Source organism: Curtobacterium sp. 24E2 (assembly GCF_016925595.1).
Lineage (GTDB): Bacteria > Actinomycetota > Actinomycetes > Actinomycetales > Microbacteriaceae > Curtobacterium.
The window spans coordinates 1874259-1929144 of record NZ_CP068987.1; the positions used below are offsets into that span (position 1 = coordinate 1874259).

Annotated in this window: 58 protein-coding genes and 6 pseudogenes (2 of these 64 only partly in view); 35 read left to right on the plus strand and 29 right to left on the minus strand. The window is 67.1% G+C overall.

The window, feature by feature from the left end:
* From JN350_RS09290 to JN350_RS09300, 3 genes are all read left to right on the plus strand, one after another.
* Positions 1–127 carry the 3' end of an RHS repeat protein gene (locus tag JN350_RS09290; protein ID WP_205464292.1) on the plus strand. Its footprint begins 3617 nt before the window's first position, so 127 of the gene's 3744 nt are visible here — the last part of the coding sequence; its start codon lies off the left edge, out of view; its stop codon occupies positions 125–127.
* The gene (locus JN350_RS09295; protein WP_205464293.1) at positions 124–825 is read left to right on the plus strand and encodes an RHS repeat-associated core domain-containing protein; all 702 of its coding nucleotides are present in this window, start codon (positions 124–126) and stop codon (positions 823–825) included. The genes JN350_RS09290 and JN350_RS09295 overlap by 4 nt, the downstream gene beginning before the upstream one ends.
* 261 nt (positions 826–1086) lie before the next feature.
* A complete protein-coding gene (locus tag JN350_RS09300; RefSeq protein WP_205464294.1) occupies positions 1087–1227 on the plus strand; it encodes a hypothetical protein in 141 nt (46 codons plus the stop codon).
* Between the two features lie 869 nt (positions 1228–2096).
* On the opposite strand, the pseudogene JN350_RS09305 reads toward JN350_RS09300, so the two are convergent.
* Together JN350_RS09305 and JN350_RS09310 are read right to left on the minus strand one after the other, a co-directional pair.
* Positions 2097–3400: pseudogene (locus JN350_RS09305) on the minus strand (glutathionylspermidine synthase family protein).
* On the minus strand, positions 3400–3726 hold the full coding sequence (locus tag JN350_RS09310; RefSeq protein WP_240347664.1) for a tRNA-dihydrouridine synthase: 327 nt from the start codon (positions 3724–3726) through the stop codon (positions 3400–3402). Before JN350_RS09310 ends, JN350_RS09305 begins: the two are co-directional and overlap by 1 nt.
* A gap of 415 nt (positions 3727–4141) precedes the next feature.
* Between JN350_RS09310 and JN350_RS09315 the strand changes: the two genes are divergently transcribed.
* The 5 genes from JN350_RS09315 (at position 4142) to JN350_RS09335 (ending at position 10154) form a co-directional block, all read left to right on the plus strand.
* Positions 4142–4570 carry a site-specific integrase gene (locus JN350_RS09315; RefSeq protein WP_205464296.1) on the plus strand — a complete coding sequence of 143 codons (429 nt, stop codon included), beginning with the start codon at positions 4142–4144 and terminating at the stop codon, positions 4568–4570.
* Positions 4536–5240, plus strand: a complete 705-nt coding sequence (locus JN350_RS09320; protein WP_205464297.1) for a site-specific integrase — start codon at positions 4536–4538, stop codon at positions 5238–5240. Before JN350_RS09315 ends, JN350_RS09320 begins: the two co-directional genes overlap by 35 nt.
* Positions 5237–6214: a hypothetical protein gene (locus tag JN350_RS09325; RefSeq protein ID WP_205464298.1), complete on the plus strand. Its 978-nt coding sequence runs from the start codon at positions 5237–5239 to the stop codon at positions 6212–6214. Before JN350_RS09320 ends, JN350_RS09325 begins: the two co-directional genes overlap by 4 nt.
* Positions 6215–6471: 257 nt before the next feature.
* Positions 6472–8874: a hypothetical protein gene (locus JN350_RS09330; RefSeq protein WP_205464299.1), complete on the plus strand. Its 2403-nt coding sequence runs from the start codon at positions 6472–6474 to the stop codon at positions 8872–8874.
* A 380-nt stretch (positions 8875–9254) separates the two neighbouring features.
* Entirely contained in the window at positions 9255–10154 is a 900-nt protein-coding gene (locus JN350_RS09335; protein ID WP_205464300.1) for a helicase associated domain-containing protein, read from the plus strand.
* 78 nt (positions 10155–10232) lie between these two features.
* Here the strand turns inward: JN350_RS09335 and JN350_RS20145 are convergent, their stop codons facing one another.
* Genes JN350_RS20145 through JN350_RS09345 form a run of 3 tightly spaced genes read right to left on the minus strand, consistent with a single transcriptional unit; the run spans position 10233 to position 11057 of the window.
* Positions 10233–10361, minus strand: coding sequence for a hypothetical protein (locus tag JN350_RS20145; RefSeq protein WP_259362952.1), 129 nt, complete (start codon positions 10359–10361; stop codon positions 10233–10235).
* Positions 10358–10657, minus strand: a complete 300-nt coding sequence (locus tag JN350_RS09340; protein WP_240347665.1) for a hypothetical protein — start codon at positions 10655–10657, stop codon at positions 10358–10360. Before JN350_RS09340 ends, JN350_RS20145 begins: the two co-directional genes overlap by 4 nt.
* A 58-nt stretch (positions 10658–10715) precedes the next feature.
* A complete protein-coding gene (locus JN350_RS09345) occupies positions 10716–11057 on the minus strand; it encodes a histone-like nucleoid-structuring protein Lsr2 (RefSeq protein ID WP_205464301.1) in 342 nt (113 codons plus the stop codon).
* Positions 11058–11163: 106 nt separating this feature from the next.
* On the opposite strand from JN350_RS09345, the pseudogene JN350_RS09350 reads away from it, so the two are divergent.
* From JN350_RS09350 to JN350_RS09375, 6 genes and pseudogenes are all read left to right on the plus strand, one after another.
* A pseudogene (locus tag JN350_RS09350) lies at positions 11164–12194 on the plus strand (PDDEXK nuclease domain-containing protein).
* 440 nt (positions 12195–12634) lie between these two features.
* Complete coding sequence (locus JN350_RS09355; RefSeq protein ID WP_205464302.1) at positions 12635–12847, plus strand: hypothetical protein; 213 nt, start codon at positions 12635–12637, stop codon at positions 12845–12847.
* Between the two features lie 33 nt (positions 12848–12880).
* Positions 12881–13270, plus strand: coding sequence for a helix-turn-helix domain-containing protein (locus JN350_RS09360; RefSeq protein ID WP_205464303.1), 390 nt, complete (start codon positions 12881–12883; stop codon positions 13268–13270).
* A gap of 907 nt (positions 13271–14177) precedes the next feature.
* Positions 14178–14510: a GntR family transcriptional regulator gene (locus JN350_RS09365; RefSeq protein ID WP_205464304.1), complete on the plus strand. Its 333-nt coding sequence runs from the start codon at positions 14178–14180 to the stop codon at positions 14508–14510.
* Positions 14511–15019: 509 nt separating this feature from the next.
* Positions 15020–15394, plus strand: coding sequence for a hypothetical protein (locus JN350_RS09370; protein WP_205464305.1), 375 nt, complete (start codon positions 15020–15022; stop codon positions 15392–15394).
* On the plus strand, positions 15337–15990 hold the full coding sequence (locus tag JN350_RS09375) for a helix-turn-helix transcriptional regulator (RefSeq protein ID WP_205464306.1): 654 nt from the start codon (positions 15337–15339) through the stop codon (positions 15988–15990). Before JN350_RS09370 ends, JN350_RS09375 begins: the two co-directional genes overlap by 58 nt.
* A gap of 90 nt (positions 15991–16080) precedes the next feature.
* On the opposite strand, the gene JN350_RS09380 is transcribed toward JN350_RS09375, so the two are convergent.
* From JN350_RS09380 to JN350_RS09390, 3 genes and pseudogenes are all read right to left on the minus strand, one after another.
* Positions 16081–16335 (minus strand): hypothetical protein, encoded by a 255-nt coding sequence (locus tag JN350_RS09380; protein ID WP_205464307.1) that lies wholly within the window; start codon positions 16333–16335, stop codon positions 16081–16083.
* Positions 16332–16610: a hypothetical protein gene (locus JN350_RS09385; protein ID WP_205464308.1), complete on the minus strand. Its 279-nt coding sequence runs from the start codon at positions 16608–16610 to the stop codon at positions 16332–16334. The genes JN350_RS09380 and JN350_RS09385 overlap by 4 nt, the downstream gene beginning before the upstream one ends.
* 385 nt (positions 16611–16995) lie before the next feature.
* Positions 16996–17301 (minus strand): annotated as a pseudogene (locus JN350_RS09390) (MarR family winged helix-turn-helix transcriptional regulator); the annotation flags it as partial.
* A gap of 612 nt (positions 17302–17913) precedes the next feature.
* Between JN350_RS09390 and JN350_RS09395 the strand changes: the two are divergent.
* Positions 17914–18393, plus strand: coding sequence for a MarR family winged helix-turn-helix transcriptional regulator (locus tag JN350_RS09395; protein ID WP_205464309.1), 480 nt, complete (start codon positions 17914–17916; stop codon positions 18391–18393).
* Complete coding sequence (locus JN350_RS09400; RefSeq protein ID WP_205464535.1) at positions 18390–18602, plus strand: hypothetical protein; 213 nt, start codon at positions 18390–18392, stop codon at positions 18600–18602. Before JN350_RS09395 ends, JN350_RS09400 begins: the two co-directional genes overlap by 4 nt.
* A 427-nt stretch (positions 18603–19029) precedes the next feature.
* Here the strand turns inward: JN350_RS09400 and JN350_RS09405 are convergent, their stop codons facing one another.
* Complete coding sequence (locus tag JN350_RS09405) at positions 19030–19701, minus strand: TetR/AcrR family transcriptional regulator (RefSeq protein ID WP_205464310.1); 672 nt, start codon at positions 19699–19701, stop codon at positions 19030–19032.
* Positions 19698–20108 carry a BLUF domain-containing protein gene (locus tag JN350_RS09410; RefSeq protein WP_205464311.1) on the minus strand — a complete coding sequence of 137 codons (411 nt, stop codon included), beginning with the start codon at positions 20106–20108 and terminating at the stop codon, positions 19698–19700. Before JN350_RS09410 ends, JN350_RS09405 begins: the two co-directional genes overlap by 4 nt.
* Before the next feature lie 306 nt (positions 20109–20414).
* On the opposite strand from JN350_RS09410, the gene JN350_RS09415 reads away from it, so the two are divergent.
* The 3 genes from JN350_RS09415 (at position 20415) to JN350_RS09425 (ending at position 22501) form a co-directional block, all read left to right on the plus strand.
* The gene (locus JN350_RS09415; protein ID WP_205464312.1) at positions 20415–21239 is read left to right on the plus strand and encodes a PP2C family protein-serine/threonine phosphatase; all 825 of its coding nucleotides are present in this window, start codon (positions 20415–20417) and stop codon (positions 21237–21239) included.
* Positions 21240–21461: 222 nt separating this feature from the next.
* Positions 21462–21992 carry a sigma-70 family RNA polymerase sigma factor gene (locus JN350_RS09420; protein ID WP_205464313.1) on the plus strand — a complete coding sequence of 177 codons (531 nt, stop codon included), beginning with the start codon at positions 21462–21464 and terminating at the stop codon, positions 21990–21992.
* A 47-nt stretch (positions 21993–22039) separates the two neighbouring features.
* Positions 22040–22501, plus strand: a complete 462-nt coding sequence (locus JN350_RS09425; RefSeq protein WP_205464314.1) for a DUF4383 domain-containing protein — start codon at positions 22040–22042, stop codon at positions 22499–22501.
* 237 nt (positions 22502–22738) lie between these two features.
* Here the strand turns inward: JN350_RS09425 and JN350_RS09430 are convergent, their stop codons facing one another.
* From JN350_RS09430 to JN350_RS09445, 4 genes are all read right to left on the minus strand, one after another.
* A complete protein-coding gene (locus tag JN350_RS09430; RefSeq protein ID WP_205462047.1) occupies positions 22739–23419 on the minus strand; it encodes a hypothetical protein in 681 nt (226 codons plus the stop codon).
* 468 nt (positions 23420–23887) lie between these two features.
* Entirely contained in the window at positions 23888–24640 is a 753-nt protein-coding gene (locus JN350_RS09435) for an SDR family oxidoreductase (protein WP_205464315.1), read from the minus strand.
* Between the two features lie 11 nt (positions 24641–24651).
* Positions 24652–25332, minus strand: a complete 681-nt coding sequence (locus JN350_RS09440) for a flavodoxin (protein ID WP_205464316.1) — start codon at positions 25330–25332, stop codon at positions 24652–24654.
* Between the two features lie 6 nt (positions 25333–25338).
* Positions 25339–26193, minus strand: a complete 855-nt coding sequence (locus tag JN350_RS09445) for an aldo/keto reductase (RefSeq protein ID WP_205464317.1) — start codon at positions 26191–26193, stop codon at positions 25339–25341.
* A gap of 144 nt (positions 26194–26337) precedes the next feature.
* Here JN350_RS09445 and JN350_RS09450 point away from each other — a divergent pair, with 144 nt between their 5' ends.
* The 3 genes from JN350_RS09450 (at position 26338) to JN350_RS20150 (ending at position 28594) form a co-directional block, all read left to right on the plus strand.
* Positions 26338–27228 carry a helix-turn-helix domain-containing protein gene (locus JN350_RS09450; RefSeq protein WP_205464318.1) on the plus strand — a complete coding sequence of 297 codons (891 nt, stop codon included), beginning with the start codon at positions 26338–26340 and terminating at the stop codon, positions 27226–27228.
* Between the two features lie 90 nt (positions 27229–27318).
* Positions 27319–28305, plus strand: coding sequence for an aldo/keto reductase (locus JN350_RS09455; protein ID WP_205464319.1), 987 nt, complete (start codon positions 27319–27321; stop codon positions 28303–28305).
* 163 nt (positions 28306–28468) lie between these two features.
* On the plus strand, positions 28469–28594 hold the full coding sequence (locus JN350_RS20150; RefSeq protein WP_275897966.1) for a hypothetical protein: 126 nt from the start codon (positions 28469–28471) through the stop codon (positions 28592–28594).
* A gap of 130 nt (positions 28595–28724) precedes the next feature.
* On the opposite strand, the gene JN350_RS09460 is transcribed toward JN350_RS20150, so the two are convergent.
* The gene (locus JN350_RS09460; protein ID WP_205462013.1) at positions 28725–28946 is read right to left on the minus strand and encodes a hypothetical protein; all 222 of its coding nucleotides are present in this window, start codon (positions 28944–28946) and stop codon (positions 28725–28727) included.
* A 106-nt stretch (positions 28947–29052) separates the two neighbouring features.
* Here JN350_RS09460 and JN350_RS09465 point away from each other — a divergent pair, with 106 nt between their 5' ends.
* Positions 29053–29250: a hypothetical protein gene (locus JN350_RS09465; RefSeq protein ID WP_205462014.1), complete on the plus strand. Its 198-nt coding sequence runs from the start codon at positions 29053–29055 to the stop codon at positions 29248–29250.
* A 46-nt stretch (positions 29251–29296) separates the two neighbouring features.
* On the opposite strand, the gene JN350_RS09470 is transcribed toward JN350_RS09465, so the two are convergent.
* Entirely contained in the window at positions 29297–29527 is a 231-nt protein-coding gene (locus tag JN350_RS09470) for a hypothetical protein (protein ID WP_205462015.1), read from the minus strand.
* A 440-nt stretch (positions 29528–29967) separates the two neighbouring features.
* Positions 29968–30552, minus strand: coding sequence for a recombinase family protein (locus tag JN350_RS09475; protein ID WP_205462016.1), 585 nt, complete (start codon positions 30550–30552; stop codon positions 29968–29970).
* 509 nt (positions 30553–31061) lie between these two features.
* On the opposite strand from JN350_RS09475, the gene JN350_RS09480 reads away from it, so the two are divergent.
* On the plus strand, positions 31062–31514 hold the full coding sequence (locus JN350_RS09480) for a recombinase family protein (protein WP_240347222.1): 453 nt from the start codon (positions 31062–31064) through the stop codon (positions 31512–31514).
* Positions 31511–31765, plus strand: a complete 255-nt coding sequence (locus JN350_RS09485; RefSeq protein ID WP_205462017.1) for a hypothetical protein — start codon at positions 31511–31513, stop codon at positions 31763–31765. Before JN350_RS09480 ends, JN350_RS09485 begins: the two co-directional genes overlap by 4 nt.
* 87 nt (positions 31766–31852) lie before the next feature.
* On the opposite strand, the gene JN350_RS09490 is transcribed toward JN350_RS09485, so the two are convergent.
* From JN350_RS09490 to JN350_RS20810, 5 genes and pseudogenes are all read right to left on the minus strand, one after another.
* Positions 31853–32251, minus strand: coding sequence for a VanZ family protein (locus tag JN350_RS09490; protein ID WP_205462018.1), 399 nt, complete (start codon positions 32249–32251; stop codon positions 31853–31855).
* 321 nt (positions 32252–32572) lie between these two features.
* On the minus strand, positions 32573–33235 hold the full coding sequence (locus JN350_RS09495; RefSeq protein WP_205462019.1) for an ABC transporter ATP-binding protein: 663 nt from the start codon (positions 33233–33235) through the stop codon (positions 32573–32575).
* Positions 33232–34524: a hypothetical protein gene (locus JN350_RS09500; RefSeq protein WP_205462020.1), complete on the minus strand. Its 1293-nt coding sequence runs from the start codon at positions 34522–34524 to the stop codon at positions 33232–33234. Before JN350_RS09500 ends, JN350_RS09495 begins: the two co-directional genes overlap by 4 nt.
* Complete coding sequence (locus JN350_RS09505) at positions 34512–35417, minus strand: hypothetical protein (RefSeq protein ID WP_205462021.1); 906 nt, start codon at positions 35415–35417, stop codon at positions 34512–34514. Before JN350_RS09505 ends, JN350_RS09500 begins: the two co-directional genes overlap by 13 nt.
* Before the next feature lie 299 nt (positions 35418–35716).
* Positions 35717–36591, minus strand: a pseudogene (locus tag JN350_RS20810) (helix-turn-helix transcriptional regulator).
* 170 nt (positions 36592–36761) lie between these two features.
* Between JN350_RS20810 and JN350_RS09520 the strand changes: the two are divergent.
* Positions 36762–37802, plus strand: coding sequence for an NAD(P)-dependent alcohol dehydrogenase (locus JN350_RS09520; protein ID WP_205462023.1), 1041 nt, complete (start codon positions 36762–36764; stop codon positions 37800–37802).
* Positions 37803–37960: 158 nt separating this feature from the next.
* Here the strand turns inward: JN350_RS09520 and JN350_RS09525 are convergent.
* A pseudogene (locus JN350_RS09525) lies at positions 37961–38778 on the minus strand (SDR family oxidoreductase).
* 100 nt (positions 38779–38878) lie between these two features.
* On the opposite strand from JN350_RS09525, the gene JN350_RS09530 reads away from it, so the two are divergent.
* The gene (locus JN350_RS09530; protein ID WP_205462024.1) at positions 38879–39493 is read left to right on the plus strand and encodes a TetR family transcriptional regulator; all 615 of its coding nucleotides are present in this window, start codon (positions 38879–38881) and stop codon (positions 39491–39493) included.
* 178 nt (positions 39494–39671) lie between these two features.
* Positions 39672–40385, plus strand: coding sequence for a GAF and ANTAR domain-containing protein (locus JN350_RS09535; RefSeq protein WP_205462025.1), 714 nt, complete (start codon positions 39672–39674; stop codon positions 40383–40385).
* On the opposite strand, the gene JN350_RS09540 is transcribed toward JN350_RS09535, so the two are convergent.
* The gene (locus JN350_RS09540) at positions 40382–41386 is read right to left on the minus strand and encodes a carboxypeptidase-like regulatory domain-containing protein (RefSeq protein ID WP_205462026.1); all 1005 of its coding nucleotides are present in this window, start codon (positions 41384–41386) and stop codon (positions 40382–40384) included. The two genes, JN350_RS09535 and JN350_RS09540, sit on opposite strands and share 4 nt — an antisense overlap.
* A gap of 264 nt (positions 41387–41650) precedes the next feature.
* Here JN350_RS09540 and JN350_RS09545 point away from each other — a divergent pair, with 264 nt between their 5' ends.
* A complete protein-coding gene (locus JN350_RS09545; protein ID WP_205462027.1) occupies positions 41651–42688 on the plus strand; it encodes an alpha/beta hydrolase in 1038 nt (345 codons plus the stop codon).
* Positions 42689–42787: 99 nt separating this feature from the next.
* Here the strand turns inward: JN350_RS09545 and JN350_RS09550 are convergent, their stop codons facing one another.
* Both JN350_RS09550 and JN350_RS09555 read right to left on the minus strand, forming a co-directional pair.
* Positions 42788–43294 carry a hypothetical protein gene (locus tag JN350_RS09550; RefSeq protein WP_205462028.1) on the minus strand — a complete coding sequence of 169 codons (507 nt, stop codon included), beginning with the start codon at positions 43292–43294 and terminating at the stop codon, positions 42788–42790.
* 2 nt (positions 43295–43296) lie between these two features.
* Positions 43297–45249, minus strand: coding sequence for an alpha/beta hydrolase (locus JN350_RS09555; protein WP_205462029.1), 1953 nt, complete (start codon positions 45247–45249; stop codon positions 43297–43299).
* Between the two features lie 171 nt (positions 45250–45420).
* On the opposite strand from JN350_RS09555, the gene JN350_RS09560 reads away from it, so the two are divergent.
* Both JN350_RS09560 and JN350_RS09565 read left to right on the plus strand, forming a co-directional pair.
* Positions 45421–46233 (plus strand): HAD-IIB family hydrolase, encoded by an 813-nt coding sequence (locus tag JN350_RS09560; RefSeq protein ID WP_205462030.1) that lies wholly within the window; start codon positions 45421–45423, stop codon positions 46231–46233.
* Positions 46230–47444 (plus strand): glycosyltransferase family protein, encoded by a 1215-nt coding sequence (locus JN350_RS09565; RefSeq protein ID WP_205462031.1) that lies wholly within the window; start codon positions 46230–46232, stop codon positions 47442–47444. The genes JN350_RS09560 and JN350_RS09565 overlap by 4 nt, the downstream gene beginning before the upstream one ends.
* Before the next feature lie 88 nt (positions 47445–47532).
* On the opposite strand, the gene JN350_RS09570 is transcribed toward JN350_RS09565, so the two are convergent.
* The gene (locus JN350_RS09570) at positions 47533–48570 is read right to left on the minus strand and encodes an LLM class flavin-dependent oxidoreductase (RefSeq protein ID WP_205462032.1); all 1038 of its coding nucleotides are present in this window, start codon (positions 48568–48570) and stop codon (positions 47533–47535) included.
* Positions 48571–48725: 155 nt separating this feature from the next.
* On the opposite strand from JN350_RS09570, the pseudogene JN350_RS20815 reads away from it, so the two are divergent.
* A pseudogene (locus JN350_RS20815) lies at positions 48726–49492 on the plus strand (SMP-30/gluconolactonase/LRE family protein).
* Positions 49493–49615: 123 nt separating this feature from the next.
* Here the strand turns inward: JN350_RS20815 and JN350_RS19315 are convergent.
* Positions 49616–49861 (minus strand): hypothetical protein, encoded by a 246-nt coding sequence (locus JN350_RS19315; protein WP_240347225.1) that lies wholly within the window; start codon positions 49859–49861, stop codon positions 49616–49618.
* A 107-nt stretch (positions 49862–49968) separates the two neighbouring features.
* Here JN350_RS19315 and JN350_RS09580 point away from each other — a divergent pair, with 107 nt between their 5' ends.
* Positions 49969–50964: a bleomycin resistance protein gene (locus JN350_RS09580; RefSeq protein WP_205462034.1), complete on the plus strand. Its 996-nt coding sequence runs from the start codon at positions 49969–49971 to the stop codon at positions 50962–50964.
* Between the two features lie 16 nt (positions 50965–50980).
* Entirely contained in the window at positions 50981–51433 is a 453-nt protein-coding gene (locus JN350_RS09585; RefSeq protein ID WP_205462035.1) for a GNAT family N-acetyltransferase, read from the plus strand.
* An 8-nt stretch (positions 51434–51441) separates the two neighbouring features.
* On the opposite strand, the gene JN350_RS09590 is transcribed toward JN350_RS09585, so the two are convergent.
* Positions 51442–53262, minus strand: coding sequence for a BCCT family transporter (locus tag JN350_RS09590; protein WP_240347227.1), 1821 nt, complete (start codon positions 53260–53262; stop codon positions 51442–51444).
* Between the two features lie 440 nt (positions 53263–53702).
* Here JN350_RS09590 and JN350_RS09595 point away from each other — a divergent pair, with 440 nt between their 5' ends.
* Positions 53703–54886 carry the 5' portion of an extracellular solute-binding protein gene (locus JN350_RS09595; RefSeq protein WP_240347228.1) on the plus strand. 19 nt of this gene lie beyond the right edge of the window, so only the first 1184 of its 1203 coding nucleotides appear in the window; its start codon is at positions 53703–53705; its stop codon lies off the right edge, out of view.

The window sequence follows — 54886 nt, forward strand, 5'->3', positions numbered from 1 at the left end:
AGACGGTGTGACGACCAGCTATGAGTACGCCGGTGGGGACATGAACAAGCTGCTCTGGCAGTCCACGGACGGGGAGCGGAATACGGTTACACGTATGGCACGTCCGACTCCAACGGTGTCCCCGTGATCACCAGCCGCAATATCGCTGGCACCGGGACCGCGTCGGTCATCTCCGACCCGTCGACGGGGCAGCCGCTGGACCTGCAGACCACGGACGGCACCACGAGCATGTGGGTCTTCGACGGCACCGGCAGCCCGGCCGCCGCGATCGCCGACACCGGCAAGACCGCGTACACCGTCTCCTACGACCCCTACGGCGTCGAGAGCATCACGGCTGATAGCGCGTCGAGTGCGCAGTGGCAGCAGAACCCGTATGGCTTCAAGGGCGGGCTGCGCTCGAGCAGCACCGATAACGGGCTGAGGAAGTTCGGGTACCGGTGGCAGTCCAACGTCACCGGCGGATGGATCGAACGAGACACCCTCGACGCACCCCTCAGTCCCACCAACGCCAACCGCTACGCCTACGCTGGCGCCGACCCTGCCAATTCTGCAGATCCGACCGGCATGGTGAACTGCTTCGCGCAGCCGCTTACTGCGGCGGCAGCAGTACCTGCAGCCGGGAGTATCGGCAACTCGGCATTGAACTGGATGAAGGAAGGCGCATTCGTTGTGGGATCAGGAGTCAGCGTCGGATTCGCGGCGGGCAGTGCAGTGGGCGGAGCATATATTTACCTCGCCAAGGTCGACGACTGTCTCAGTGGTGGCAAACCGAGTAACGTTTACGTTGGTAGTAACAATGGCAATGCGGCTTCGCCGGGATACTGAGTTGACCTTGAATAAAGATAGCCTCACGTCACTCTCTATCACGGCGGGTTCGGTCATCGGGACGATTGTTTTCGTTGCCTCGTGGCCGCTATGGTGGGGTGTGCTGATAGCCGTGGTGATTTTCATCGCGGGGGTTCTTCCTGCGATAATTGACGTAATTAAGTCGCGTCGGCGCGCCGGTCGTGCCGGACGCGACCAACACTGATTCCGTGAAGCGGAATACGGTTACACGTATGGCACGTCCGACTCCAACGGCGTCCCGTGATCACCAGCCGCACTATCGCCGGCACCGGGACCGCGTCGGTCATCAGCGACCCGGGCTCCGGGCGGCCGCTGGACCTGCAGACCACCGTCGGCACCACGAGCATGTGGATCATCGACGGCACCGGCAGCCCGGGATGATCCGGTCAACAACGTAGATCCCAGTGGCAAGTTCTGGGGAAAATATCTGGGTACGCTCCTCGAAGATGCCAAAAATTCGGCTCGTTGAGCGACGCCAACTCGATCCTTTCATCGCAAAATCTCCAAGACCTTGGGGCTGCTGGCATTGGGGTCATCAGGGGCGCAGTCTTTGAGGGAGCCTGCTTGGGGGCGGCGGCTGTGGCCGGAGCGCCAACACTCGGTGTGGGTGCCGTCGCCGTCGGTGTTGGATGCTTTGCGCTAGGACTTGGTGCGGGTTACGCAATCGGAGAGGCCGCTGGCTGATGTCATACAACACTCCCTGGCTGTCGATCGTGGGACTGGTCCTAGCTATCCCGGGAATATTTTTATGGGTTAGCGGGCTGAATGCGCTTGGTCCCACGCTGCTTGTTTTTGGAATTATGACAGGTTTATGTGGTGTCATCCTTGCCGCCGTACGGTCACGACGGGTAGCAAGAAAAGAAGAAGACTAAACTATGCGCCTCGTCGCTTTGGGTTCTTTGATTACCCTATTTGGGATATTTCTCACGATTCTTAATTACTCCAGTTTGATGGAGGCAATGCCAAAACTACTGGTTGTGCCGCAAGTTGTTGTATACCTGGCTATCGTGGTCTTCGGACTTTGGTTCATTGCTCTGGGTTTGAAGACAGTCACGCGCCGCAAAAGATAGTCCCAGGAGTGATTTTCATCATTGCCGGCGTGCGAGACTTGGGTCGAGGTAACGGTTCCTCGGACGACTGACGACGCACGAGAAGGACCGTCATGCTTGCCCGACTGGGCTACGCACGGCGGTCCTTCCGTGTTCCGGTAGACAGTTTCCGATGCGATCATGGAGACGTGCCTGTCCCGCTCAGCTGCGAATGATGTTGGGCGCGAACCGGCACCAGTAGTCGGTGATCGGCCCGTCGGACTCGCGGATCCCGACCCCATACGACTCGCCGTTCACGACCCACGAGCCGAGGACGGGGTGGTTGCGGCCCCGCGACCCGGGGAAGTTGGGCAGCTCGTGGTACTGCTGCCACACCTGTTCAGCACCGGTGCCGGCGCGTCGGTACTCGGTGCCGTTCGACGTCACCGAGCCGTCTGCTCGGTGGACCGCGATGCCGTCGCCCTCGCGGCCGAAGACCGGTTTCACGACGAAGTCCGTCATGCCGTGGGGTCCGTCCGCGTACGCCGGCAGGAGGTTCTCGTGTCCGGGGAAGAGCCGCCAGAGCGCGACGAGCAGCAGCTTGTTCGACAGGAACATCTTCCACGCCGGCTCGTACCACCGGCCGAGCCGACCACGGTCGCGGGTGAGGAACGCGCCGAACTCCTGGTCGCCCTGCGCACGGTCGTCGCCCGAGACGAGGTCCTCCCAGGGGTATAGCTTGAACAGGTTCCGGATCACCGGGTACTGCGTGCCGTCCTCGTCGCCGGGTAGCGTGAAGACGCTCCGAGACGACCCGGCGGGCTCGGGGTTGCCGACGAACTGGCGTGCGGCGCCGTGCCACCCGATGTCCTTCATCTCGATGCCGGTGTGTTCCCACCCGGCCTCGGCGGCGAGGTCGCGCATGTAGGCCACCGTGTTCCAGTCCTCGCCGGCGGTGTCCACGTCGGAGTGCGCGACGAAGAGGCGGCCGCCCTCCTCCGCCCGCAGCGACTCGCGCAGCAGGGTGCGCCAGCGGGCGACCATCGCCTCGTGGATGCCGTTCCACTGGTCCGTCCCCGCGGGCAGCGAGCCGTCGGCGAGACGGTCCTGCAGCCAGTGCCACTGCGTGACCGATGCTTCGATGAGCCCGGTCGGGGTGTCCCCGTTGTACTCGAGCATCTTGGCGGGGAGCCGTCACCTGCGTACGCCAGGTCGAACCGGGCGTAGACGTCCGGTTCGCCCTGGTCGAGCGACCATGCGGCGAGCTCGAAGCCCTCGCGGGTGAGCCCGAGGGTGCCGAGCGCGCCGGAGGCCAGGTAGCGCGCGGCCTCCAGCGACATCCGGTGCAGTTCCTCGGTCTGCTGCTCGAGCGCTTCCACCTCCGGCAAGGTGAAGACGTAGGCTGCGCCGTCGTTCCAGTACTCGACCTCGGTGCCGTCATCGCGGACGGACCGCGAGTAGATCAGCCCGGTCTGCTGGATGCGGCGCTTCCAGTCCGGTCGTTCGGTGAACTCGACGCGTTCCATCAGCCGCCGAACCCGCCGTGCTCGCCCGAGCCGCCGAACCCGCCCTTCGTGACGGAGCTGCCGCGTGACGAGATACCCGACTTCGCGCTCTTCCCGGACGGCAGCGTGCTCGTCCCGCCCGACGCGGTGTCGCCCACGGCCGGCACCTTCGTCGCGCGGTTGCTGCCGATCGGCAGGTAGTACCAGCCGGCGTGACCGCCGTGGTTGTTGCAGTCGTCGTCCGGCAGACGCTTCTGCGTGCTGTTGTCGCGGCAGATCTTGGCGTAGTCGCTGTCCACGCCAGCGCCCTCGCCGCAGCCGGTCAGCGACGCTGCCAGAGCGGCCACTACCCCGATGGAGACGACCCGAGACGCGCGACGACGAACACTCATGAACTCGACACTACCGATGTGTTCCGCCCTCCCACGACGGTCACGGGCCGCCGCGAGCATCACCTCGAGACGCCGCCGTCAACATCGCGGCCTATCCCGCTTCCACCCCCGCCGATACGCTCCGAGAAGCACCATTATCGGAACTGATGCGGGAGGCTTGCACAGTGCAGACTGAGCGCGGAGGAGGGCACGTGAGCACCGAGCTGCAGCGCGACGCGGACCGTGGCGATGCGCAGTCGGTGTCCGTACCGCGTGCGGCGCGTGGACGCGAGGCGTCGGCTGAGGTGCGTGCCGCGGCCGAGCGGTCCCGGACGGCGTTCGCGCGGCTCCGAGCTGCTGCGGGGAGGGGACATCCCGCGCCGACGGCCCGATGACGGTCCCAGCGGACGCGTCACCGCGAGCGTTCGCGGAAGCGTCCCTGTCGCCGAACACAATCCGCGCGTACCAGTCTGATCTGCGGCAGTTCGCCCGGTGGCGCGCCGGGTTCCTCGACCACGAGGTTTTCGAACCATCCGAGCTCGAGCAGATCAGGACGGCACCGGTCGACCCGGCGGAGGTCGCGGCGTTCCTCGCGGACAAAGCCAACGCCATCCTGCCCGATGGTCGGCAGCGGTACGCGCCGGCGACGATCAGCCGCTACGTCGCCGCGATCGACTGGGAACACGGCCGCCGCGGCCACACCCCCCGGCACCACGCCCATCGTCCGCGACGTCCTCAAGGGCATCCGACGCACCCGGTCCGTGCCGGTCCGGCGGGCGAAGCCGATGACGTTGAAGACGCTGCAGACGACCCTGCTTAAGATCGATATCGCCGACCTGCAGACCGGGGCGCTCGGCACACGCGATCACGCGTTGCTGCTGTTCGGGTTCGTCGGCGCATTCCGCGAGTCCGAACTCACCGGATTGACCGTTGCGGATCTGCGCCTCGTCGACGGTGAAGGTGTCTACGCCCGAATCCGGAAGTCGAAGACGGACCAGGACGGTGCCGGGCGGATCAAGGTGCTGCAGCAGGGCGCGAACCCGGTCACCTGCGCACCCTGCGCGTTCGTCCGACTCTCCCGGCTCATGGCCGCGCAGGATGCCCGCGGTGAAGCGGGTCTCTTCGACGCGCTCACCGGCGCGTCGGTCGCGGTCCATGTCTGCGCGGACGGGCTCGGCCCGGACCGGTTGGCGCCGGCGACGCCGTTCTTCCGCGCCGTGTCGAAGTGGGGTCTGTTCCGCGACGTCGGCATCAGCCCCACCACGGTCGGCAAAGCCGTCGCCCGCCGCGCGCACGCCGCCGGGCTCGGGGAGGAAGGCTGGTCCGGGCACTCCCTCCGCGCCGGGTTCGTCACCGAAGCACGCAACGCCGGCGCGACGGACGCGGAGATCATGAACCAGACCCACCACACCAACGCCGCCACGCTGCAGATCTACGACCGTGAATACGCACCCCTGGTCCGCAACGCCGTCACCCGGATGCGCTTGTGACCCCCAAAACCGACCCCAAACTCGGCCCCGAATTCCGCCCTGACACGGAGCTGCTGCTCGAGGCGCACTGGGGCCGGTTCGTCGCGTGGTGCACCGCGACGGGACACGAACCGCTGCCGGCGACGGCAGCCACGATCGAGCAGTTCCTGATCCAGTTCCCCGGGGCTGCGTCGACGCAGCGGCTCCGCCGACACGCGATCCGCGCACACCACCTCGCCGCAGGCCTGGCAGATCCGATACCCACGGTGCAGGCGCGGGTGTGGCCGCGACCAGAAGCTCCCGACCGTGCCGCGGTCGGAGAGGTGCTGGCGGCGATCCCGAAGTACCGGTACTCGATTGGACTCCGCGGCCGGCGCGACGCGTTCCTCATCGTCCTCCTCGGCGTGCTGCGCCTGACCCGCCAGCAGGCGCAAGCTGTCACGGCGGACGATGTCGCAGTGACGAGCATCGTGCGGATCCGCGGCACGGTCATCCCCTCCACCGACGACCCGGCAGCGTGCGCGGTGACCCGGTGGCTGCGGATCGTGGGCCCGACCTGGGCCGGATTCAGAGGCGACGTCATCGGCATGCTCGACCCCACCAAGGGCAACCTCGACCAGCATGACTGCGAACAGTCACTCCCCGGGCAGTGGCGCAGGGCAGAGCAACTGCTGTTGCCGTTAGACGTCCACGGCTGGGCCCGCACCGGGGTCATTTTGTCCGGCAGATCGATGACGAGCATCATCCCCACGAGACGCGCAGCAGCCGCGGCCGCCATCGCGGAGGTGGTCGGTGCGATCGCGAGGCAGCCGTCACGGTTCGACGCACTGTCGCTGCAGGAGACGTACTCCGAGTTCGGCGCGACGGATGCTGCGGTCGACGCAGCCCTAGCTCGACTCGCAGCAGTCTGGGACGATGCCCGAGCGCTCGACACCGACCTCGAGCAAGCAGCTGACGAGTCGACGCAGGAGAGAGCACCCGATATCGACAGCTAGCTCGTCGAAGTCAGATCCTCGTGCACCCGACTGTGAACAGTGATCTCCGCATCAGGCGCACCAGGTCTAGACCCTCGCGCGTATCTGTCGCAGAGGACCGACTCGGCACTCCAGAGCTACCAGACTCTGCTTCCCACGAGGTGTGGCGATGGGGCATACCCGTCTGCAACGTGACTGGAGTCAACGCCAGAAGCCGCGTGCGACGCACGTTCCGCGACATGAGGCAGTCTCGTTCTCGGTCATGTAGCTTCCTCAATATGGAGAACTTTGACCAGGCGTATCTCGCCATGGGCGAGCTAGTGCCGGTAATCGAGCGGGCGCGTTCAGAGGACGTCAACGAGGCGGACACGCGGTTCCGCGTGATTAACACCCTCATCACAGAAGTGCTCCAGTGGCCCGCGTCTGCGGTGCAGAATGAGCTGCACACTGAAAGCGGGTACATGGACTACTGCGTTGGAAGTGCTGGCGCTCAATTTGTTCTTGAAGCGAAGCGCGTGGGAGTAGAATTTGAACTCCCGCACAGCACCAGCTCTAGTGTCGTATCAATTCCCGCACTTGTATCCGGGTCTGCGGCCGGCAAGAATGTACAAAAAGCCCTCGAGCAGGCGTCGCGTTACGCACAGGAGCGCGGGGTGCCGATAGCGTGTGCCTTCAACGGTCACCAACTGATCGTCTTCTTTGCATCCCGCACTGATGGTCTTGCGCCTCTTAAAGGCAGGGGTCTAGTTTTTCCCAGCGCCGACGCCTTGCTAAATGATCTGCTCGTCCTGTGGAATAACCTATCTCCGGATGGAGTCGCGAACAGGGTCCTTCACCAGACTTTACAGTCCTCTGTCCCATTCCCGCCTGACCCCCTCGCTCTGAGGCTCCATGACTACCCCGGCAGTCAGCGGCGAAATGACCTGCAGACAGGGCTTCAAATCCTGAGTGATCTTTTTCTTGGAGATCTTGAAGATCTGGAGACGTTGCAAGAGGAATTTCTGCGGGAGTGCTATGCCTCGAGCGGTGCTCTATCTCAATACGCTGAAGTTAGCAAGCAAATCCTCGCTACCCGTTACGAGTTGCTCTCGGAGGTCGGTGGAGCCTCTGTTCAGGAGGCAAGCAATCGAAAGGGTGTGTCGCCGGGGTTTACAGCGGACGTGATGCAGGCGGCCCTGTCCAATCGACCCGTTATTCTGTTGGGAGACGTTGGGGCAGGAAAAAGCACGTTCATCGAAAGGCTGATTCACGTTGACGCGAAGGAAGTGTTGGGTGAAAGCATTAGCCTCTACGTGGACTTCGGAGCATCGTCGACCCTAAAATCGCTGTCCGAGCATGTTCTCGACGCTTGTGTCGACCAGCTGCACACCAAATATGAGACGAATATCATGGGGCTGAAGTTTGCCGAGAATGCTCTGAAGAATGAACTTCGCCTATTTGATGAGTCCCCTGAGGGGTCTCTGAAGAGCATCGATCAGGTCGCCTATCAGACAGCGCGCATCAGGTTTTTGCAAGGCGAGATGGCTGACCGATCGAATTATCTTCGGCGAGCCTTTGAGTGGATGAGGTCATCCTGGAGGCGGCAGGTGGTGATCTTCCTGGACAATGTAGACCAGCGCAGCAGCTCTGACCAAAATGAAGTCTTCTTGATTTCGAATGAGCTGGCGCGGACTTGGCCGGCCACGGTGTTTGTGGCTCTGCGTCCAGAGACATTTTATACTTCGGAACGTGAAGGGGCGATATCCGGCTACCACCCCCGTGTATTTACGATTTCGCCACCCCGGACAGACGTAATGCTACGTCTTCGGATCGAGTTTGCCCTGAAGCAACTGAGTGATTCGGGTCGGTTGGATGCTTTCCCCACCGGCATCCAGGTTGATAGCGAGACGCTCGAGCTCTTCCTTGAGATGCTTTCTGACAACCTTCGCGCGAATGACCCGTTCATCCGTCTGATAGATAATCTTGCCGGTGGCAACATGCGCATGGCGTTACAATTCGTCACCGATTTCATCGGAAGCGGCCACATCAATACCCAGAAGATTGTAGATGTACAAAAGCGGTTCGGTCGCTACACGATTCCGGACCATGAGTTTCTGCGTTCAATCATGTTCGGCGATAATCGGTACTACGACCCAGACTCTTCGCCGGTCCCGAACTTGTTCCGGCTCACTCGCCGTGACGCAAAGGAGCACTTCGTTCTGCCGCTTTGTCTTGCGCATATTCAAAAAGCCGGAGACGTCGAGAATGATCACGGTTATGTCTCCGCCAACGAGATTTATCGATACCTTCAGGCGCTTGGGTTCGAGCCTGCGGAAGTTGCGGAGTGTCTTGAGTACGCCCTCCGGTTTAGGCTTGTCGATTCGACGCGCAAATATGGGAAGGCGGCGCATGAGGAGGTTTTTCGAATCACAACCGTTGGGGCGTACTGTTACAAGATTCTGATAGAAAAGTTCACCTACCTGGACGCGATCTCTGTTGATCTTCCCGTCCTTGATGATGACGTGCGCCAAGACGTGCGTGAAGCGTATGACTTAGAGCAGCGGCTGGAGCGTGCGGAAACGCTGTTGTCTTACCTGGATGGGCAGTGGGCATATATTCCCAATAGCCCGGACTGGAACTGGGAGGCAACCTCCGCGGCTTTGAAGCAAGATATTTCCCGGGTTCGAAGGCGGCGTCAGTAAGGGATGGGGAACCCTTGTCTGAGCGTCGGCGGTGCATAAGAGCGCGCTATTGGCCTCGTTTTCGTAGTGTGAGGACGAGGATGATGACGCCGGCCGCGGTGGTGATGGTGCCCATCAACGTCCAGATGGTGCCGGCAACCAGAGCCCGATTGGTGCTGCCGATTGCGGGCGGGGTCGCGGGTTGAAGGCGTTTGCTTGGGCCGCGGCGGCGTGTTGCAGGAGGAGACCGACCGCTGAGGCAACGGTGCCGACGGTGAGGATGAGCATGCCGACGATCAGCCATTCCGGATGCGGGCTGTTGCTCGGGGAGCGTCGACCGGGTGCAGGCTGGAGCATGTGGCTCTAGTCGCTTGCGTTCGTGGGTCGGCACAATGGTGAGCGTGGACGTGCTGGCGGTGCGGTGGGAGAGCATGTTCGCGGCGCTGGTGTCGTTCCGTGATGAGTACGGGCACGTCGACATCCCACGGTCGTTCTGCCGCGGCGCGGGAGCGTCTCTAGGAGCGTGGGCTCATCGGCAGCGGTCGTTGGCGGCCGCGGGCAAATTGCCGTCGGACCGGCGAGAACGACTCGAGGCAGTTGGGATGCGCTGGTCGTTGTCGGAACGCACCACTGGTATCGCGGCGTTCGCGGCATTCCAGTGCACAGAGGGACATGGGTTGGTCCCGCACGTTTTCACGACCGCGGACGGGTTCCCATTAGGGACGTGGGTGCAGTCCCGACGTCGGCAATGGGCGAACGATCCGGTGAACACGGTTCGGTTGTGGCCGGAGTTGGTGGATCTCGGCTTCGTTTGGCAGGTGCGTGACCGCGACGCCGCTTGGGATGCCGGCGTTGCAGCGCTGATGCAGTACAGCCGTGATCACGGGGACCTGGCGGTGCCGCACTGGTTCACAACCGCGGACGGATTGCAGCTGGGGCGGTGGGTGGACTCCCGCCGCGTCGAATACCGCACGGGTGCGCTGCTGGCGGCCCGGGTGGAGCAGCTCGAACGAATCGGGATGGTGTGGCGGCTCCGCCTCCCGGCAGATGACCCCGCGCGGCAACGCCGCGAGGACGTGCACTTCGCCCAGATGCTGCGCCGTGTCCAGGCCTGGTCGACGCAGCACGCGGGACAGCTGCCCGCTGCGCGCGTTGTCGATAGTGACGGGATTGCGATCGGGCGGTGGCTGATCCGTCAGCGTCAACTTCACCGGGACCACCGGCTCGCTACCGACCGGGTCACGCAGCTCAACGCATGGAATCGCGCTTGGAGCTGCCCGCCCGGGAACACATCGACATAAGTGCGCCGTAGCGGCATTGAAAATGATGCGGCCGGATCGTCACGTGATGACGATCCGGCCGGGAGTTGTGTTGAGGGGTTACTTCCCGAGGCGGCGGAGGGCGATGCCGAACAGGGAGGTGACGAGGCCGAGGCCGATGGCGAATGCGGCGGTGCCGAACGAGACCACGGAGGTGAACAGAGATGCCCGCAGGAACGATGCGTTCATGATGACGGGCCGGTTCGGGTCGTTTTGGGGAGTTCGGCGAAGGTTTTCCCGTCGCTGATCGCGGTTGCGTGCGTGTTGATGATCTCGGCTTGCGCGTAGGCGGTGAGGGGGCCGCGAACGGGGCGTTCGGGGAGGAGCTTGCTGTCGGGGGAGACGGTAATCTTCTGCGCGGTGAGCTCGGCGGAGATCAGGCCCCACACGACGGCGCCGGTGGTGCTGAGGATGCCGCCGGCGAGGATACCGATGGTGCCGATGTTCCGAACGGTGCGGACGTGTTGACGGCGAGAGCGAGTCATACGAGGAGTTCCTTCTGCGGTGTCGGACAAGTGCCACCCGTTGCGGGCGCTGAGGGTGTTAGTGGGCGGCGGTGTAGGCGTCGCGGACAGCTTGGCTGATCCGGCCACGGGAGGATACGTCGTGGCCGTTCGCGGCGGCCCATTCGCGGACCTTGGCGAGCTCGTCGGGGTTGCTGCGCGGCTTGCTGCTCGAGCTGCCACGCCCACTGCGCCCCGTCACCTTGCGTGCGGCGGCAACGTAGTCGGAGAGCGCTTCGCGGAGGGCGTCGGCGTTGTCGTCGGTGAGGTCGATCTCGTAGTTGCCACCGTCGAACGAGAACTGCACGGTCTTGCCGGTTCCGTCTTCGATGGTGTCGCCGGTGAGGTCGTCGACGAGGTGCGTGGTGACTTTCTGCGCCATGATGAGGTCGCCTTTCGCTTGGGGTCATCTCCACCCTGGCATAGCTGATCAGTAGAACGCTTTGTTCGTGGTTCTTGCTGCGCTAGGTCGGGCAGACTGGGTGGCGATGTCTGATTCGTTGCCGGTTGTGTCCGGGTATACGGCTGCTCTTACCGAGCTGAAGCAGCAAGTGCGCGATGCCCGCTTCACGGCACAGCTCCGCGTCAACACGGAACTCATTCGCCTCTACTGGGGGATCGGCACGACCATCCTGCAGCGCCAAGGCGACGAGGGGTGGGGGAGCAACGTCATTGGCCGGCTCGCGACGGATCTGCGGGTGGAGTTCCCGGAGATGAAGGGCTTCTCGCGGGCGAACCTGTTCTACATGCGCCGGTTCGCGGGGAGTGGCCGGCGGATGCAGTTGTCCAACAGCCTGTTGGACAACTGCCCTGGGGGCACATCACCGTCCTCCTCGACCGACTCGACGACCACGAGCTCCGGAACTGGTACGCCGCCCAGGCTGCAGCGAACGGGTGGTCGCGGAACGTCCTCGAGCACCAGATCCGCTCCGACGCGCACACGCGGCTGCAGGCGGCGCCGACGAACTTCGCCGAGGTCCTTCCGCCTGGCGACTCGGACCTGGCGCAGCAGATCACGAAGGACCCGTACGTGTTGGACTTCCTCGCCCTCGACGGCGACGCGAAGGAACGCCACCTCGAGCAGGCACTAGTCGACCGGATCATCGACACCCTCCGCGAGCTCGGCGAGGGGTTCGCGTTCGTGGGCAGGCAGGTGCACTTCGACGTCGACGGGGACGACTTCTACGTCGACCTGTTGTTCTTCCACGTCGAGCAGCTCCGGTACGTGGTGATTGAACTCAAGACCGGGAAGTTCAAGCCCGAGTACCTCGGCCAGCTCGGCTTCTACGTCGCACTCGTCGACGACAAGCTCCGCCGACCCCAGCACGCCGACACGGTCGGCCTGCTGCTGGTCGCGGACAAGAACGACGCCGTCGTCCGGTACTCACTCGGCGCGCACCAGACCCCGATCGGTGTCGCCAGCTACGACCTCCTCCCACCCGCGGTCCGGGCTGCTCTGCCTTCGGAAGTCGACCTCGCAGCTGCACTGACGACGGAGACCGACACCCTCGAGCCCTGACCAGGAGCGCGTGCACCAGAAGCCTCCCCGCTGTGTCTCATGGAGGGAACCCCGGATTCTCGCAGGAGCTCGGCTTGGCCGTGGGCCGTGCGGTAGCGGATCGGCTTTCGGACGGTGTTGCTCGAGGGTGGGGACGGGTGGTGGTGGCGTATCCGGTCAGGTCGGTGTGGTGCTGCCGGGTTGGCTCCGAGTGCTCGCGGCGCGTTACGGTCCGTCAGAGACGTGCGATGTCGTACATGACGGGGAGTGGGGGTGGGTCGGTGGTGACGGGAGTGCTCTGGGAGGTGCGGTGTGCTTGGCATGATTGCCGGCTTCCGGGCGTGATCGCGGTGTCGTTTCGTCCGCACGCGGTGGGGCCGTCGGGGTGGGCGTTGACGGTGTGTGAGCATCATGCTGTTCCGGTTCCCGAGAGCGCGGCTGGGCAGGGATGGGGTGTTGGTGTGAACGCGTTGCGGTTGCGGGGACGGTCGGAGACGGAGTGGAACGTCATCGAGAGCCTGACGGACCGGATCGTCGGCCGGGTGGTTCTCGAGAACGGAGCGTGCTTCCTCACCGATGTTGACGGTGATATTGAGGTCGGCGCGTTCTGCCGCCTCGAGCAAACCGTGCCGGCTGCGGCGGCCGTCCTCGGGGGACGCTTTCTCGATCCGTGACCGTGGTTGGTGGGCTGGGTCTACGGTCGGTTCATGTCGACGTCGTCGGACGAGCTTGCAGCGGTGGGGATCGATGTTGGCGCGCAGAAGCCGGCGGTGGCTCGAGCGTTGGAATGTATCGGGTCGCGGTATCGGGGGCGGCTGACGGCACCGGAGATCGCGGCGGCGAGCGGCTACAGCAAACGGGGCCTGCAGGAAGCGTTCCAGCGGGATCTGGGGATGCCGCCCTCCCTCGTAGTCCGGGTGCTGCGGTTGCACCGGGCACGACAGATGATCCTCGCGAACCCGTATCAGCCAGTCGGAACGGCCGCGGCGGCGAGTGGGATTGCGCACTTCGGCCGGTTCTCCGCCTACTACCGGGCCCAGTACGGTGAGACACCGTCGGAGACCGCACACGCCGCCCGCGCCCAACTGCCGGCCTGACAGCTCCAGCGAGTGCCCTTGAGTTGGGGCTGCCGGGACAGATACGCAGAACAGTGTCGCGTCGAGTCCGATGCGAGAGAACGACCGTTCCCCCGTTTTGGGGATGGATCCGCGTGGTGAGGGCTGTTTGACTCTGTTCATGAGCAGGTTCGGGTATCTGCTCCGCAGCTGAAACCGCGTTTGCGTGGTGTCGCTCCGGGATTGTCTGGCCGCCTTCGGGTGGCGGCCAGACATGCCCCGTTCGGTCCGTCGCCAAAGCGGGGTCCTCTGTAGTGCCGACTTGTCCGGACATGCGCGTGGTCGCATCGTTGATGGTGCGCCCCCTGTTCGGGTCAGGATGTGGCGCGTGCGGGATGTCGGTGGCGTGTGGTGCGTGGCCGACATCCCGAACCTCCTCCGGGGAACTGGACAGAGGGTTCCGCCGGTGATGGGTCGGCCCTATGCTGTGCGGAGCGCTCCGCGGCAGTGATGCTTGCGTGACACTCGTTTCCCGTTCGAGAGACTTGCCTTTCCTGCCTTGAGGCTGGTGGGGGAGTGCGCTATCCCGGGGTGGCGGGATGACCCGAACGTTCCACCGCTCCCGGGAACCCACTTTCGCTGGTATCGGCATGCCGGACCTATTTGAGCGCCAGCGCGGCCACCAGAAGCGTTGCCGTGACGGCGGCAAGGGTGCCGAGGAGCGCCCATTGCCACCAGTGCATGCGCAGGCTCCCGCGCGGCCGGCGAACGGGAGCGGGCTTCCGCCGTCGAGAAGATGGGTGGTTCATCGGTTGCACGGTACGAGCCGTCGGTTCGTGCAGACTGTGTGGCAGCAGCTGGGTGGTTCCCGTTGCTAGCGGGGTGGGCTGCTACCTGATCCGGTATCCCACCCCGCGGTTCGACCAGCGGGGCGAAGGGAGGCCGGCGTATGAGTGATGGTGACGTGACGCCGGCATTGCCTGGCGTGTTCTGCCTGGTACTACCGGGCCCGCGTCGAGTGGGAGGGTTCCTGCAGCAGCGGGTCGAGCAGCTTATCCGAGACGCCATCGCCGATGGTGTCCTTTTGGAGGGTGATCAGTTGCCGCCGTACCGGGTCGCTGCGGTGACGTCTGGGTTGAGCATTCACACGATCCTGAATGCGTATCGGGCACTGATCGTTGACGGTGTGGTGCGGTCGGTGCCCGGTGATGGCTACTTCATCGCCGGCCCTGTTCGTTACTGCGACTTCTTTACCCCACCGAACGAGCGACCGCCGGTGTGATCGGTGGCAGCTGGGAAGCGGACGGCGTACGCAGTAGGGTGCAGATGTCGTCCGGTAGAGCATGCTCTCGGACGGCACACGGGCCCCTTTCGGTAACACTGGGTGCCCGGCCGGGGTGGTGTTTCAGGGACAGCACCCCGGCACCAATCCCACCCGGAAACCGCCCGGCGGAGGACCCCCGCCGGAGGGCCTCAAAGGCCCAGCGCGGCTGTCGCCGTCACACCCGTACACCCTGGTAAGGGCCGCACGGGCGGTCACAGGACCTGCACCGGCCTGATCAAGTACCAGTCCGGGTCTTGCGCCAGGCACTTGAGGTACCCTTCCGGCCCGCCCGGTGTGTCGTACCGGCTCTCGAGAAGCGCGCGAAACGCACCGCCTCCGAGTTCGTTGACCTGTGGTTCGCGGCGTGCATTGACGCAACGTCGGTGGGGACCGTGATTCGGACGGATCAATCATGCCCAGGCAAGCGGCGTCCGGAAGCTCGCTCCCGTGTCCGCGTCTTTGAGGGTGTGTTCGACACAATCGACGATGTGAACGAATTGATGATGGACCGCACGCGTTTGGTTGTGCGGACCAAGGAGATCGCGGCGGCGCGTGATGCTGTGGCGCGGACCCATCTGACCTACGGGTTGCAGGTGGGCGCTGTTGATGATGCGCCGTTCGTGTTCGAGGAGACCGTGTCGGGGACGGAGCTGTTGTCGTTGGAATCGACGCGGTGCACGGGAATCGTTCGTGGGGAGGTCGAGTCTGGTGACGCCGTGATCGTGACGTGGTTGAAGGCTGGGCGGGGGCCGTCGATGGCGAATCATTGCTGCGGGGTCGGCCGGTGCTCTACCGAGAAGGCCGGCAGTCGTTCAGGTGGGAGGGGTTCCAGAAAGACGTGATGCGCATCGATCGGACGACGGTTGAGCAGGTCGCCGCGGATCGGGGCGGTTGGAATCTTGCACCGTTGGAGTTCAACCCTCGCCATGTGCCAGAGGGGGCACCATTAGCGGCGTGGTGGCTCGTTGTCCGCGCAATCGCTCCAGAGATCCTCGGCGACACCGGACCGGTGTCTTTGGAGCGTGAACGGAAACTTGTCCGCTTCGCCGCGGCCGGACTGTTGACAGCGATCCCGCATTGGCCGGTCGGGCAGGGCCGGGAGGTGCCGGCGCAGACACGACTCACGAAAGCGGAGGCGTTCTTGCTTGACCACATCACGGAACGGATCTCTGTCGACGACGTCGCGCATGCTGCGGGTATGAGCGTGCGGGGCTTGCAGGGCGCGTTCCAACGCATCCACGGTGTCTCCCCGCTGTCCTACCTCAAGGGCGTCCGGCTCCTCTTGGCACGCGAACAGCTCGAGTCCGGGGACGCAGAGTCCGTGGCGGCGGTGGCGCGATCGGTCGGATTGACGCACCTTGGCCGCTTCGCGTCCTCTTACAAAGCCGAGTTCGGCCAGCTCCCGGGAGACGCGCTGCGTGAAGCCGCCGAGCGGTAGGCAACCGGTGACTGGTGCCGTAGAGCGGATTCGAGAGCGACGAGCCGGTAAACCACCGTGCGGTGAGGGTCGGTACGGCCGCTGGGTGTATCAGGCCGGCGGTTCCGTCTGCGCGTTCTTGAGAGCGCGGCCGAGCGCGCGCTGCGCAGCAGGCAGGAAGCGGTTGTCGCCGAAGCCCTTGCGGACGAAAAAGTGGCTCCCGTTCTGGTCAACCGTGCCCGCGAACGCACCGTCGTTGTCGGCAACCCAGAACCCGTCGTCTGCTGCAGCCCACCGCAAACGGCTGGCGGGTGCACTGATGGTGAGAGCGGGGGAGGTCTTGGGGTGGTGCAGAAGGATGCTCATGCGTGGGGCTTTCTGAGGAAATCTCCGTAGGTCGGCTCGGCCGGTTTCAGAAGGTCGTCGCTGGTCTTCGGGGCGACGGAAACGGTGACCGGGATGTCGTTGAGGCGTCCGGTGACGATCGTGTGCAGCTCATCCGGTGCGAGCAGGCCGCGACGGTGCCACTCCTGAGCAATCGCACGCCGGCCCTCGACCAGATGCGCGCCAGTGTTCTGCGCCGCGATCAGGGCGGGCATATCGATCGGTTCCGTCGGCGGCAACGCCTTGTGCACGCTCACCAGGCTCCTGCGGTTACGACCGTGGCCGTCTCTGTGGTGATCGAGATAAGCCCGGCGAGGATGGCGGTGAACGCGATCCGCCGGGTTCGGCGTGCGTGCCGCACCCCGGTCAGAGGTGACCAGTGCGCTCCGTCGTAGCCGGTGAAGATGAGGTTTGCGCGAGGCGCGCGAACAGGAGACGCGGCAGGCGGAGTTGATGTGAGCGTCATGCCAGACGGTCTTTCCCGTGACGTAATCAGCCACGACAACTGGTCAGGCACCACCTCGATCGTGCTGCTGGCGAGCTGCCGGCGTCGTCGCGACGGGCCGCGGGAGCCCTGACGCCGACCAGGCTACGAACCGCCGAGCGAACCCGCTAATTTTCTTAACTAGAAGCGCTATCTGGTTAGTGCTCACGGATGCGTGTTCCGCGGGTGGCAGTGCTGTCGACGACCTGCTGCACCGCACCGGCAAGCGTGGCAATCCGTTCGGCTTCCTCCGGTGGCACAGCGTCGAGCAGCTCCTGTACGGCGGCGGGGAGTCCTTCGTAGGCCTCAATGAGGCTGTGCTGGCCGTCCGCAGTGAGTCGTACGATGCGGGATCGACGGTCGTCTGGGTCGGGTTCACGGGCGGCGAAGCCGCGTGCAACGAGCCGGTCGATCGTCATCGTCGCCGCCGCACTGCTGACACCGAGCGCCTCTGCGAGGTCTGCTGCGCGCGCGGGAAGCCGCCGGCTTCTCGCGCGGCGAGGAACTGCACCGTCTGGAAATCATTTGCCTTCAGGCCCATCCGAGCGCGTGCACGGTTCTGGAGCATCGTCTCCGCGACGCGAAGCCGGTTCACTGATTCCAGTAGCAGCACCCCTGCAGGAACGTGCGCACCGTCCTCACCCATCAGGCCCTCCAACCCGCAGCTGCCGGCCGCATAGCGGCGGCCCATTCGCATGTCAGTGTGCCAGCCGAGGCCCGGACAGACGTCCGGGCTTCCCGCGCCCTGCAGGGAGCACGCGCCACGACGACGTATCCGGACTGCGCAAGAACCGTGACCGTGTGAGGTTTGCTCGGCGTAGGACGTGAGGTGTGGGCGCCTGCCCGTGGTTCGGGTCAGGGGGCAGGCGCCCTCGCGGTACGACGTCCGCTGGTGCGCGTGACGATTCCAACCCGAGCAGCAGCTCGGACGGCCAGCGGTTAGGGTTCCGCGGCGCAGCCCCGTAAACGGTACCGAGCACCACCCGGGTTCGGTCAGGTAGTTTGTGAGGTGCGGGATGGCTGTTGTGATTCGTCGCCCGAGCGCCGCGGAACGGCCGATTTTGGACGGTGGGGGCATGTCGGAGACGCCTGTTGTACCCGTGGCCGCGTTGCTCGATGCGGTCGAGCGGTGCCGGTATGCGGCTGCGCGGCTTGAGCGCACTCGGGCGGCCGCAGGACACACGTCGATCACGGAGCGGGAGGCGCTCCGGTACCTCCGGGCTGCGTCGGCGCGGGATGAGCCGTGCACGCCGAAGCAGCTCGGCGAGCACCTCGGCATCGTCACGCCGTCGATGACGAGCCTGCTAGACCGGTTGGAGGGGTCCGGATTTCTCACGCGAGTGCCGAACCCCACTGATCGACGCTCCAGCTATGTGCAGTTGACTCTGGCTACACCGGATCGAGACGACACCGACCCACTTGCCGCGCACATCGCCGCCCTCTGCGCCGCTATTCCCCCATCGGACGCGGAGATCATCACCCGGTTCCTCACCGACCTCGCAGCCCTCCACCCCACCACAACCACCAGCACCGGAACAGTGAAGGAGACACGATGAGCAACATCACCCCACCCTCCGTCCCAAACGATGACGGTGCCCTCGAGGGGCCCGACGTGGAAGTGCCCACCACCGACTCGGATGGCACGGTGAAGCCCGCTGGTCTCGGTGACGGCAGCACCATCCCGAACCACCCGGACGGGCTCGCCGCCGGTTACTCCGATACCGACTCGCACTTCAACCCCGAAGAAGACACCCCCACGCAGTAACCCGGTTCTGATGGGTCCGCGGTAGTGCGGACTGGTCACAGACCCACAACTGTCGGATAGTGGAAGGTCCGCCGGGCAGTTCGGGTCCGCACGACGCACCGCGGGTACCGCCGAGCTTCAAGAAATCGGCCGGTACCCCGCACCCCTGGAAATTGACCCCGCTCAGGTCCATGCAGACGGTGCGCTCCGAGGCATCGACGCCGCGGATCTCTCATCGTCGTCTCGGTTCGCGTTCTCCGCGGAGGAGAGTTGAGCGGTGTGCACTATCCCGGGGACGTGCGGGATGACCCGAACAGTCCGCACACCTCCGCAAGCACGAGCCGGGGTGGGTGCAAACTGTGGAGCAGCAGCGGGGTGGTTCCCGTTGCGAGCGGGGCGGCTGCCACCTATCCGGCGGCCGCCCCGCGCTCCCAACGGGAGCGCGAACCTACTGGGAGCCGAACAGGTCGGGGCGTGCAGTGTGTTCGCGGGTGCGGTCGAGTGGGATCTCGAAGAGGTCAGTACGGCGGTAGTCCTCGGACCAGCCTCGGCGCATGCGTGATGCTGCACGGTCGAAGGCTTCGATGATGTCGAATCCGGGCACGAGGAGCGACTGCACGCGGAGGCCGTCGTAGAGGGCGAGGAGCTGTTCCGTGGCGCGGGCGGGCTCCATCGTGTTCGGTTCTCGACCAGTACGGATGTCGTGCTCGAGCGCGGTGCGGATGGTCTGCCGGAACCGGAGGTACAGGGTGCGGTAGTAGTCCGCACCCTCGTTTGCTGGGTCGGAGCTTGCTGCAAGGGTTGATGCGAGCAGCCGCATCAGTGCGGGTTCTTCCGAGTACGCGACGATGAGCGCGTGCAGGTATGCGACCGCGCCGTACTGCTCGGCGATGGGCAGCAAGGGCCGTGACAGGGTGCTGGACCACCGGTCGACGGTGGCGGTCAGCAGGCTCTGCCGGGTCGGGAAGTGCTGTCGGAGTGCGTCGACGCTGATCCCTGCGGTGTCGGCGATCTGGTCCATGTCGGCCCGTTCCACGCCGACATCGTGCAGCACCATGATCGCGGCGCTGATGATCTGCAGACGCGGCTCGATCGCATCGCCGACGCCCTGGTCGGTCAATGGTGCGAGGGGTGCTTCCGGAACCACTCCAGGAGTGCTTTCGCCCGCGATGTGTTGCCGCCACCCGGGACGGGGTCCGGATGGTCGGTGAACAGGTCGAGAAATCCCGGGATCTCCTTGATGAGAGGGTCAGCGGATTGGAACGCCATCGACCATTCTGGGAATGCCCGCGCGCTGATGTGATCGACGGCCACTTCACGGACGTTGATGTGGCGTGGATCCTGCCGGATCCCGGCGAACCGCTCCCGGACGACGTCGTCGTCGCCTTCGATGATCCCGAGACAGTTGCTGCCCTGATGGGCCAGGATCCCGGTGATCCCGAGCTGCAGGTTCTTCTCCCGGGCGATCACGAGGATCTCCGCGAGCTCCTCGTCCGTGACCGGGCGAGCCATCGTGCTCACGTACACCAGTGACAACATTCGGGACCCCTGTTTCCCTCGAGCGCGTCTTCCTGCACCTCAGACTGACCCACCGACCATCAGAACAGCAACCCACGCCGTCCTCCTGCGCCAGCCGGATCATGAACTGTGTCGCCAGACAAGCGGACGGTAGTCGGTGGAAATGCCGACATCGTGGCAGCGCCGATCGGGGGTATGTTCTCCGCAGCCCGGTTAGAGCAAGCTCCTGGGTCAACAGGGTGCCGCCGCTGTTGCTTGCGTGGTGTCCCACCGGGATGGTGTCGCAGGGGCACCATCCCGGACCCCTCCCGCTCCGTGCTGCTTTCAGGATCTCGGGAGTTGCATGCCGGCGAGCAGGGGGAAGCAGATGAGACGACGCATCGCGTGGGTGAGATGACGACCGACACGCGCGCCCCACGCGAGGCCGGCGACGACGAACTCGACAGCGCTGACTCCTACTGGATCGACGCGGTCCAGCGAGCGATGCGTCCTGCACCCGCCGTTCTCGACGAGTACACGATCGCGACCACGGCACGGTCTGCGCGAGGGATCTCCGGAGACCTGTCTGATGTCACTGTGGACAGCCAGCGCGGGTACGCCACGGTCACGGTGGGCGACGTCATGGGCAAAGGCCTCGCCTCAGGGGTGCTCGCTGCGAACCTCCTCGGCAGCCTCGAGGTGTTCCGCCAGGAACCACCCGGCGAAGCCGTCGACGCTGCGGAGACCGCGACCCGAGACCACTTCGAACGCGCATCCGCGTTCGCGACCTTGTTCCACGCCCGGCTGCGATTCCGGGATGGACGGATCGAGTTCGTCGACGCGGGCCACGGCCTCACCGCGCACGCCCACACAACCGGTGCCGTTGAACGGATCCCATCGGCGGACTTCCCGATCGGCCTGCAACCCGCCGGGATACCTCGCCTGCCCCGTCTCCTCCATCTCGCCCCCGGGGAGCTGCTCCTGATCGTCACCGATGGCCTGTTCGAGCTCCCCGACGCGTCCATGCACACACTCACGCAACTCGCCACCGAACTGCGAACAGCGACGTACCTGCAGCTTGCGCTCACCGCCTTCCTCGAAGCCGCGGGCTCAGATCTCGACGACGACACCACCCTCACCGCGATCCGCCGCCACCCCTGACACAGTGTTGTGGCCATGCGGCGCGTGATGCCATCGCCTCGCTGAGAGATCGATCGGTGCAGGGCAGTGCGCGAACGGCAGGTGCCTGAAGAGGCGTCGGGCTCCAGTTCGACCGCGGAGTACCCGGACGACGTGCGACGCGGTCCCCGGACTGGGGAAACCGGTCGTGATCCGAACGCCTACGGTGAACCCATCACCAGTAGAAAGATCGGTACGCCCCACATGCCCGGCACCCAACCAACAGCTATCGACCCGTTCACGGCCGCCTACCGGCAGCACGCGTCCGGGTTGCGTGGTTTCGTGGGAACGATCATCATCGACCGTCACCTCGCTGAAGACGTCGTCCATGAAGCGTTCCTCGAGTGGTGGCAGCATCCGGCCCGGTACGACCCGACTCGCGCCACGCTCGAGTCATGGCTGCGCACCATCGCCCATCGACGAGCCATTGATCGGATCCGTAGCCGTGAAGCGTCCCGCCGGCGGGACTTGCGCCTCGGGATCCGCGATCACCACAGCGCCGACTACAGCCTTGACCAGTTCGACGCTCACTTCTCACGGGCACGACTCCGTGAAGCGCTGGCAGAGCTGACCGAAAAGCAACGCGAGGCCGTCATCCTCCGCTACCTGGGTGAGCGCAGCACCGCGGAAGTTGCCAGCGACCTCAACACCACGCTCGGGACGGCGAAAACGCGCGTCCGAGACGGGCTCATCGCGCTCCGTCAACGCCTGCAGGCCGACCCAGCAGCCGCCTGACCGCTCACGCACTCCGGCACCATCCCCTCCACCGAAAGGCACGTTCCATGACCAGCAACGCAGCAGCTCCGCGTACCGGCTTCGCCGCCACCCTCACCCAGAAGGGCGCCCTTCTGTTCGGCGTGGTCTTCCTGATCGTCGGCATCGCCGGCTTCATCCCCGGACTCACGATGGACATGGGGTCCATGTCGATGGCCGGTCACGGATCCATGGCGCTGCTCCTGGGCCTGTTCCAGGTATCCGTCTTGCACAACATCGTCCACTTGCTCTTCGGCATCGTCGGCGTCGCCGCAGCCCGTTCTGCCGGCGGCGCACGGCTCTACCTGCTGGTCGGCGGCATCATCTACGCGGTGCTGTTCATCTACGGCCTCTTCACTGCCAGCATGACCGGCGCGGCGAACTTCGTTCCGCTCAACAGCGCTGACAACGTGCTCCACGCCTTCCTCGCCGTCGCGATGATCATCCTCGGCATCGTCCTGCCCCGATCCAGCGCACGTGAACGCGCCTGATCTCGAAGCGATGACGTGAAGGGCACCGATCACACGATCGGTGCCCTTCGTTCATTCCTCCACAGCGACCGACATGATCAGACGATCGGACCGATGACCGACCGCACGTTCCACCAGACGTATCTGACTCCGATCGACGGAACGACTCTGGAAGTCGGCGCATGAGCAACGCCCCGTCGCGAGCGACGGGGCGTTGGCCGTTCCGGTCTGCCATGCACAGCCGGAGTACGTGGGGTGTTACTTGATCTGTGCGGTGATGGTGGCGGTGCCGACGAGGAGGCCGCGCTTGACGGCGTCGGTGCCGAAGGTCTTGTTCAGCAGGCCGGCGGCGTCTTCGGAGACGTGGACGGTGGTGCCGGTCAGGATGGCGTTGTCGCCCTCGAGCTGGAGGGGCTTGAGGGAACCGCCCCAGAGCTCGAACAGGTACGCGTTGGACGCGGCGACCTTGCCGTTGACCAGGACGTCACCGTAGAGCTTGGAGGAGCCCGGGTTCACGACGAAGTTCTCGAGCGTGACGGTGGTGTCGCCGGCCTTGAGGGTGAGGCCGGAGTCGTCGTGGTTGAGCAGGCCCTGCACGTAGGGCTTGTAGTTGCCGTCCGGCGACCAGTACGTGACCGACCCGGCGGTGATCGGGAACGACACGGAGCCGTCGGCGAGGGTTGCGTCGCCGGAGACGCCGGGGGTGAGCTTGAGGGCGGTGAGGGCGTCGGTGAAGCCGGAGTCGAGCTTCACGGCGGTGGAGCCACCGAGGACCTCGGGGACGGATGCGACGGGTGCGGGGATCTTCGACGACGACGACGAGACCGTGTGGATGGTCGGGGTGGCGGCCTGGGCGGAGGAGATGCCGAACGCGGCACCGCCGAGCACGAGGGCGCCGGTCGTGGCGAGGGTGATGGAGGTCTTCAGGCTCTTGCGCATGGTGATCTGTCCTTTGCTGAGGTGTCGCGCTCGGCGCGGCTGCTGTGTGCGCGCCGAACACACCCTGGTGCAGGGTGGAGAACCAGCAATGTGCGGCTGGTGAGCGCTCCGGGTGATTCCCGGCTGTTGCAAGCTATTCGGCGCCCTCCGGCGAACGGATGGGGATCCCGTACCCCGTTATCGCATTGTGATATTTGTTGTGGGAAATGTGACCTGTTCGAGGGTCGTGTATGTTGTCGGAGTCCGTCCCAATTGAGGATTGGCTAACGAGACGCCGCCGTACGCTCTGGTCATGACTCTGCGCGGCTTCCTCGACTACATCGGCATCACACGACCGAAGGGTGAGCGCAGCTGGTTGCAGAAGCTGCTTGACCGACGCCGCGCCCGCTGACGGATGGCCTACCGGACGGCGTGACGCAGAGCGGGAGGACCACTGAGAGTGCCGGTGAGGCCGCAGGCCTGGGATGGTCAGTGACGGCGGGCTCCGTCGAGATCTGCGCGAACGTTGGTCGGCTCCGACAGCAGCGGCAGGTTCGCCATGTCCCCGGCACCGTCGAGAGTGTCGTCGGGGTCGGACGGGATGGCGTCGAACACCGGTGTGAGGTCGTCCTGCTCGGGTCCGTGCTCGGCGACGAGCTCGAACGTCTTCCGCAGGGCGGTGGGGGTGGTGAGGCTTTCGACGAGGACGCGGGCGATCTGGTGTCGGGCGATGACTCCGTCGGCGGGCGTGCCGCTTTGGTGGGTGTCGCCCTGGCGGGGTGCGATCCGGAGTTGGTCGTCGTCGTTGTAGTCGAACCAGCCGGGTCGGACGATCGTGTAGTCGTTGCCGCTGGCGCGGACGAGGCGTTCACCGCGCCGCTTCCACTCGGAGCTGTCGCGGAGCGCGGTGACTCCGATGGTGGTCATCAGCGCGATGCGGACGGGCCGGCCATCGAGGGCGTCGAGGACGTTCCGGACGGCGCCGTAGTTGACGGCTTCGGCGTTGCTGTTGTCGCCGTGCGTGAAGATCACCGCGTCGATGCCGGCGACGGCGTCGCGGAGGGTCGATGCGTCGGTGAGGTCGCCGAGGACGATCTCAGCGCCTTGGGCGAGACCCTGCGCACGGTGCTTCTTCCGAGCAAGGGCACGGGTTCGGTGGCTGGCGTCGATGGCGGTCTGGACGACGTGGCCTCCGACGCTGCCGGTGGCGCCGACGACGAGGACAGTGAGCTGGTCGGTCATGGGGGTGCCTTTCAGGCCGAGCCGGCGGCGCGGAGCCACCGGTCGACGTCGGAGCCGGCGGAGGTGTCGCGGACCTCTTCACCGCGGACGGCGAGACCGTCGTGGAACCGGGCTCGGGTGTTCAGCTCGCGGTAGAACGATGCGGTGTTCCCGAGGCCGCTGACGGCGTAGGTCACGAACGGGTGGACGTCCTTGCCGGTGAGATCCGCAGCCTCGGCGAAGGTCGCCATGATCATCGGCGGCTGCACGTTCCAGATGGGGCTGCCGAGCAGGACTCGCTCGTACCGGCTGAGGTCGGGAAGGGGCTGCGCGATCGTGGGGCGGGCGTCGTTGTTCTGTTCGTCGACGTTTCGCGCCACGGTGGGGTCGTACCGGTCCGAGTACGCCTCGGCGGCTTCGATCCGGTACACGTCGCAGTCGATGCGGTCGCGGATGAGGTTCGCGAGGATCTCGGTGTTGCCGACGTCGAGGATGCGGCGGTCGCCGTTCCAGTAGTTCTCCCCTGCGCGGGAGAAGTACACCAGCAGCGTCGCGGTGGAGTCGCTTCGTGCGGGGGTGGTGGGTGTGGTCACGGTGTGGCATTCACGGTCGGGGGTGGTGCAGGCGGCCAGCAGCCCCGCCGCGGTGGCGCTGATCGCGCCGGCCGCGGCGGCCCGCAGGAGTTGCCTGCGGGTGGGCTGCTGGGCGGGCATGATGGCTTACGCCTCGGCGCGGCCGGTGAGCCAGCGGACCATGTCGGGGTCGACGTGGGAGAAGAACTGGGACTCGCCTGCTTCGAGCTCGGCGATCTTCGCCATCTGCTCGTCGGTGAGCTCGAAGTCGACGACGTCGAGGTTCTGCTGCATCCGCTCGGGCTTGACGGACTTCGACACGACGACGACGCCGCGCTGGACGAGCCAGCGGAGGACGACCTGCGCGACGGACTTGCCGTGGGCCTCACCAATATCGGACAGGACGGGGTTGGTGAAGAGGTCGTTCTTGCCCTCCGCGAACGGCGCCCACGCCTCGAGCTGCACACCCTCGCCCTGCAGCAGCTGCTGGTAGTCGACCTGCTGGTGGAACGGGTTGGTCTCCATCTGGTTCACCGCGGGTACGACGTCAGCGAAAGCGATGAGGTCCACGAGTCGGTCAGAGGCGAAGTTGCTGACGCCGATCGCACGGGCCTTGCCGTCCTTGTGGGCCTGCTCGAGGGCGCGCCACTCGCCGTAGTAGTCGCCGAGCGGCTGGTGGATGAGGAACAGGTCGACGTAGTCCAGGCCGAGCTTCTGCAGCGACGTGTCGATGGCCTCGCGGGCGCCTTCCTCGCCGCGGCGCTGGATCCACAGCTTCGTCGTGATGAATAGCTCCTCACGGGCAACACCGCTCTTGGCGATGCCGCGGCCGACGGCCTCTTCGTTGCCGTAGGAGGCGGCGGTGTCGATGAGGCGGTAGCCGGCCGCGATCGCGTCGATGACGGCCTGTTCGGTGTCCTCGGCAGGGATCTGGAAGACGCCGAAGCCGAGCTGCGGCATCGTCGGGCCGGTGTTCAAGGTGACGGTCGGGATGGTGCTCATGAGGGATTCCTTTCGCGGAGCGGATCGCGGTGGTGCTGCCGATGACCTCATGGAACCGGGTTCCTCGCAGGGGCGACAGGCAGCGCTGTTCGGTGTACTGGCAGTGTCTGTTTCGTCAGCGAGACCCCGGCCTACGCTGACGGCATGGACACCGAAACCGAGGCCAGCGACTTCCTCCGCACTCGCCGCGCCCGGATCACCCCCGACGCGGTCGGCCTCACCGCGTCGATGACCGGGCGGCGCGTCAAGGGGCTCCGCCGTGAAGAGGTCGCGACGCTCGCCGGGGTCAGCGCGGAGTACTACAACCGGATGGAACGCGGCAAGCTCGCCGGCGTCTCCGAGTCCGTCCTCTACGCCGTCGCCCGCGCGCTGCAGCTCGACGAATCCGAGGAGCAGCACCTGTTCGACCTCGCCCGCGCCGCGAACGCCGAGAACGCCCTCACCCGCCCTGCCCCGAAGCGCACCCCCGCCAGGAACCGGGCCAGCGTCCGTGTGCAGCGGCTCCTCGACGGGATGAGCGATCTGCCCGCCTACGCCCGGAACGGCCGCACCGACATCATCGCGATGAACCAGCTCGGCGCCGCCCTCATGCCAGGCCTGATGACCGATGGGAAGGCGCCGGCGAACATCGCCCGATACGTCTTCCTGGACCCCTCGTCGCAGGAGTTCTACGCCGACTGGGAACGCGTCGCCCGTGACATGGTCGCCGCGTTCCGCATTGAGGCCGGCCGTACGCCGTTCGACCGGTCCCTGACCGATCTGATCGGTGAGCTGACGACCCGCAGCGACGCGTTCCGGACCTGGTGGGCTTCTCACAACGTCCGCCTGCACACCAGCGCCACCAAGACCCTCCACAACCCGGTCGTCGGGGAGATCGAGGTCACCGGTGAAGCGCTCACACTCGCTAGCGAACCAGACGTCACGATCATCACCTACGTCACCGAACCCGCCTCCGTGTCGGAGGAACGCCTCCGTGTCCTCGCGAGCTGGGCCGCCAGCAACACCCCGACCGCAGCGCCCACCGCGACCCAGTGACAGCGGCCGACTCGCCGCCCAGCACTGCACCCGCTCAACGTCCCGGCAGTACCTGCCGCTGATCGTCGCGCCCATCGAAAGGAATCACCCGTGAAGTACACCCGCCTCGGTAACTCCGGACTGAAGGTCAGCAGCATCGCGCTCGGCTGCATGAGCTTCGGCGACCCCGCCAGCGGCCACCTGCAGTGGTCCCTCCCGAAGGACGACGCACTGCCGTACTTCCGGCAGGCCCTCGACCTCGGCATCACCTTTTGGGACACCGCGAACGTCTACTCCTACGGCGACTCCGAGCGCATCGTCGGTGAAGCGATCCGCCAGTTCGCCAACCGGGACGAAATCGTGCTCGCGACCAAGGCGCACTTTTCCGACAAGCCCGGCACCGGTCCGGGCCTGCACGTCGCCGGGCTGTCGCGGAAGGCGATCATGCAGCAGATTGACGCATCGCTGACCCGGCTCGGCACCGACTACGTCGACCTGTACCAGATCCACCGCTTCGACCCGGAGACCCCGATCGAGGAGACGATGGAAGCGCTCCACGACGTCGTCAAGGCCGGGAAGGCCCGCTACATCGGTGCGTCCGCGATGTGGACGTGGCAGTTCGCCAACATGCAGCACGCCGCGGACCTGCACGGCTGGACCCGGTTCGTGTCGATGCAGGACCAGTACTCCCTGCTCTACCGCGAGGAAGAGCGGGAGATGTTCGGCCTCCTCGCCGACCAGGGTGTCGGCAGCATCCCCTACAGCCCCCTCGCCAAGGGCCGCGTCGCCCGCCCCGCCGGCGAGCAGACCAAGCGCTCCTCCGACGACCCCGTCGGGAACAGCTTCTTCGCCGACACGGAGCGTGACCGCCCCGTCATCGACGCAGTGCATCAGATCGCCGAAGCCCGCCACGTCCCGATGGCGCAGATCGCGATGGCCTGGGTCCTCAACAACCCCGTCGTGAGTGCACCCATCATCGGCGCAACCAAGCGGCATCACCTTGACGACGCTGCCGCGGCCGTCGACATCGAGCTCACCGCGGACGAGGTCACCGCGCTCGAAGAGCACTATCAGGTGCGCCCCGCCGGAGGCTTCTGAGAATCAGCGGAAGTCCTACGCGAACCAACGTTGACACCAGCAACCACTACATGTAGTGGTGCACGGCGTGTCACAGTACAACATGCGCGATTCCTGAGTGACCATAGCGACGTCGGAGAGGGTGGACCGTCCGCTCATTCACGGCAGGAAGGAGCGCGGAGTCATGGCCAAGTCCGGCAAGAGCAGCGGCGGTTCGTCGCGAAGCTCGATCACTGGCAAGTTCGTGACGTCGAGGTACGCGAAGTCGCACCCCAGCACCACGCAGACCTCGCACAAGAAGAGCAAGTAACAAGCGCCGCAAGCGGTGACTCACTGGCGGGAATCCGGGGACCGGGTTCCCGCCAGTGCTTTGCACCGTTGCAGTCGGACGGCGTCAGGCAGCGCCTCGATAGCCGATCCTCGAGCGGGCACCTGACGAGTCAGTGTCTGAGGAGTCCGACGACCAGCGTCACTGCTGCGATGAGGCCTCCGAGGAAGAATCCGCATCCGATGAACCGCGTCAGCTCCGGAGTGATCTGGCGTCCCCAGAACGCTCCTTCGACCTTCCGCGCAGAGCGTGCGATCGGGCCCGGGAAAAGCATGAGGGCACAGCCCCAGGCGATGCAGATCACCGCACCAACCGCAAGGAAGAGGACACCCACGTCCCTGACCGTACCGAATGACCGCCAAAGCTGAGTGCTCGGCGTTCCGACAAGGGATCGGCTATCCAGACGGTCAGTTGGTGCCGCGAGGAGCTAAGTTGAGCCGATGAGCAACCCGAATGCTTCTCAACGTTCGAAGACGACGCTGGTCATCGCCGGGGTCGTCCTGCTGGTGGCGGGCATCGCGATGGCCATAGTTGGCTTCAGCGACTCCGGCGCGTTCCTCGGCGTCATGGGATCGATCATTGCCGTATGCGGTGTCGCCGCGTTGGTGGTGGCGTTCCGAAGGAAGCCGGCCCGCTGACGGATCGACCACCGGACTCCGTCTGGTCCCGCCTTCGACTCTCTGGTCACTCGGGGTGACCGAAGATCGACAGGAGGATCCAGACGATGCCAATCATCGCCAGCCCTCCAGCGAGAACACGCACGAGCCCCGGAGTCATCGCACGCTTCGGACCGCGGCAGCTCTGCTGGGCGTCAACGAAATACTGCGCGATCGGCACCGGACGCACCAACGCGGCGACCGCTACCGCAACGATTGCCGGCCCAGCGATGAGTCCGGGGATCCACAGGGACTCCACCCAACCAGGTCGACTTGATGGCAGTGAGGCGTAGCTGTCCGGCGTCGATCGTCAAGCGGCCACAGGTCAGGAGGCGGCAACTGTGAGTGCCAGAACGATGACAGTCGCGCCGATCACGACTCCGATCGCGCCAGCACCGATCATGCCCATGCGCGCGAGTCGCGGCCGGAACGGTACTCCGAACCTTCCCAGGATGCCTCAGAGATGGCGCGCGCAAGTCCGCGTGAGGTTGTAATCACGCCAATGCCGGCGACGATCACAAAGCACCCCATGGTGACCATCTCGACTTGCTGTCCAGACATCGGGGCTCCGTTTCCGCTCCCAAGCACGCTACCCAGCGGACGAGCTTGCTCGAAACTGTCTGGCCGCGTCCGTTACGGTTCCGGTCGGAGGTGAGGCTCCGCTCTCGAAGGCCTGCGTTTGAGAGCGGAGCTGAGGGGTTAGCGGTTGGGGTGTGCTTGTCGTTCGATGCAGCGGTAGACAGTGGCTCGTCCGATACCGAACAGCTCGGCGAGTTCAGCGACCGAGTGCGTGCCGGCTTGCTGGACCTCGAGGAGGTGGCGTTGTTGCGCGTTGCTGAGTTTGGGTTGCCGGCCGCGGAGATGGCCCTTGGCTTTCGCGATCGGCATCCCTTCCCGTGTTCGGGCTCGGATCAGGTCGGATTCGAACTCGGCCACCATGGCGAGGACGTTGAACAGCAGCCGGCCGACGGGATCGTTCGGGTCGTGGACGGAACCGCCGATGTTCAGCTTGACGTTCTTCGCAGTGAGCTCGTCGACGATGTCCTTCGCGTCGCGGAGGCTTCGTGCGAGCCGGTCGAGCTTCCCGATTACGAGAGTGTCCCCGTCACGACAAGATGCGAGCGCTTCGCGCAGCCCTGGTCGAGATCTGTTCGTGCCAGTCAGGCCATGATCGGTGTGGATGTTGGGCGGGAGGACTCCAAGCCGTTCAAGCGCGACTCGCTGAGCGGTGAGGTCCTGTTCGTAGGTTGAGACGCGGGCGTACCCGATGAGTAGAGCGTTCATGGCGCGAGGATCCGCCGACTTCGAGGGTCCGCCTCGTCTCGCAACGCGATCGGCTACCGGATTTCTCCTTCCGCCCCTGAATTGAAAGTAGCCCTGTCCACTTCTGCGGGCGGGACGACGTTTGCCAGTCGCCCTGGCCTCTGCGTCACCTCTCTTGCTCTTCTCTTGACAGATCCACAGGTTGGGGTGAAGGTGACTGTCGTGGGGACCGATGGGGGGCCTGGTGCTGAGGACCAGCCGGTGGAACGGCTCGAGCGCCTCGTTGCTGAGTCGCCCGGGTCAGTGGTTTCTGCGCCGGAGCAGGCGCAAACCCCTCGTCGAATCCTCGCTGCGGTGGGCTTGCTTGCGGGTGTCGGTGTTGTTGTGGCCGTGGGGTTGATTGCCGTTTGGAGCTTCGTACTGTCGCACGTAGTGCGTGCGGCCATGAGCCATTGGACCGGTTAGTCGGAATGTGAGGCACGTCCGGCATCGGCAGGGCCGTCTGGGCGCTAGGGGGAGATGGCTGAATAGTGGTTGCGTCGACCTTGATTCCGGACTACCGCACGCTGGATCAGAGCAATGTGCGGCAGCTCGACGGCGTCGCGTTGGATCGGGTGTTCGATGACAAGGCGTCCGGGAAGGACGGCATCCGTCCGCAGCTCGAGGTGAGGATCGGGTTCGTCCGCGATGGGGACACAGTGCTGGTGCACTCGATGGACCGGCTCGCTCGCAGCCCCGGAGACCTTCGCCGGATCGTGCGCCGGCTGACGGACAAAGTGGTCTGCGTCGAGTCCGTCGAGGAGCATCTCACCTTCACGGGCGTGGACAGCGCCTTGGCGAACCTGCTGCCGAACCTGAGGAACGGGAGTGCGGTGCGCTGCAGAACCAACGCGTCCGGTAGCCGATCGGCTCCCGAGACCCACGTCCTTCGACCAACCGTGGGCCGGCCGGCTCCCGCTCGCGGACGTACCATCGAGGCGTGAAGTGGTTGCTAGGACTCTCCGCGATCCTGGGGCTTCCGTTCTTCGGACTCGCCGGGGTCGCGATCGCCCTCATCGCTTCTGCCCACGGAGACGTGGGCCGCATTCTCGAGGGATGCCTCTTCGCTGCTGGTGCTGCAGCGTGCGCCACGGTGATGGGCCTTGCGCAACGGGCAGGGATCAATCGCCGGGCGGACGAAGCCATCGCTCGCAGTGCTCGCTGGGATGCCCACGAAGATCATCGCGAAGGATGACATGGGCCACGACCTTGTCCGACAGGGATCCGCAAGTGCACGGCGCTCCGCAGTTCAAGCGGTGCGTGTTGCCCCGGCGGTCGAGCGTCAGCGGAACCGGTTCACGAGCGCGGCGACGATCGGGACACGTGTCAGCAACACGATGATCACGTAGCCGATGACTCCACCGAGGGTGTTCCAGATGAAGTCGTTGACGTCAGCGACGTGACCACCGGATAACAGCTTCTGCGCGGCGAGTTGCAGGAGCTCGATCGTCAGGCTGACGGCCGCGGAGGTGAGCAGCGCCTTCCACCACCGCGGACGCCGCATGAGGAGCTGCAGGAGAACGCCCAGTGGCACGAACACCGCCACGTTGGTGAGCGCGTCCGCGAGCTCGTAGTCGTGGAACGGGATCAGCGCCAGCGCCGGTGCCCACGGCTCGTCGCTCGAGTTCGGGTGAAGGAAGATCGGGAAGACCGTGTTCGCGAGGATCCCCGCGGCGTACACGGCGATCGCCGCGGCGACGGCAACACGCGGCCACGTGAAGCGCCCTCCCTGAGCAGGAGCGCCAGCTGGACGACGAACACGACGACACCGAAGGGAACGGCAACCGGCAGGACGGGGACTTCGCCGAACGGGTTGGAAGACATCCGGAGAAGCCTAGTGACGCTGAGCTGCTGCGGAGGACCAACGAGCGTCGACCGCCGCAGGTGCTCGCGTTCCGCGATCCGTCAGGACGCACGCGACCGCACTGCGGACGCCCCGCTGGCGCGGTGCGCCGGTACCGGCTGGTGGGGCCCACCTCCCTCCCGTTCGCCTCTGGTTCCGTCAAGTACTGCACTCGATGAGTTGTTCGTGTTGCAGGTGGAGTCGACGCCCGCATCGCTGTGCAACGCGCTCACTGTGGGTGACGATCACGAACTTGCTCGCTGCTTGCTGCAGCTGATCGAACAGGGCGAGCACGTCGTCTTCGGTCGTCTCGTCGAGTGCCCCGGTGGGCTCATCGGCGAGGACGACGGCTGGGCGCTTCGCGATGGCTCGGGCGATCGCGACGCGCTGCGCTTCTCCTCCTGAGAGTCGCCGTGGGCGCTTGCCGGCGAGGTGGCTGATGCCGACCGCCTCCAGGGCGTCACGCGCTCGGCCCGCCGAGTCCGCACGAGCAGGGACTCCGAGCCGGACGTTGTCGAGCACGCTGCGGTCGCCGAGCAGGCTGTGGTCCTGGGTGACGATGCCGATGTGTCGGAGCCGGTAGGCCGCCATCCTGGACGCGGTGCGCTCGAGCATGTGCCCATCATGGACGTAGGTCCCCTCGAAGTCGGTGTCGAGACCGGCGAGGACCCGGAGCAGCGTGCTCTTGCCCGATCCGCTGCGCCCCGTGATGGCTACGGAGCGATCGTCGTCGCGAAGGTCGAAGTGCAGTCGGTCGAACAGCGTTCTGGTCGATCCGTCGGGCTCGGTGATCGTCTTCGAGACGTCGCGCAGCACGATCATCGTGGGGTGCCCCTTCGGTGTTGGGTGGTCAGTTCGATGCGGACGGCTCGTCGGCTGAGCGCGCCGTCCACCACGCACCAGAGCAGGAGGGCGGCACCGGCGCCGAATCGAGCCGTCGCACTGTCGTTGAGGAGCACCTCGCTGGTCGCGAGGAACAGCCCGAACGCGGCGGTGTACTCGGTGAGGCGGCTTGGGCGGAACAGTCGGCTCGTGTGGTCCGGGCTCTTCCCGAGGAGATGGTGCACGTGCGCGACTGGCGCTCGACGGTGGTGCAGGAGTCGGCTGAGGAACGCCGTGATGATGCCCACGCCCGCGGTGAGGACGACGAGCAGCGCGGCGACGAGCACCAGGTTGTCCTGGATGAGCTGGCGGACGAGGGAGAGCTGCACGAGGTAGGTCGGTACTCCCAGCAAGGTGTACGACCTGAATCCGGTCTCGTCTCCGATCTTGTCGAGTCGCGCCACGACGCCACTGAAATCGAGGCTGCGATCGACGGCGAGGTCGGCGTTCAGTACCTGGAACACCAGACGTCCGAACAGCTCGGGATCCAGCCCGTCGAGTGTTGCTCGGTCGAGCCCGGCGAGTGTCGGCGGATAGGGCACGATGACGGTGTCATCGAGGTAGTGGTTGGCTTCACCGCGGAAGTAGATGGCGCTGTTCGGCTCGAGGAAGCCGACGACTTCGAGCTCCTGCTGCTGCAGGATGACCGCTCCGGAGATGAGCTGCCCGAGCTGGTACACGCCGCGGTACTCGTTGCCGAGCAGCACCGGGATCCGGCCGGAACCCCAGTCGACGGCATCCCACTCGATCGGCTTGCCGTCCTGCACGGAGAGCCCCGCGAACTCGTACGCGGTCTCGTTGAGCTGGATGGACTTGATGTCCTGAACACTCCGTCCGGACTCGTCCTGGTACTTCCCGTTGAGCGTGTACTCCGTGCCGTAACCGACGTCGAAGCGGTCGTCGCCACGGAAGTCCTGGACAGTGACGGGTTGGTCGTACGAGGAGATGAACCTGAATTCGGGCTCGTCATCGATGCGGTCGACGAATGCGGCGACGCCGTCGAGTGCGCGCTCGTCTCGCCGGATCGCTTCGAATGCGTCCGGCGCAAGATCGTCGATCACCGTGTAGAGGTCGGCATCGGCATCAGCGGACAGGCCCTGGGCCACGGCCTGCGACGTTGACTGGGTGAACGATGCCACGTTGTACCAGCAGAGTGCGAGCAGCGCGATCAGGACGATCTTGGCGACGATGATCGTCCAGTTGGACCGGAGGTCGTTCAGCAGTTCCATCGTCGGCTTCCGTGCCAGAAGGAAACGACCGTGACGGCGAGCGTGATCGTCCCGACCGTCACGACTGCGGCGGTGACGTCGAGGTCGAGGTTGGTGGTGTGCCGTGCAGCCGCCGTACCGACCAGTGCGCTTGTGCAGGCGGCCGTGCTGATCACACCGACCCTGGCGGTAGCGCTGCGAAGGGTGGTCAGTGGTCGAACCCCCGTGGTGAAGCGGACGGCGGCCGTGCGGAGTTCCCATCGTCCGGCTTGCAGACCAGCGACCACGGCGATGAGCGTGAGGACGAGCGCGCCGAGCGTGACCAGGACCGGCGACACAGCGTCGACGTTCGTTCTGCGGTTCGTGCCGTCGTCGATGATCTCGACGCTTCGGCCCGGGAACTGTGCGCTGTAGTGGCGGACACTGCTCGGGCCGTCCAGGAGCAGCCGCTGTGGTGACGCCGAGAACTGCGAGGGATCGGCGACGACCACGTCATCGGACAGGAGACTGTCGGCCCGCACGCCGAGGCGTCCCACCACGGTGTACGGCTTGCCACCGACGGCGATGTCGTCACCGCGGACGGCGACGTCAGCGCCGACGAGAGCTTCGCCGGGACGCCCGGTCAGCGCGTGCCCGTCGTGCAGTGGGACGTCTGTCCACCGTCCCGACAGGACCGCAACGGCGCGGACGTCATCGTCGAGGTTCACGAACACCTTCGTTCCGGGTTCGAATGCGTTCCGGGCACGTCTGAGATCGTCGAGTGTCGCGGTCACCCACGCGCTCTGGCCGGTGCGGAGATCGTTGCCCTCCGCGGCGACGACACGTCGACGAGCGTCGAACACGCCGATCAGCACGGTCAGGAGCATGGCCAGCAAGACCAGGCCGGCTGTCATCGTGAGCTGTCGCTTCGTCACGTCGTCTCCTCACGCCGCAGCGGGCGCGAGCTGTCGACGTCCCGGTTCCTGCGCAACCGACTGTGCCTCCCTGGACGGTGAAGTCCAACCGTTCAGTGGTTAACATGTCAGAGGTGGAACGCTTTGTCGAGCAACGTGTTCTCGGTCGCGACCGAGCCCCGGATACGCGGTCGGGGATCTGCAGCGCGACCACGGTCGGACGGGAGGCCCGGTGCCAGCTGGCACCGGGCCTCCCGTCCGTCGATGGGTCGACCTCTACTTCCACCTCCACCAAGAGCACGTCGTCGAGGTAGCCGGACTCACGCTCCGGTTGCCGCGCGCAGCTGCCGCAGCGCCGCGTGCGTCGACGACTCTGCCGTGGCTCGGTAGGTGACGAGACTCTTGTCCTCTTCCCCTGCGACGCGGAACGATTCGACCTGCAGTTCGAGCTGGCCGACCTCGGGGTGGTCGAGTTGCTGGATGCCGTGACAGCGTTCCCGGATCTCGTGTCGCGCCCAGAGTCGGGCGAACGTCGGGCTCGTGACGGCGAGTTCGCCGACGAGGGCGGCGAGGTGTGGGTCGGTCGGGTGGAAGCCGGCGTCCACTCGGAGCTGTCCGACGACATCGGCTGCCTTCTGGTGCCAGTCGATGAAGAGGTTCCGGTACTCCGGGTGGAGGAACACCAGCCGCGCCCAGTTGCGCTCCGAGCGGGGAGGCGCTCGAGGTCGCCGAACACGAGCGATCCGAGGGTGTTCCACGCCAGGATGTCCGACCGTCGGCCGACGATCATCGCCGGAACCCCTCCGAGTGCGTCGAGCAGCGATTGGAGCTCCGGCCGGACCACCGCGTTGCTGCAGGTGTCCCTCCGGGCCTCGGCTCGCGGGTTCACGAGGCGGAAGAGATGCTCCGCCTCGGCGGCCGTCAGGCGCAGGGCTTGGGACAGTGCGCCGACGACCTCGTCGGACACCCGCCCGGCATCGCCTTGCTCCAGTCGGGTGTAGTACGCGGGCGAGACGCCTGCGAGCATGGCGACTTCTTCGCGGCGCAGTCCTGGGACCCGTCGACGCCCGCCTCCTGGCATTCCGACGTCGTCCGGGCGGATCTGGGCTCGCTTCGCGGCGAGGAAGCGTCCCAGCTCCTGCCCTTCGTCCTCATCCGCCGTCACCAGCGGAGCTGCAGACGTGGAGGAGCTCATCGATCCAGTATGTGGCTGATCGTTCCGGTTGTCCCACCACTGTCAGTGGTACCCACGGCGGACGTACGCAGCAGGGGAGTCTGGCTCGGGCAATCGTTCCGAGTGAGTGTTGAGGGGTTCGTGGAGCAGGGCTGATCCTGCTCCGGCACCACCGTCGAGGAGAACCACCCATGCCGATCGTCCCCGCCTACGCCGCCCCCGCTGCCGGAGCGCTCTTGGAACCGTCGTCGGTCGAGATCCGAGAAATCGGTGCGCACGACGTCCTCATCGACGTCCGCTTCACCGGCCTGTGCCACACCGACATCCACCTGACGCGCGACGAGTGGGGCCCCGGGATGTACCCGATGGTCTCCGGGCACGAGATTGCGGGCATCGTGGCCGCTGTCGGCTCCGAGGTCACGGCGCACCAGGTCGGCGACCGTGTCGGTGTGGGGTGCCTGGTCGACTCGTGCGGGGAGTGCGAGCGCTGTCTCGCGGGCCAGGAGCAGCAGTGCCTCCGTGGTGCCACCGACACGTACAACGCGATCGGTCGCGACGGCAGGGTCACCTACGGCGGGTACGCGAAGCAGGTCGTCGTCACCGAGGCCTTCGTGCTGCGGATCCCGGACGCGCTTCCCCTCGACGTCGCGGCACCGCTGCTCTGCGCGGGCATCACCACGTACTCGCCGCTGCAGCGCTGGAACGCCGGCCCCGGCAAGAAGGTCGCGGTCGTCGGACTCGGCGGGGTCGGCCACATGGCGGTGAAGATCGCTCACGCCATGGGCGCGGAGGTCACGGTGCTGTCCCAGACGCTCAGCAAGCGCGAGGACGGGTTGCGCCTCGGTGCGGCGGACTACCGTGCGACGTCGGACGCCGCGACCTTCACCGAACTCGCCGGCCGCTTCGACCTCATCCTGTCGACGGTGTCCGCCCCGATCGACCTCGGCGTGTACCTCGGCCTCCTGCACGCCGAGGGGACCATGGTCATGGTCGGCATCCCCGACGAGCCGCTGCCGCTGCACGCGTTCTCCCTGATCGCCGGCAACCGGGCACTGGCCGGCTCCATGATCGGCGGCATCGCCGAGACCCAGGAGATGCTCGACTTCTGCGCCGAGCACGGGCTGGGCGCGGAGATCGAGACCGTCGCCGCGACGGACATCAACGACTCGTACACGCGGATGCTGAGGAGTGACGTTCGGTACCGGTTCGTCCTCGACGCCAGCACGATCTGACGCCGGGGCCGTCCGGCTTCCGGCCGACGCTGCGGTTGCTGCAGAGTGCGCCGACCCGGTGGTCGAGCTGGGTCCGCTTTCCGGAAGAGGTGCTGCGTGGACAGAAGACGGGAGGAGGGGTCGGCTGGTGATGACCGGCCCCTCCTCCCAGTGGGGTGTTACTTGCCCTCGGCCTCGCGGGAGACGGGAGCCCACTCTGCCCACTCCGCCAGGCGCTGCTGGTAGATGTGCGGCGCGATCTGGGTGGGCTGCTCGCCGAAGAACACGCGCAGCGGTGCCTTCTCGGCGTCGACGACCTTGAGGATCGCGGACCCGAACCCGACCGGTTCTGGGCTGGCGTTGCCGGACATCTGCTCGGCCATGGCATCGTGCAGCGGCTGGTACTGCGGCAGCGCGTCGGCGAACACGGCGGAGCTGCCGGCCCAGTCGGTGTTGAACCCGCCGGGCTCGACGAGGGTCACCTTGATGCCGAACCCGGCGACCTCCTGCGACAGCGACTCGGTGAGACCTTCCAGCGCCCACTTCGAGGCGTGGTAGCCGCCGAGGCTCGGGAACGCGGCGACGCCGCCGATGGTGGAGATCTGGATGATGTGGCCCGAGCCCTGCTCGCGGAGGATCGGCAGGACGGCCTGGGTGACGTGGAGGACGCCGAACAGGTTCGTCTCGAGCTGATCCCGGAGCTGCTGCTCGGTGATCTCCTCGACGGTGCCGAAGAGGCCGTAGCCGGCGTTGTTGATGACGACGTCGAGCGACCCGAAGGTCTCGTGCGCCGCCTGCACAGCGGCGGCGACCTGGTCGCGGTCGGTGACGTCGAGCTGGAGGGGAGCACGGCGTCGCCGTACTGCTCGACCAGGTCGTTCAGCGTGTCGGTGTTGCGGGCGGTGGCGGCGACTCTGTCTCCGCGCTGGAGCGCGGCGAGCACGAACTCTCGGCCGAAACCCTTCGAGGCTCCCGTGACGAACCAGACCTTGCTCATGGTGCTCCTTCAATCGGTGGCGTCTCAGTGACGCCGGGTAGACCCTACGCCTTGAATGACACCCAGTGTCAAGTCCGCCTCCTGGGGTTATGCTGACGGTATGAGCGAATCCCGTCCGGTCACGATGCGCGAGCGCACTCGTCGGATCGCGCAGACCGAGTTGACCGTCGTCGCGCAGGACCTCTTCCTGGAGCACGGGTACGAGGAGACGACCGTCGATGAGATCGCGGCGGCAGCGGGCATGTCGAAGCGCACGTTCTTCCGGTACTTCCCGTCGAAGGACGCCCTCGTGATCGGCAAGTACGACCTCTTCGGTGACCGGATGGCCGAAGCGCTCGATCAGCGCCCCGCCGACGAACCGGTGTGGGAGTCCCTGCGGCGGGTGTTCGACATCACCCTCGACTACGTCCAGGACGACCACCAGCGCGCCCGGAACGATGCCATGGAAGCGATCGTCCGGAGCACCCCACAGCTCTCCGCCGGCTACCTCGAGAAGATGCAGCGGATCCAGCAGCTCCTCATCGGACGTGTCGCGAACCGGATCGGCTCGGACGAGGCCGATGACGGGGATCCGCGAGCATCCGCCATCGTCGGAGCAGCGTTCGCCTGCATGCAGGCCGCTCGTGCGAGCTGGTTCGCTTCCGACCAGTCCGTGCCGTTCGACCAGGTGCTGGACAGTGCCATGGGCGCGCTCGCCGTCCAGGAGCGCCGCTGACCGCGACCCGGCAGGCCGTTCGCACCAGGGGCCGGTGATCCGCACGAGCATGCAGCGGGGGCCACCGTGCCGCCGGGTGTGTTCGCATCCCCGGGCCGTACGGTGGTGTCACGCGGTCTTCGACTGCCGGAGCAGGGCACGACTGGCCACTTCTGATCACAGCATCTGGAGTGACCCCGTGGGCGCCGACCGCGAACGAAGACTGCTGCAGACCATCATCGCGCTGGTCGGCAGTGCCACCAGCTCAGAGGACCTCACCGGCCGACTGCAGCACCTGGTGGACGAGTCGGCGGCGTTGTTCGACGTCCACGCTGCCGGGCTGATGCTGTTCGGCTCGGACCACCGGTTGCAGATCACCGCCTCGGTGGGACACCACAGCGGACTGCTCGAGCTCCTGCAGCTCGAAGTCGGCGACGGGCCCTGTCTCGAGGCAGCACGGACGGGGAGCGTGGTCTCGATCCCCGACGTCCGAGTGGCCGAGCCGCGATGGCCGCACTTCTGCCGGGCCGCGGCTGACGCCGGGTACACAGCCGTCCACTCGATCCCGCTGCGGCTCCGGACGACCGTCATCGGATCGCTCAACCTGTTCGGCGAGTCCGCCGGCGCGTTCGACGAGGACGACCTCATCGCTGCGCGGGCACTCGCCGACATCGCCGCGGTCTCGCTCATGCAGCAGCGCACCATCGACGACGCGGTGACGACGCAGGGGCAACTGCAAGCAGCACTCGACAGCCGTACCGTCATCGAGCAGGCGAAGGGGTGGATCGCGAACCGGAACGGGGTGGACACCGCGACCGCGTTCTCCCTGCTGCACGACCATGCGCGGCGGAACCAGCTCCCGCTCGCCGAGGTCGCCCTCGCCGTCCTCGCCGGACGGACCACCCTCGGCTAGTTGTACTCGGCCACGGCCACGGACGTTTCCGGCACCGCCCCACCCCAGCCGTTGAACCCACCGAACACGACCGTGACCGGGACAGCCTGCGCCCGGTCGGTCACGTACCGGTACACGCCGCCCGGGCGGCCGAGCCACAGCACACGCGCCGGCGATGAGGTCGTCGCCACTGTCCGGAGTTCCACCACGTACTGCCCGGAGGGGATCTGGAACTGCGCCGTCTGTTCGCTGTCGAGCAGCGTCGAGAACCGGGTCGAGAACGACGCACCGGTCGTCGCGTTCGTCACGGTGACGCTCGCGCCACTCAGCTGCGCCGACGGGGCGCGGGGCGCCGAGGTGGCGTAGACGACCAGGTCGTAGTCGCTGTGTGCGTAGTGCCTCGACAACGTCACCTGCGACGCCGGGAGGGTCCCGCGCTGCTGGTAGACCCGGGTCTTCCAGACGGCGGGCGACGCCGTGCCGCTGGCGTACGCCTCGATGCGGTACTTCCCGGTGCTCAACCCGACGAACCGGTACTGGCCCGCGCTGTCCGAGGTCGTCCGGAACACCTGCGAGGTGTCCTCGTTCCAGGCGTACATCACCCGTCCAGCAGCGGGACCCGAGGGGCCGACCACCCCGCCCTGCACGGTGGCGCCGCGCACGAGCGGCACGGTGACCGCGACCGTCGTGCCGCCGCGGACCGCGATCTCCGAGCGGAGTCCGGGGGCGTAGGTCTGCGTTCCGCGCGGCGGGAGTTGCCGTGTGGTGACCGTCACGGTGTCCGGGGCGGGGATGCCGGTGAACGTCGCGGTGCCGTCATCGTCGGTGGTGGCGGTCCCGACGACGGCGTCGATGCCGATCGCGGCCAGTTCGACGTCCGCCAGCCTGATCGGGGTGCCGTCCGGCGTCGCGAGCTGCACAGCGATCGTCCCTGACCCGGTCGCGGCCGCTGGCGGCGCCAGGCCGACCATCGCTGCTGCGGCAAGCGCCACGACCAGTGTCGTCCCCGTGATCAGTCGCATCGCGTTCCCCGCCCACCAGTCGTACCTTGCGGGGGACTGTACGCGTCTGGCGGGCGGTGGGGAAGAACGGCGCCCGGTTGTGCACCAGGAACGTCGGCGTTCAGTACCTCGTTTCCGCGGCTTCTTGCACAGTGCGGTGCGCGCTCCCGAGCGTCGTGTGCACTACTGTCGTCCGCAGAGGGAAAAATCTCGCGCTGCTCCGGCAGGCGGGACCGCACACGCGTCTCACGGGAGTCGTCACTTCTTCATCGAAGGAGTGTGCCCGTGTCCGACACCATCATCCGTCCTCCGTTCGACCCCGAACTCGCGACGTTCCTGGCGGCGCTCGAGGCCCGCGGTCCGTTCACCCTCACCGCGGAGATGTTGCCCCACATGCGGCAGCTCGACGTGCCCGAGGACGTCCTCGACGAGCGCCTGCGTTCCCGCGGGTACCAGCGGCGGAACGTCACCGTGCCGGGGCACCTCGGCGACCCGATCGACCTCGCGATCATCGACCGTGTCGAGCGCACTGATGCGACCGGTGCGACCGCGGCCGTCTACTCGATCCACGGCGGGGGTATGATGTTCGGTCACCACCTCGGGAACCTCGACTCGTTCGACGACTGGCTGCTCGACCACGACGTGGTCCTCGTCAGCGTCGACTACCGCCTCGCGCCCGAGTACCCCGATCCGTACCCGGTGGATGACTGCTACGCCGGTCTCGTCTGGCTCGCAGAGCACGCCGACGAGCTCGGCATCGACCCGGCACGGATCGTCATCGCGGGGCAGAGCGCCGGCGGCGGACTCGCCGTGGGGACGGCCCTGCTCGCCCGTGACCGGCAGGGTCCCGACCTGATGGCGCAGATCCTCGTGTCACCCATGCTCGACGACCGTGACGACACCGTCTCGACCCGGCAGATCGACGGCGTCGGGGTCGCCGACCGCCAGATGAACCGCTTCGCGTGGGATGCGTACCTCGGACCGCGCCGTGCCACCCCTGACGTCTCGGAGTACGCCGCTCCGGCTCGTGCTGCAGACCTGTCGGCGCTGCCGCGCACCTACATCGACTGCGGCAGTGCTGAGGTCTTCCGCGACGAGGACGTCGCCTTCGCGAGCCGCCTCTGGGCAGCGGGGGTCGACGCGGAGCTCCACGTCTGGCCCGGAGCCTTCCACGGGTTCACGAGCATGGTGCCCGACGCCGCCATCTCGAGGACCGCGACCGCGGCCCTGGCGGACTGGACCCGACGACTGCTCGGCGATCCTTCGCCGATCAGTCGCGCACCCGGGCGCCACGACGGACCCGTGACAGGTGTGTCTCAGTAGACGTCCCCACGAGCGGGACGGGAGGCCCGGTACCAGCTGGCACCGGGCCTCCCGTCAGGGCGGGTGTCACGGCGCGACCAGCGGACCATGGCGCCCGCCTCACTCGGGGCTGCGCAGGTCCTTCACGTCGCCGTCCGAGCACTTCGAGACCCCGGTGATGCTGTACCGCTGCGGGTACGCGTTGAAGCCGATCGAGGTGACGGGCCCGTCCGCGCCCCGGATGCCCGTGAGCGGGTCCGAACCGCCGCTCTCGAACCGCTCCGTCGTGATCCCCTTCGTCTTCCAGAGCTCCTCGACCGTCCGGATGTCGGCGGCGGGGTCAGTGCCGTCGGTGTCGCTCCGCTCCAGGATGTACACGAAACGGGCGCCATCCCCACCGCCCGACTGGGTGCAGACCTCGGCAGCCGGGCCGCGGTACACGGTCCACTCGCCGCCGACTGCGTCGGTCGATTCCTTGACGGCGTCGACGATCGACTTCTTCGCTTCGGACGGATCCACTGTCTTGCCTCCGGGGGAGTTGCTGCAGCCGACGACGGTCAGTGCCGCCGTCAGGATGAGGGTGACGGCGACGCTGGTGCGGGCGGCGCCACGGATTCGTTGGTTCACGTTCACAGTGTCCACTGCGGGTTCTCCAGGAGCGACTTCTGGAAGTCGGTCATCCCCTTCGGCCGGGGATCGGTCATGAGCTCGGGGTGCCCGGTGGTGGCGAACCCGATGTTGGTGAGTGACTCGGTGTTGGGGTCGAGGTAGCCGCGTTCGTCCTCGGTGTGGGTCGCGTGGTCCTCGACGGGGTTGAGCTGGCCGGACCCGTCTGCGCCGAAGGCCGTGGCGCCGAAGTCGGGTGCGGTGGGGTCCTGTCCGTGTTCGGGGCTGAGGCGCCCGGTCCACGCCCACTGGTCGCCCTTCGCCGGGTCGATCGCCCACACGTCCCGTGCCTGGCCGGCGTAGACGTGGTCGGCGTTGAGGTCACCGGCGTCGTCGACCGAGTTCGGGAGTCCGGCGGAGCCGATGGTCGTGAACGTGTCGACCTGGACGTCGTCCTGCGTCAGGGCGTAGGCCGAGGTCGTCGATCCGTACGAGTGGGCGACGATGTTCGTCGTGGGTGCATCCCCGTTGCGGACCGCGTCCAACCCGCGGATGGACGCGGCGAGGTTGTCCCCACCGGCCTCGGCGTAGTCGCTGCCGAGGACCCCGAAGTCCAGCTTGCCGGAGATGACGGGCTGCGGTGGCGTCTTGTAGCCCATCCAGGAGATCACCGCCCGGTCCTCGGGCCCGGTGTCCGCCTGCTGGTCGTAGATGTGCTGGGCGGAGTCGGTCCAGCCGATCATGCCGGTCGTGTCCGAACCCATCCCCGGAACGGCCCAGGTGACGTTGTCGGCGGTGTCGAGGTCGCCGATGGACACCGCTGCCAGCGGCGGGACGTCGTCGGTCAACGAGAGGATGAAGCGCTCGCCGGCCGTGCTGCCCTGCTCGAACCGACTGGCGGTGTCAATCTGCTGCAGCGCTTCCAGGTTCTCCGAGGCACGCGCCCACCCCGCCCCGTTGTCGTAGGGGATGGTGGACTCCAGGTCTTCGACTTCCTGCTTCGCGGCCCGGATGCGGGCGTCGAGGACGGTCCGGTTGGCGGTGTCCCGCGCCCAGTAGTCGACGCCCTCGAGGTTGCCGAGCACGCTGAGGACCGGCAGTGGCAGCGCCCGCAGGTCGTTGGCGTCGGCCTTCGAGTAGCCGAGCGCTGCCCAGAGTGCGGCGACCTGGTCGGCGGAGAGGTCCGGGTTCAGCATCTCCTGGAACGTCGGCGGCAGTTCTGCGGCGGCGGACACGTCGAGCGTCGCGTTCGAGATCGATCCTTCGCCGCCGGCGCGCTCGAAGGCGTCGGCGATGCGGTCCACCCAAGCTGCGTCCTCGCCGTTCTCCTCGAGCAGGCGGTCGAAGCCATGCAGGAACGTCGAGCTGTCGATCTTCGCCCACCCGCAGCTGCTCGTGAAGCCGGACCAGGCGTTCTGCAGGGTCGTCCGGTCCGCCCCGGCCGAGCGGTCGAAGGCGCGAGCGGTGCTCGTGAAGGACCGGAGGTGCTCGGGATCGGCCGAGCTCTTCCCTCCCGACGTGCCGCTGCCGGTCCGGGTCCGGGACCGTGCGGAGAACGCGGCGGAGATGCTCGGCGGCGCGATCGGGATCTCCGAGGGCTTGAAGTCGAAGGTCTGGACGCCCGGGAGCCGGAGGAAGTCGGTCGGAGCATCTGCGGCTGCCCGGTCGCGTTCGTCCTGGCGCACCTGCCACGCGGCGAGGGCGTCCAGGCGCGCCCGTTCGTCCGCGGCGGCGGCCGTCGTCGCGTTCACCTGCGTGCTGAGGTCGTCGAGCACGGTGGCGAGCTTCGGTCGGTCGTCCGCCTCGATCTGCGCCGATTCCTCGAACCGCTTCGCGTAGGCGCCGTCGAAGCCGTCGAGTGCGCTCTCGGCGGCGGTGCGCCGTCCGGCTCCCTGGCCGCGCAGCGTCTCGGCAGCGCCGGACGCTGCCTGCGCGAGCAGATCGGCTGCCGCGTCGTCGTACTGGACTTCCCCCACGGTGTTCCCCCTTGCGCCTGGTCCCCGGCGCCCCACCACGACTGTAGCGACCGGGCACGCAGCGCGCACCACGGAACTGAGCCACCCCTGTTCACCAACCGGACTCCCACGCATGGCAGGGTGGTCCGGGGCACCGTCGCCCGCAGCCCACCAAGCCGCGAGCGGAGCACGATGCCACCACCCGACCTGATCGTCGTCACGGACCTCGACGGGACGTTCCTCGACCACCACGACTACTCGTTCGACGCTGCCCTGCCGATGCTCGAGCGGCTGCGCGCGGACGGCGTGCCGGTGGTGTTCTGCAGCAGCAAGACCCGGGCCGAGATCACCGCCCTGCAGCGGCGGACCGGTCTGGACGGGCAGGCGTTCGTCGCGGAGAACGGCGCGATCGTCGTGGGACGAGACGGCAACGTGCTCGCGGGACCGCCAGACGGCGAAGTCGCGCGTATCCCCGCAGCCCTCGACCGCACCCGTGCGGACCTGGACCTGCACTTCGCGACCTTCGGCGGCGAGACCGACGAGGTCGTCGCCGCCTGGACCGGCCTCGACCTCGATGCAGCCGGTGATGCCCGGCGGCGCGAGGCCTCGGAGGTCCTGCTCTGGCACGCCGAGGACGACGACCGGGCGGACGCGTTCCGCACGGCGCTCGCCGCAGCCGGCCTCGAGCTCGTCCGCGGAGGCCGCTTCTGGCACGTGCTGCCGGCCGGGCGCGACAAGGGCACCGCGGTCCGCCTGCTCGTCGCTGACCACGAGCGCCGTACCGGCACCGCTCCGCGCACGATCGGGCTCGGCGACGGCCCGAACGACACCGCGCTGCTCGACGCCGTCGACCTGGCGGTCGTCGTCCGCGGCCACGGCCCGGCACCCGGTCCGCTCGCCGACGACCGACCCGAGCGCGTCCACCGCACAACCGCCCCCGGCCCGCAGGGCTGGGCCGAGGGCGTCTCCCGATTCACCACCCCGTCCGTCAGGAGCCACCGATGAGCGACTTCCACCAGAACGGCGTCATCACGACGTTCCACGACCTCGGCCGCCGCAGCACTGCGAGCATCGAGGAGGACCTGCGCGGGTTTGCCGAGAAGCGGCCGATGAGCCTGATCCTGCCGGCGCTGTACTCGGAGCTCGAGCGCCCGGCGCTGTCGCGGATCGTCGACGAGCTGGCCGAGGCCGACTGGCTCAGCGAGATCGTGATCGGGCTGGACCGCGCGGACCGCTCGCAGTTCGAGCACGCGCGGGAGTTCTTCGCTCGGCTGCCGCAGCGGCACCGCATCCTGTGGAACGACGGGCCGCGCCTGCGGGAACTCGACGCCGAGCTGGAGCGCGAGGGGCTGGCTCCCGGCGAGCCCGGCAAGGGCCGGAACGTCTGGTACTGCACGGGTTACGCGCTCGCGTCGGAGCGGGCGGAGTGCATCGCGCTGCACGACTGCGACATCACCACGTACGAGCGGGGCATGCTCGCGCGGCTGTTCTACCCGGTGGCGAACCCGGCGTTCGACTACGAGTTCTCGAAGGGCTACTACGCCCGCGTCGCCGGCGGCCGGATCAACGGCCGCGTCGGACGGCTGCTCGTCGGCCCGCTGCTCCGGTCGCTCCGCCAGGTCTACGGGGAGTCCGAGTACCTGGAGTACCTGAGCAGCTTCCGGTACCCGCTGTCCGGCGAGTTCGCGATGCGCGCGCACGTGCTGAACGGGCTGAAGATCCCGGGGGACTGGGGCCTCGAGATCGGCATGCTGTCCGAGGTGTACCGCGACTACGCGACCCGGCAGGTGTGCCAGGTGGAGATCGCCGACGCGTACGACCACAAGCACCAGCCCCTCGCCGAGGCCGACGGCACCGGCGGCCTCGCCCGCATGGGGAACGACATCGTGCAGTCGCTGCTGCGGAAGCTCGCGACGATGGGCGTCCCGCTCACCTCGGACTCGTTCCGGGTGCTCAAGGCGACGTACTACCGGAACGCCCTCGACATCGTCGAGGTCTACCGGCACGAAGCGGAGATGAGCGGGCTCGGCTTCGACCAGCACGCCGAAGAAGCGGCCGTGGAGCTCTTCACCAAGGCGATCCTCGACGCCGGCGGCGCCTTCAGCGCACGCCCGGACGACAAGCCGTTCATCCCGAGCTGGAGCCGGGTGCGCTCGGCGGTGCCGGACGTGCTCGAGCGGTTGCAGGATGCGGTGGAGGCGGACCAGCAGGACTGATCACGCGCCCTGGGCGCGACCCCGAGGCGGACGGGAGGCACGGCGCGAGCTGGCACCGTGCCTCCCGTCCGGCGGTCTGGCGCCGTTCTCAGGCCGCCGGTCGCGGCGCCCAGCCGAGTTGCGGACCCAGGTGCTCCGCGATGTCCGTGGTGATCTGCGCGTAGTCGTCCGGCTCGAACGAGAACGGCAGCGCGAAGGCGACCTCGGTGACCGCCTGGTAGCCGGCGTCGGCGCGCAACCGGTCCGCGATCTCCGCCGAAGTGCCCACGAGGTCGGCGGCGAAGAGCATCCCGGCGGGCCCCATCGGCACGCCCACGCGGCCCGAGCGGCTCTCGACGTAGGCGCGGTAGCGCGCTTCCTGCTCGCGGGTCGCCGTGTCGGTCGGGATGACGACCAGCCCCTGCGAGACGCGCGCAGCGCTGCGGTCGGGGTGGACGTCGAGGTAGGCGTCGATCTGGGCCCGCTGGTTGGTGGCGAAGTCCGTGCCGTTCTCGCTGCGGGTGACGCTCGACGTCAGCAGGTGGAAGCCGTTCTCGCCGGCCCAGACCGCCGACTTCGTGCTGCCGGTGCCGTACCAGATGCGGTCGGCGAGGCCGGCGCTGTGGGGCTGGACGGTGCTCGCGAACTCCTCGATCCCTCGGCGTTCGACGGCGCCGGTGCCCGTTCCGGTCACCGCGTCTCCGCGCACGAGGGCACGGAAGCGCAGGAGCCGGTCGTTGCCGAGGTCCTCGTGCTCGGCGGTGTCGGGGTAGATCGCGTCCTTGTAGAGGTCGAAGTTCATCGGGGTGCCGACCGAGAAGCCGGGGTTCAGGCGTCCGCCCAGCAGCACGTCGACGGTGCCGAGGTCCTCGGCGAGCCGGAAGGGGTTCTCGGCGCCGATCGGCGTGACGGCGGTACCGAGCTCGATCCGCGAGGTCCGTTGCGACGCGGCGGCCATCACCGCGACGGGGGAGGAGATGCCGTGCTGCAGGTGCCGGTGGCGCAGCCACGCGCTGTCGAAGCCGAGCGCCTCCGCGCGCTCGATGACCCGGAGCGTGTCCTCGTGGCCCTGCGATGGCCGGGCGGGGTCGAACGACCCGATCGTCAGGAAGCCGAGCCGTTCCAGGGGAGTTCCGTCGAGGGGCATGGGTCGATCGTGCCAGACCATCGGGTGGCGCGGGGTCCGGCTGGCAGGGTGGATCCGTGCACATCACCCTGGATTCTGCGACCGACATCGTCATCTCCGGCATCCGCTTCCCGGAGGGCAATCGCTGGCACGAGGGGCGGCTCTGGTACTCGGACATGCACACCGGCGAGGTCTTCTCGGTGGACCCCGGCTCGACCGACGGTCCCCGACTCGAGGCCACGGTCGACGGGCAGTCGTCGGGGCTCGGGTGGCTCGCCGACGGCCGGCTCATCGTCAGTTCGATGGAGTCCCGCACGGTCGTCGCCGTCGACGACCGTGGCGAGGCGTCGGTGTTCGCTGACCTGTCCGGCGAGGAGTCGTCGCTCCTGAACGACCTGGTCGTCGACGAGGCGACCGGTCGGACCTACATCGGGGCCTTCGGCTACGACCTGTACGGCGGCGAGGAGCTCCGCCCCGGTCCGCTCTGGGTGCTCGAGCAGGACGGCTCGTTCCGTCTCGCCGCCGAGGGGCTGGTGTTCCCGAACAGCGCGAACGTCCTGCCCGGCACCCGGACCCTGGTGGTGAGTGAGACGTGGGGCGGCCGGCTCACCGCGTTCGACATCGAGCCCGATGGTTCGCTGACCGGACGGCGCGAGTGGGCAGCGTTGCCCGGGGAGTCACGCCGGACGGCAGCACGGTCGACCGCGACGGCGCCGTCTGGGTCTGCTCGGTCGACACGGGGGAGTTCCTCCGGGTGCTCGAGGGCGGCGAGGTCACGGACCGGATCGACGCGCCGGGGCTGTGTGCGATCGACTGCGCGCTCGGGGGCGAGGACGGCCGCACGCTCTACCTGGCGACGGCGGACAGCTACGACCCGGCGACGACGGCGCAGACGCGTGCGGGGCGGATCAGTGCGGTGCGGGTGGCCGTGCCGGGTTGGTGACCGGAGGCCTGGCTGCCCGCTGATCGCGGTGGGAGCCCGCTCGGTGCGAGGTTGTACGCATGGTGCGAGGCATCAGGGCCGCACCATGCGTGCAACCTCGCACCAGGCTGTTCGGGCACCGCATCAACGGACGGGCTGGCGCGAGCGTGCGGCGCGGCCGGCCGACCACGTCGTCACGAGGGCCGCGATGCCCATCGCGATGCCGACGACGCCGGAGCCGAGGCACAATGGCATCACGAGCCCGAGGCCGATGTTGGCACCCCCACCCTCCGGTCCGTAGTAGACGTCGAACATCAGCGCGCCGACGCCGAGGAACCCGACGGCCAGCAGCAGCGTGCTGATCAGGTGGAACGTGCGCGCGGTGGTCATGATCGAGCCCTTCGTCGATGTGGTCGACGAATCCTCGCACGATGCCACATCGACGTATTCCTGTCCCGGCATCTGACGGCGGTAGTGGGCGTGCGTAGAGTGCAATGGTGAGCATCAGACAACTCGACGCCATCGGGTGGGCGCAGCTCCTCGGCACCCCTGCCGTGTTCGTGGGGCTGTGGCTGATGCTGGTCGTCCTTCACTTCCCGGACATGTCCCTCACGGTGGTCCTCGTCGTCGTGGCCGTCCTCGCTGCAGGTGGCTTCGCGCTCATCCTCGGCAGCTGGTCGCGCTTCGGCGGCTACGGCTCGTACCGAGCGATGAACCGGTGGCTGCGCGGTGGAGCCGACCCGACCGGTGTCCCGGTCGTGATCCGGAGGCGCTTCCTGCGCCGCCAGACGTCGCAGGGCGCGGTCACCGGGTGGGTCTGGATCAGCCTGGGCATCCTGTGGGCCGCGCTCGCCGTGCCGGAGGTCTTGCAGGGAGACCCGGCGGGCTTCGGGCGCGGGGTCGTCGCAGCGTTGTGGGCCGTCATCGGCATCGTCCGCGTGGTCTTCATGCGCAAGTGGGGAGCCTCGCGTCGACGAGCTGGTACGCGAGACCGAGGCGCAGATGGCCGATCCCGGCGCGACACCGCACCTCGACCTGTTCCGGTGAGCATGCCCCCCGAGCCCGCACTCGTCCCCGAGCCCGCACTCGTCCCCGAACTCCTCGTCGCCGACCTGGACCGGAGCCTCGCGTTCTGGTGCGGCCGGTGCGGCTTCGAGATCCGCTACTCGCGGCCCGAGGAACGCTTCGCGTACGTCGCCCTCGGCACTGCCCACATCATGCTCGAACAGGCGGGCGTCGGTCGGAACTGGATCACCGGCCCGCTCGATCGCCCGCTCGGCCGAGGCATGAACTTCCAGATCACCGTGCCCGACAGCCGCGCGCTGGCCGCCACCCTGCTCCGTGCCGGCAAGGAACTCTTCATGCGGCCCGAGACGAAGTGGTACGCCGTCGGGAGCGAGCAGGCCGGCGTGGACCAGTTCCTCGTGCAGGACCCGGACGGGTACCTGGTGCGGTTCCAGTCCTCGGCGGGACGACGCCCAGCGGCCGACTGAACTCGTACAATCGGCCGTGCCTTCCATCCAGATCGAGAGCCCTCGCAGCGACGACGTCCTCAGCCTGCTCCGCCAAGGAGACGCTTTCGCCTTGGCCCTGTACCCGGCCGAGAACTACCACGGCCTCGACGTCGACGCACTGGAGTCCGACGGGGTCTCGCTGTTCGTCGCTCGCGAGGGTGGTGTGGCCGTCGGCACGGCGGCGCTCGTCGATCGGCGCGACGGAACCGGTGAGGTCAAGCGCATGTTCGTCACCGACGAGGCTCGAGGACTCGGGGTCGGCCGTGCCCTGCTCCAGGCGCTCGAAGCGCATGCACTGTCCGGGGGCATCTCGACGATGCAACTGGAGACGGGCTTGCCACAGGTCGCGGCGATCGCCCTGTACGAGAAGCTCGGGTACCACCAGGTCCCGCGGTTCGGGCCGTACACCGACGACCCGACGAGCTACTGCATGGAGAAGCACCTCTGACTCGGTCGTCATCCGTCCGTCGGGCGCGGCGCGCTCTCGGTGTCGGGCCCGTCGTCCAGGCTCGCGTCGACCGCCGGGTCGGGTGAGACCGTCTGCGTCCGGATCGGGAAGTCGTCGAGGGCGGTGGCAGCCGGGTGCGCCACTGACCCGCCGCGCACCCGCTTCTTGACGGCTGCCCACGGCCGACCGAACGCGGACCGCGGCGCGCGCTCTGACGGCCCCTCGACCTCGAGCCCGTAGTACGCGCCGACGTGTTCGAGCAGGACCTCGCGCTCGGCTCTGTCGTACGCTCGCCGCTCGCGGGTGAAGGCGATGATCGTCGACCAACAGGTGAGCAGGAGCACGACGCTGAAGGGCAACGCCGTCGTGATGGCCGCGGTCTTCAGGGCGTCCAGTCCGCCGCTCAGCAGCAGTGCGACCGCGAGCAGGGCGGAGACGAACGCGAAGAACACCCGCAGCCAGTTCTTCGGCTCGATGTCACCGCCGGACGCGATCATCGCCATGACCAGGGCGCCGGAGTCCGACGAGGTCACGAAGAACACGCCGATGAGCAGGATCGCGCCGAACACCAGGACGGTGCCGGCGGGCAGGTCGCCGAGCAACGTGAAGAGCGAGCCCTCGACGTCGACGGAACCGTCCGAGCCGACCAGGCCGCCGGAGCCGTCGGTCTCGCGGTGAATCGCCGCACCGCCGAGGACCGCGAACCACAGGAACGTGAGCACGGTCGGCACGAGCAGGACGCCGAAGACGAACTGGCGGACGGTGCGGCCCTTCGAGATGCGCGCGATGAAGACACCGACGAACGGCGCCCACGACATCCACCAGCCCCAGTAGAAGGTGGTCCACGCGCCCTGCCAGGCCTCGCCCTCGGCGCCCTGCTGCGCGGTGACGTTGAAGGACAGGCCGACGACGTTCTGCAGGTACGAACCGATCGACTGCACGAAGTCGCGGAGCAGGAACTGGGTCGGACCGACGATGAGCACGAACAGCAGCAGCGCGGCGGCGAGCAGCAGGTTGAAGTTCGACAGGATCTTCATGCCCTTCGCCACCCCGGTGACGAGCGAGACGATGGTGACGGCGGTGATCGCGGCGATGATGACGATCTGGATGACGATGCCGCTGTCGGCGATGCCCGCCTTCTCGAGCCCGGCGCCGATCTGGATCACCCCGAGGCCGAGCGAGGTCGCGACGCCGAACACGGTGCCGACCAGGGCGAGGACGTCGATGAGGTTGCCCCAGCCGCCGCGGACACGGTTGCCGAGCAGCGGCTCGAGGGCCCAGCGGATCGAGACGGGGCGGCCCCGGCGGTGGATGGCGTACGCGAGCGCGAGGCCGAGCACCACGTAGATCGCCCACGCGTGGAGACCCCAGTGCAGGAACGTCTGGGTGAGGGCCTGCTGCGCGAGCTCGCTCTCCGAACCGGTGACACCGGGGCGCGGCGAGGCGAAGTGGCTGAGGGGTTCCGAGACGCCGTAGAAGACGAGGCCGATGCCCATGCCGGCGGCGAAGAGCAGCGAGAACCACGAGCCCGTCGAGAACTCCGGTTCGTCCTGGTCCTTGCCGAGCTTGATGTCGCCGAACTTGCTGAAGCCGACGAATACCGAGAAGCCGACGAAGAACGCCGCGATGAGCACGTAGTACCAGCTGAAGTTCCGGACGATGCCGTCCTGCAGGCCGACGAACATCGCCTCGGCACTCGACGGCGAGACGAGCGTGAACGCCACGAACCCGAGCACGAGGACGGCGGCGGGCCAGAACACCCACCGCCGGAGCTCCGAGGTCGTCGTGCGGGGGTCGGGCGGGGAGCGGAGGTGGTGCTTGGCATGCATTCCATGGTGCCTGGCGGCGGCTCTGTGCGTTCGCTCAGGCGTGTCGTTCGGGTGAGCACCGTGCAGCCTTGGCCGTTCCGTGCCGGGTTGCGTGCTCGGTGCGGCGCCGTAGGCGCGCACGGAGCGACCAACGGCGTACCGGTTGGCGACGTGCGCACGGTGCGCGAAGCGGTCGGGCCAGCGAGTGGCGGACGGGAGGCGCGGGGCGGGGGCGACCCGCGCCTCCCGTCCGCTCGTGGGTGCGCGTACCCCGCCAGGTGCAATTACAACGTTGACTTCCGTTTTACAGCGCTGTAAACAGGACCTGCGCGACGACGCGCACGAGGGAGTTGCCCGATGGTGGGAAGCAGGACCGGAACGATCAGCGCGGCCGTGAGCCGGCGGGGGTTCCTCGCCGGAGCAGCCGGCGGGATCGCGCTCGGCACGATGGCGCTCGCGGGGTGCGCAGCACCGCGCGCAGCGGCAGGGGTGCGACGACGCTGCGGTTCTACGAGCAGAAGCAGGAGGTCATCGCGTACTTCGACAAGCTGCTGCGGCGGTTCGAGCAGGGGCACTCCGGGCTGTCCGTGGTGCACGACAGCACGACGGCGATCGCGCCGCAGTTCGTCCGCGGCGAGCCGGCCGACGTCGGCTGCTTCAACGACAACCTGGAACTCGCGCGCTACATCTCCCGCGGTGTGCTGAGCGACCTCGGCGACCTGCCCTCGGCGGCCCGGGTCCGACCGGACATCGACACCCTGACGAACCAGTACGCGACGTTCGAGGACCGCACGAGTGTGCTGCCGTACTCGCTCGCTGCCGCCGGGGTCATCTACAACAAGCGGATCTTCGCCGACCACGACCTGCCCGTGCCGACGACGTGGGACGAGTTCGTCGAGGTGTGCCGGACGCTCCAGAAGGCCGACATCACCCCGATCTACGCGACGGACCGCGACACCTGGACGCTCTGGCAGGGGCTGTTCGACTACTCCGTGGGCAGCCTGGTCGACACCGGCTCGTTCTTCACGAAGATGAAGGCCCTCGGCACCGACGTCGGCCCGGACTCCGCGGTGTCGTTCGAGAAGGACTTCGCGGTGCCGATGGAGCGCGCGAAGACCATCTCGACGTTCTTCAACCCCGACCACGCCACCCGTGCCTACGCCGACGGGAACCTGGCGTTCGGCAAGGGCGAGGCCGCGATGTACCTGCAGGGGCCGTGGGCGCTCGGACAGATCGCGCTGGTGAACAAGGACCTCGAGGTCGGCACGTTCGCACTGCCGGTGTCGAACGACCCCGGCGACCGGCAGGCGCGGGTGAACATCGACCTCGGCCTGTGGATCCCGACCGCGTCGCAGCACCCGGACGAGGCGAAGGAGCTCGTCGAGTTCCTCATGCAGCCCGAGGTCATCGACGCGTACAACCGCGACAACCTGGCGTACTCGCCGACCAAGGACGCGCCGCCGCAGCAGGACGAGCGACTCGCCGGCCTGCAGCAGTACGTCGACGACGCCGCGTTCTACCAGGGCGCCGGCACCTTCATCCCCACCTCGATCCCGCTCGGCAACTACCTGCAGTCGGCGATCCGGAGCGGGGACTTCACCTCGATGCTGCAGCGGCTCGACTCGGACTGGCGGCGTCTCGCCGG

What these genes read in the sequence shown, in the direction of transcription:
- JN350_RS09500 (WP_205462020.1), bottom strand. Translation starts at nt 34,524, where the DNA reads ATGGAACTGCTGAACGACCTCCGGTCCAACTGGACGATCATCGTCGCC.
- JN350_RS20150 (WP_275897966.1), top strand. Translation starts at nt 28,469, where the DNA reads ATGGCCAAGTCCGGCAAGAGCAGCGGCGGTTCGTCGCGAAGCTCGATC.
- JN350_RS09570 (WP_205462032.1), bottom strand. Translation starts at nt 48,570, where the DNA reads ATGCCCCTCGACGGAACTCCCCTGGAACGGCTCGGCTTCCTGACGATC.
- JN350_RS09495 (WP_205462019.1), bottom strand. Translation starts at nt 33,235, where the DNA reads ATGATCGTGCTGCGCGACGTCTCGAAGACGATCACCGAGCCCGACGGA.
- JN350_RS09345 (WP_205464301.1), bottom strand. Translation starts at nt 11,057, where the DNA reads ATGGCGCAGAAAGTCACCACGCACCTCGTCGACGACCTCACCGGCGAC.
- JN350_RS09475 (WP_205462016.1), bottom strand. Translation starts at nt 30,552, where the DNA reads ATGAACGCTCTACTCATCGGGTACGCCCGCGTCTCAACCTACGAACAG.
- JN350_RS09380 (WP_205464307.1), bottom strand. Translation starts at nt 16,335, where the DNA reads ATGAGCATCCTTCTGCACCACCCCAAGACCTCCCCCGCTCTCACCATC.
- JN350_RS09435 (WP_205464315.1), bottom strand. Translation starts at nt 24,640, where the DNA reads ATGACCGACCAGCTCACTGTCCTCGTCGTCGGCGCCACCGGCAGCGTC.
- JN350_RS09395 (WP_205464309.1), top strand. Translation starts at nt 17,914, where the DNA reads ATGTCGGAGACGCCTGTTGTACCCGTGGCCGCGTTGCTCGATGCGGTC.
- JN350_RS09440 (WP_205464316.1), bottom strand. Translation starts at nt 25,332, where the DNA reads ATGCCCGCCCAGCAGCCCACCCGCAGGCAACTCCTGCGGGCCGCCGCG.
- JN350_RS09320 (WP_205464297.1), top strand. Translation starts at nt 4,536, where the DNA reads ATGACGTTGAAGACGCTGCAGACGACCCTGCTTAAGATCGATATCGCC.
- JN350_RS09330 (WP_205464299.1), top strand. Translation starts at nt 6,472, where the DNA reads ATGGAGAACTTTGACCAGGCGTATCTCGCCATGGGCGAGCTAGTGCCG.
- JN350_RS09565 (WP_205462031.1), top strand. Translation starts at nt 46,230, where the DNA reads ATGAGCGACTTCCACCAGAACGGCGTCATCACGACGTTCCACGACCTC.
- JN350_RS09590 (WP_240347227.1), bottom strand. Translation starts at nt 53,262, where the DNA reads ATGCATGCCAAGCACCACCTCCGCTCCCCGCCCGACCCCCGCACGACG.
- JN350_RS09425 (WP_205464314.1), top strand. Translation starts at nt 22,040, where the DNA reads ATGACCAGCAACGCAGCAGCTCCGCGTACCGGCTTCGCCGCCACCCTC.
- JN350_RS09430 (WP_205462047.1), bottom strand. Translation starts at nt 23,419, where the DNA reads ATGCGCAAGAGCCTGAAGACCTCCATCACCCTCGCCACGACCGGCGCC.
- JN350_RS09520 (WP_205462023.1), top strand. Translation starts at nt 36,762, where the DNA reads ATGCCGATCGTCCCCGCCTACGCCGCCCCCGCTGCCGGAGCGCTCTTG.
- JN350_RS09560 (WP_205462030.1), top strand. Translation starts at nt 45,421, where the DNA reads ATGCCACCACCCGACCTGATCGTCGTCACGGACCTCGACGGGACGTTC.
- JN350_RS19315 (WP_240347225.1), bottom strand. Translation starts at nt 49,861, where the DNA reads ATGACCACCGCGCGCACGTTCCACCTGATCAGCACGCTGCTGCTGGCC.
- JN350_RS09400 (WP_205464535.1), top strand. Translation starts at nt 18,390, where the DNA reads ATGAGCAACATCACCCCACCCTCCGTCCCAAACGATGACGGTGCCCTC.
- JN350_RS09465 (WP_205462014.1), top strand. Translation starts at nt 29,053, where the DNA reads ATGAGCAACCCGAATGCTTCTCAACGTTCGAAGACGACGCTGGTCATC.
- JN350_RS09530 (WP_205462024.1), top strand. Translation starts at nt 38,879, where the DNA reads ATGAGCGAATCCCGTCCGGTCACGATGCGCGAGCGCACTCGTCGGATC.
- JN350_RS09450 (WP_205464318.1), top strand. Translation starts at nt 26,338, where the DNA reads ATGGACACCGAAACCGAGGCCAGCGACTTCCTCCGCACTCGCCGCGCC.
- JN350_RS09445 (WP_205464317.1), bottom strand. Translation starts at nt 26,193, where the DNA reads ATGAGCACCATCCCGACCGTCACCTTGAACACCGGCCCGACGATGCCG.
- JN350_RS20145 (WP_259362952.1), bottom strand. Translation starts at nt 10,361, where the DNA reads ATGAACGCATCGTTCCTGCGGGCATCTCTGTTCACCTCCGTGGTCTCG.
- JN350_RS09540 (WP_205462026.1), bottom strand. Translation starts at nt 41,386, where the DNA reads ATGCGACTGATCACGGGGACGACACTGGTCGTGGCGCTTGCCGCAGCA.
- JN350_RS09340 (WP_240347665.1), bottom strand. Translation starts at nt 10,657, where the DNA reads ATGACTCGCTCTCGCCGTCAACACGTCCGCACCGTTCGGAACATCGGC.
- JN350_RS09360 (WP_205464303.1), top strand. Translation starts at nt 12,881, where the DNA reads ATGTCGACGTCGTCGGACGAGCTTGCAGCGGTGGGGATCGATGTTGGC.
- JN350_RS09365 (WP_205464304.1), top strand. Translation starts at nt 14,178, where the DNA reads ATGAGTGATGGTGACGTGACGCCGGCATTGCCTGGCGTGTTCTGCCTG.
- JN350_RS09420 (WP_205464313.1), top strand. Translation starts at nt 21,462, where the DNA reads ATGCCCGGCACCCAACCAACAGCTATCGACCCGTTCACGGCCGCCTAC.
- JN350_RS09315 (WP_205464296.1), top strand. Translation starts at nt 4,142, where the DNA reads ATGACGGTCCCAGCGGACGCGTCACCGCGAGCGTTCGCGGAAGCGTCC.